Origin of the sequence: Nonomuraea ceibae (assembly GCF_019396325.1) — a bacterium.
GTDB classification, from domain to species: domain Bacteria; phylum Actinomycetota; class Actinomycetes; order Streptosporangiales; family Streptosporangiaceae; genus Nonomuraea; species Nonomuraea ceibae.
Map to the genome: position 1 here is coordinate 1 of NZ_JAHKRO010000044.1, position 54520 is coordinate 54520.

Annotated in this window: 55 protein-coding genes and 1 pseudogene (1 of these 56 cut by a window edge); 32 read left to right on the forward strand and 24 right to left on the reverse strand. The window is 74.5% G+C overall.

Going from position 1 to position 54520, the window contains the following annotated elements; all coding sequences use genetic code 11:
- Positions 1-66 precede the first annotated feature (66 nt).
- The 3 genes from KME80_RS25235 to KME80_RS25245 form a co-directional block, all read right to left on the reverse strand.
- Complete coding sequence (locus KME80_RS25235) at positions 67-699, reverse strand: response regulator (protein WP_219508619.1); 633 nt, start codon at positions 697-699, stop codon at positions 67-69.
- An 84-nt stretch (positions 700-783) separates the two neighbouring features.
- Positions 784-1032 carry a heavy-metal-associated domain-containing protein gene (locus KME80_RS25240; protein WP_219508620.1) on the reverse strand — a complete coding sequence of 83 codons (249 nt, stop codon included), beginning with the start codon at positions 1030-1032 and terminating at the stop codon, positions 784-786.
- Complete coding sequence (locus tag KME80_RS25245; RefSeq protein WP_308125923.1) at positions 1029-1412, reverse strand: nuclear transport factor 2 family protein; 384 nt, start codon at positions 1410-1412, stop codon at positions 1029-1031. The genes KME80_RS25240 and KME80_RS25245 overlap by 4 nt, the downstream gene beginning before the upstream one ends.
- Before the next feature lie 79 nt (positions 1413-1491).
- On the opposite strand from KME80_RS25245, the gene KME80_RS25250 reads away from it, so the two are divergent.
- The gene (locus KME80_RS25250) at positions 1492-2094 is read left to right on the forward strand and encodes a TetR/AcrR family transcriptional regulator (protein WP_219508622.1); all 603 of its coding nucleotides are present in this window, start codon (positions 1492-1494) and stop codon (positions 2092-2094) included.
- A 215-nt stretch (positions 2095-2309) separates the two neighbouring features.
- On the opposite strand, the gene KME80_RS25255 is transcribed toward KME80_RS25250, so the two are convergent.
- Both KME80_RS25255 and KME80_RS25260 read right to left on the reverse strand, forming a co-directional pair.
- A complete protein-coding gene (locus KME80_RS25255) occupies positions 2310-4604 on the reverse strand; it encodes an ABC transporter permease (RefSeq protein ID WP_219508623.1) in 2295 nt (764 codons plus the stop codon).
- Positions 4605-5127: 523 nt separating this feature from the next.
- The gene (locus tag KME80_RS25260; protein WP_308125924.1) at positions 5128-5817 is read right to left on the reverse strand and encodes an ABC transporter ATP-binding protein; all 690 of its coding nucleotides are present in this window, start codon (positions 5815-5817) and stop codon (positions 5128-5130) included.
- A 293-nt stretch (positions 5818-6110) separates the two neighbouring features.
- On the opposite strand from KME80_RS25260, the gene KME80_RS25265 reads away from it, so the two are divergent.
- On the forward strand, positions 6111-6995 hold the full coding sequence (locus tag KME80_RS25265; RefSeq protein ID WP_219508625.1) for a sensor histidine kinase: 885 nt from the start codon (positions 6111-6113) through the stop codon (positions 6993-6995).
- The gene (locus tag KME80_RS25270) at positions 6992-7678 is read left to right on the forward strand and encodes a response regulator (protein ID WP_219508626.1); all 687 of its coding nucleotides are present in this window, start codon (positions 6992-6994) and stop codon (positions 7676-7678) included. Before KME80_RS25265 ends, KME80_RS25270 begins: the two co-directional genes overlap by 4 nt.
- Before the next feature lie 176 nt (positions 7679-7854).
- Here the strand turns inward: KME80_RS25270 and KME80_RS25275 are convergent, their stop codons facing one another.
- The 3 genes from KME80_RS25275 to cseB form a co-directional block, all read right to left on the reverse strand.
- Positions 7855-8703: a D-alanyl-D-alanine carboxypeptidase family protein gene (locus tag KME80_RS25275; RefSeq protein WP_219508627.1), complete on the reverse strand. Its 849-nt coding sequence runs from the start codon at positions 8701-8703 to the stop codon at positions 7855-7857.
- Between the two features lie 81 nt (positions 8704-8784).
- Complete coding sequence (locus tag KME80_RS25280) at positions 8785-10011, reverse strand: sensor histidine kinase (RefSeq protein WP_308125925.1); 1227 nt, start codon at positions 10009-10011, stop codon at positions 8785-8787.
- Positions 10008-10691 (reverse strand): two-component system response regulator CseB, encoded by a 684-nt coding sequence (gene cseB, locus KME80_RS25285; protein WP_219508628.1) that lies wholly within the window; start codon positions 10689-10691, stop codon positions 10008-10010. Before cseB ends, KME80_RS25280 begins: the two co-directional genes overlap by 4 nt.
- Before the next feature lie 144 nt (positions 10692-10835).
- Between cseB and KME80_RS25290 the strand changes: the two genes are divergently transcribed.
- Both KME80_RS25290 and KME80_RS25295 read left to right on the forward strand, forming a co-directional pair.
- Positions 10836-11282: a CBS domain-containing protein gene (locus KME80_RS25290; RefSeq protein WP_219508629.1), complete on the forward strand. Its 447-nt coding sequence runs from the start codon at positions 10836-10838 to the stop codon at positions 11280-11282.
- Positions 11279-12565 (forward strand): ArsB/NhaD family transporter, encoded by a 1287-nt coding sequence (locus tag KME80_RS25295; RefSeq protein ID WP_219508630.1) that lies wholly within the window; start codon positions 11279-11281, stop codon positions 12563-12565. The genes KME80_RS25290 and KME80_RS25295 overlap by 4 nt, the downstream gene beginning before the upstream one ends.
- Before the next feature lie 14 nt (positions 12566-12579).
- Here KME80_RS25295 and KME80_RS25300 read toward each other — a convergent pair whose 3' ends face one another.
- A complete protein-coding gene (locus KME80_RS25300; protein WP_219508631.1) occupies positions 12580-13968 on the reverse strand; it encodes a family 2B encapsulin nanocompartment shell protein in 1389 nt (462 codons plus the stop codon).
- Between the two features lie 111 nt (positions 13969-14079).
- Entirely contained in the window at positions 14080-14886 is an 807-nt protein-coding gene (locus tag KME80_RS25305; RefSeq protein ID WP_219508632.1) for a class I SAM-dependent methyltransferase, read from the reverse strand.
- Positions 14887-15081: 195 nt separating this feature from the next.
- Here KME80_RS25305 and KME80_RS25310 point away from each other — a divergent pair, with 195 nt between their 5' ends.
- The 4 genes from KME80_RS25310 to KME80_RS25325 all read left to right on the forward strand — a co-directional run bounded on the left by KME80_RS25310 (position 15082) and on the right by KME80_RS25325 (position 19245).
- Complete coding sequence (locus tag KME80_RS25310) at positions 15082-15684, forward strand: Dps family protein (protein WP_246645771.1); 603 nt, start codon at positions 15082-15084, stop codon at positions 15682-15684.
- Between the two features lie 5 nt (positions 15685-15689).
- Positions 15690-16802, forward strand: coding sequence for a PP2C family protein-serine/threonine phosphatase (locus tag KME80_RS25315; RefSeq protein WP_308125926.1), 1113 nt, complete (start codon positions 15690-15692; stop codon positions 16800-16802).
- A gap of 83 nt (positions 16803-16885) precedes the next feature.
- Positions 16886-17641 (forward strand): ABC transporter ATP-binding protein, encoded by a 756-nt coding sequence (locus KME80_RS25320; RefSeq protein ID WP_219508633.1) that lies wholly within the window; start codon positions 16886-16888, stop codon positions 17639-17641.
- Positions 17638-19245 (forward strand): hypothetical protein, encoded by a 1608-nt coding sequence (locus KME80_RS25325; protein WP_219508634.1) that lies wholly within the window; start codon positions 17638-17640, stop codon positions 19243-19245. The genes KME80_RS25320 and KME80_RS25325 overlap by 4 nt, the downstream gene beginning before the upstream one ends.
- 15 nt (positions 19246-19260) lie before the next feature.
- Here the strand turns inward: KME80_RS25325 and aceE are convergent, their stop codons facing one another.
- Positions 19261-21711, reverse strand: coding sequence for a pyruvate dehydrogenase (acetyl-transferring), homodimeric type (gene aceE / locus KME80_RS25330; protein ID WP_246645772.1), 2451 nt, complete (start codon positions 21709-21711; stop codon positions 19261-19263).
- 18 nt (positions 21712-21729) lie between these two features.
- Between aceE and KME80_RS25335 the strand changes: the two genes are divergently transcribed.
- Together KME80_RS25335 and KME80_RS25340 are read left to right on the forward strand one after the other, a co-directional pair.
- Entirely contained in the window at positions 21730-22374 is a 645-nt protein-coding gene (locus KME80_RS25335; RefSeq protein ID WP_219508636.1) for a GntR family transcriptional regulator, read from the forward strand.
- A 29-nt stretch (positions 22375-22403) separates the two neighbouring features.
- Positions 22404-23204 (forward strand): SDR family oxidoreductase, encoded by an 801-nt coding sequence (locus KME80_RS25340; RefSeq protein WP_219508637.1) that lies wholly within the window; start codon positions 22404-22406, stop codon positions 23202-23204.
- 39 nt (positions 23205-23243) lie between these two features.
- Here the strand turns inward: KME80_RS25340 and KME80_RS25345 are convergent, their stop codons facing one another.
- The 5 genes and pseudogenes from KME80_RS25345 to KME80_RS50675 form a co-directional block, all read right to left on the reverse strand.
- Complete coding sequence (locus KME80_RS25345) at positions 23244-24218, reverse strand: aldo/keto reductase (protein WP_219508638.1); 975 nt, start codon at positions 24216-24218, stop codon at positions 23244-23246.
- Positions 24219-24309: 91 nt separating this feature from the next.
- Positions 24310-24501, reverse strand: coding sequence for a ferredoxin (locus tag KME80_RS25350; RefSeq protein WP_219508639.1), 192 nt, complete (start codon positions 24499-24501; stop codon positions 24310-24312).
- Positions 24502-24536: 35 nt separating this feature from the next.
- Positions 24537-25748, reverse strand: a complete 1212-nt coding sequence (locus tag KME80_RS25355; protein ID WP_219508640.1) for a cytochrome P450 — start codon at positions 25746-25748, stop codon at positions 24537-24539.
- Positions 25749-25791: 43 nt separating this feature from the next.
- Entirely contained in the window at positions 25792-26061 is a 270-nt protein-coding gene (locus KME80_RS50670) for an oxidoreductase C-terminal domain-containing protein (protein ID WP_308125927.1), read from the reverse strand.
- Positions 26062-26185: 124 nt separating this feature from the next.
- A pseudogene (locus KME80_RS50675) lies at positions 26186-26878 on the reverse strand (NAD(P)/FAD-dependent oxidoreductase); the annotation flags it as partial.
- Between the two features lie 57 nt (positions 26879-26935).
- On the opposite strand from KME80_RS50675, the gene KME80_RS25365 reads away from it, so the two are divergent.
- From KME80_RS25365 to KME80_RS25380, 4 genes are all read left to right on the forward strand, one after another.
- Positions 26936-27574, forward strand: a complete 639-nt coding sequence (locus tag KME80_RS25365) for a TetR/AcrR family transcriptional regulator (protein ID WP_219508641.1) — start codon at positions 26936-26938, stop codon at positions 27572-27574.
- A 17-nt stretch (positions 27575-27591) separates the two neighbouring features.
- A complete protein-coding gene (locus tag KME80_RS25370; protein WP_219508642.1) occupies positions 27592-27807 on the forward strand; it encodes a hypothetical protein in 216 nt (71 codons plus the stop codon).
- Positions 27804-28265: a Clp protease N-terminal domain-containing protein gene (locus KME80_RS25375; RefSeq protein ID WP_219508643.1), complete on the forward strand. Its 462-nt coding sequence runs from the start codon at positions 27804-27806 to the stop codon at positions 28263-28265. The genes KME80_RS25370 and KME80_RS25375 overlap by 4 nt, the downstream gene beginning before the upstream one ends.
- Positions 28266-28373: 108 nt before the next feature.
- Positions 28374-29615 carry an ATP-binding protein gene (locus tag KME80_RS25380; RefSeq protein WP_219508644.1) on the forward strand — a complete coding sequence of 414 codons (1242 nt, stop codon included), beginning with the start codon at positions 28374-28376 and terminating at the stop codon, positions 29613-29615.
- Here KME80_RS25380 and KME80_RS25385 read toward each other — a convergent pair.
- Positions 29590-30216 carry a response regulator gene (locus KME80_RS25385; RefSeq protein ID WP_219508645.1) on the reverse strand — a complete coding sequence of 209 codons (627 nt, stop codon included), beginning with the start codon at positions 30214-30216 and terminating at the stop codon, positions 29590-29592. The genes KME80_RS25380 and KME80_RS25385 overlap by 26 nt on opposite strands.
- Before the next feature lie 108 nt (positions 30217-30324).
- On the opposite strand from KME80_RS25385, the gene KME80_RS25390 reads away from it, so the two are divergent.
- The 6 genes from KME80_RS25390 to KME80_RS25415 are packed head-to-tail and all read left to right on the forward strand — an operon-like array spanning position 30325 to position 37877.
- Positions 30325-30513 carry a DUF6229 family protein gene (locus tag KME80_RS25390; protein WP_219508646.1) on the forward strand — a complete coding sequence of 63 codons (189 nt, stop codon included), beginning with the start codon at positions 30325-30327 and terminating at the stop codon, positions 30511-30513.
- Between the two features lie 16 nt (positions 30514-30529).
- On the forward strand, positions 30530-33367 hold the full coding sequence (locus KME80_RS25395) for a type 2 lanthipeptide synthetase LanM family protein (RefSeq protein WP_219508647.1): 2838 nt from the start codon (positions 30530-30532) through the stop codon (positions 33365-33367).
- A gap of 5 nt (positions 33368-33372) precedes the next feature.
- On the forward strand, positions 33373-35235 hold the full coding sequence (locus KME80_RS25400; RefSeq protein ID WP_219508648.1) for an ABC transporter ATP-binding protein: 1863 nt from the start codon (positions 33373-33375) through the stop codon (positions 35233-35235).
- Positions 35232-36572: an FAD-binding oxidoreductase gene (locus KME80_RS25405; protein WP_219508649.1), complete on the forward strand. Its 1341-nt coding sequence runs from the start codon at positions 35232-35234 to the stop codon at positions 36570-36572. Before KME80_RS25400 ends, KME80_RS25405 begins: the two co-directional genes overlap by 4 nt.
- Before the next feature lie 37 nt (positions 36573-36609).
- Positions 36610-37215, forward strand: a complete 606-nt coding sequence (locus KME80_RS25410) for a TetR family transcriptional regulator (protein ID WP_219508650.1) — start codon at positions 36610-36612, stop codon at positions 37213-37215.
- A complete protein-coding gene (locus KME80_RS25415) occupies positions 37212-37877 on the forward strand; it encodes a VC0807 family protein (protein WP_219508651.1) in 666 nt (221 codons plus the stop codon). The genes KME80_RS25410 and KME80_RS25415 overlap by 4 nt, the downstream gene beginning before the upstream one ends.
- On the opposite strand, the gene KME80_RS25420 is transcribed toward KME80_RS25415, so the two are convergent.
- Entirely contained in the window at positions 37861-38859 is a 999-nt protein-coding gene (locus KME80_RS25420; protein ID WP_219508652.1) for a zinc-dependent alcohol dehydrogenase family protein, read from the reverse strand. The two genes, KME80_RS25415 and KME80_RS25420, sit on opposite strands and share 17 nt — an antisense overlap.
- Positions 38860-38955: 96 nt before the next feature.
- Here KME80_RS25420 and KME80_RS25425 point away from each other — a divergent pair, with 96 nt between their 5' ends.
- From KME80_RS25425 to KME80_RS25435, 3 genes are all read left to right on the forward strand, one after another.
- On the forward strand, positions 38956-39282 hold the full coding sequence (locus KME80_RS25425) for an ArsR/SmtB family transcription factor (protein WP_219508653.1): 327 nt from the start codon (positions 38956-38958) through the stop codon (positions 39280-39282).
- Positions 39283-39315: 33 nt separating this feature from the next.
- A complete protein-coding gene (locus KME80_RS25430) occupies positions 39316-40041 on the forward strand; it encodes a phytanoyl-CoA dioxygenase family protein (protein ID WP_219508654.1) in 726 nt (241 codons plus the stop codon).
- 141 nt (positions 40042-40182) lie between these two features.
- Entirely contained in the window at positions 40183-40800 is a 618-nt protein-coding gene (locus tag KME80_RS25435) for a carboxymuconolactone decarboxylase family protein (RefSeq protein WP_219508655.1), read from the forward strand.
- On the opposite strand, the gene KME80_RS25440 is transcribed toward KME80_RS25435, so the two are convergent.
- On the reverse strand, positions 40801-41199 hold the full coding sequence (locus tag KME80_RS25440) for a nuclear transport factor 2 family protein (protein ID WP_219508656.1): 399 nt from the start codon (positions 41197-41199) through the stop codon (positions 40801-40803). It abuts the gene before it with no gap.
- A 186-nt stretch (positions 41200-41385) separates the two neighbouring features.
- On the opposite strand from KME80_RS25440, the gene KME80_RS25445 reads away from it, so the two are divergent.
- Positions 41386-41931, forward strand: a complete 546-nt coding sequence (locus KME80_RS25445) for a carboxymuconolactone decarboxylase family protein (RefSeq protein WP_219508657.1) — start codon at positions 41386-41388, stop codon at positions 41929-41931.
- Complete coding sequence (locus tag KME80_RS25450) at positions 41924-43456, forward strand: NAD(P)-binding domain-containing protein (protein ID WP_219508658.1); 1533 nt, start codon at positions 41924-41926, stop codon at positions 43454-43456. Before KME80_RS25445 ends, KME80_RS25450 begins: the two co-directional genes overlap by 8 nt.
- Positions 43457-43466: 10 nt before the next feature.
- On the opposite strand, the gene KME80_RS25455 is transcribed toward KME80_RS25450, so the two are convergent.
- Together KME80_RS25455 and KME80_RS25460 are read right to left on the reverse strand one after the other, a co-directional pair.
- On the reverse strand, positions 43467-44603 hold the full coding sequence (locus KME80_RS25455; RefSeq protein ID WP_219508659.1) for a carboxylate-amine ligase: 1137 nt from the start codon (positions 44601-44603) through the stop codon (positions 43467-43469).
- Positions 44604-44726: 123 nt separating this feature from the next.
- The gene (locus KME80_RS25460; protein WP_308125928.1) at positions 44727-45260 is read right to left on the reverse strand and encodes a helix-turn-helix domain-containing protein; all 534 of its coding nucleotides are present in this window, start codon (positions 45258-45260) and stop codon (positions 44727-44729) included.
- A gap of 38 nt (positions 45261-45298) precedes the next feature.
- Between KME80_RS25460 and KME80_RS25465 the strand changes: the two genes are divergently transcribed.
- From KME80_RS25465 to KME80_RS25475, 3 genes are all read left to right on the forward strand, one after another.
- Positions 45299-46594, forward strand: a complete 1296-nt coding sequence (locus KME80_RS25465; RefSeq protein ID WP_219508660.1) for an alpha/beta hydrolase family protein — start codon at positions 45299-45301, stop codon at positions 46592-46594.
- A gap of 74 nt (positions 46595-46668) precedes the next feature.
- Positions 46669-47157, forward strand: a complete 489-nt coding sequence (locus KME80_RS25470) for a MarR family winged helix-turn-helix transcriptional regulator (RefSeq protein WP_219508661.1) — start codon at positions 46669-46671, stop codon at positions 47155-47157.
- Between the two features lie 72 nt (positions 47158-47229).
- Positions 47230-48663 (forward strand): MFS transporter, encoded by a 1434-nt coding sequence (locus tag KME80_RS25475; RefSeq protein ID WP_219508662.1) that lies wholly within the window; start codon positions 47230-47232, stop codon positions 48661-48663.
- Here KME80_RS25475 and KME80_RS25480 read toward each other — a convergent pair.
- Complete coding sequence (locus tag KME80_RS25480; protein WP_219508663.1) at positions 48660-49970, reverse strand: FAD-binding oxidoreductase; 1311 nt, start codon at positions 49968-49970, stop codon at positions 48660-48662. The two genes, KME80_RS25475 and KME80_RS25480, sit on opposite strands and share 4 nt — an antisense overlap.
- An 81-nt stretch (positions 49971-50051) precedes the next feature.
- On the opposite strand from KME80_RS25480, the gene KME80_RS25485 reads away from it, so the two are divergent.
- Positions 50052-51008, forward strand: coding sequence for a helix-turn-helix transcriptional regulator (locus KME80_RS25485; protein WP_308125929.1), 957 nt, complete (start codon positions 50052-50054; stop codon positions 51006-51008).
- Positions 51001-51921, forward strand: coding sequence for a serine hydrolase (locus KME80_RS25490; protein WP_308125930.1), 921 nt, complete (start codon positions 51001-51003; stop codon positions 51919-51921). Before KME80_RS25485 ends, KME80_RS25490 begins: the two co-directional genes overlap by 8 nt.
- On the opposite strand, the gene KME80_RS25495 is transcribed toward KME80_RS25490, so the two are convergent.
- Positions 51912-52844 (reverse strand): MBL fold metallo-hydrolase, encoded by a 933-nt coding sequence (locus KME80_RS25495; protein WP_219508664.1) that lies wholly within the window; start codon positions 52842-52844, stop codon positions 51912-51914. The two genes, KME80_RS25490 and KME80_RS25495, sit on opposite strands and share 10 nt — an antisense overlap.
- 99 nt (positions 52845-52943) lie before the next feature.
- On the opposite strand from KME80_RS25495, the gene KME80_RS25500 reads away from it, so the two are divergent.
- Complete coding sequence (locus tag KME80_RS25500) at positions 52944-53894, forward strand: GlxA family transcriptional regulator (RefSeq protein WP_219508665.1); 951 nt, start codon at positions 52944-52946, stop codon at positions 53892-53894.
- A gap of 21 nt (positions 53895-53915) precedes the next feature.
- Here KME80_RS25500 and KME80_RS25505 read toward each other — a convergent pair whose 3' ends face one another.
- Positions 53916-54520 carry the 3' portion of an ArsR/SmtB family transcription factor gene (locus tag KME80_RS25505; RefSeq protein ID WP_219508666.1) on the reverse strand. It continues 349 nt past the right edge of the window, so the window shows 605 of its 954 coding nt (coding positions 350-954); its start codon lies off the right edge, out of view; its stop codon occupies positions 53916-53918.

Consider the following 54520-nt stretch of genomic DNA (forward strand, 5'->3'; position numbering starts at 1 on the left):
GGCCGGGGTGCGGGGCCGGGGTGCGGGGCCGGGGTGCGGGGCCGGGGCCCGTGCGGCGGGGTCGGCCTACAGGTCGGTGACGCGGCCGTTGGCCCAGGCCCAGGCGGCGATCGCCACCCGGTTGCGCGCGCCCACCTTGCGCTGGATGGCCGCGATGTGGTTCTTGACGGTGCCCGGCGACAGGAACAGCTCGGCGGCGATCTCCCCGTTCGTCCTGCCCTGGGCGACCAGGGCGACGATCTCGTCCTCCCGCTCGGTGAGGACGACGGCCGTCGCCTCCCGGGGCAGCGCGCGCTCGCGCAGCAGCCGTACGGTGAGCTGCGGGCTGATCAGCATGTCGCCGTTCACCGCCGCCCGCACCGCCTCCACGAGCAGCGCGGGCCCGGAGCGTTTGAGCACGAAGCCGGAGGCCCCGTGCCGCAGCGCCGCGTGCACGTACTCGTCCAGCCCGAACGTCGTCACGATCACCACGTGCACGCCGGTGCCCGACAGGGCGCGGGCCACCTCGATGCCGTCGGCGCCCGGCATGCGGATGTCGGCGAGCACCACATCCGGCCCGATCGCCCTGGCGGTCTCGATGGCGGCCAGCCCGTCGGCGGCCTCGGCCACCACGGTGATGTCGGGCTGGGCGTCGAGGATCAGCCGGAACGCTTCACGGATGCCGCTCTGGTCGTCGGCGATGAGGACACGGGTGACCATTCACGCCATTGTGTCAGGCGCGCTGTGTCAGGGCCGCCGGGTCAGGGCCGCCGGGTGCCGGTCGGTGCCGTACGCCCCGGCCGGTCACTTCGGGTGCGCCTTTCCGGGCGTCTGCTGCTGGACCTCGGTGTCCAGGAGTTCGTAGCCGGCCTCCTCGACGGCGGCGCGCACCTCCTCGACGTCCAGGGGGCGGTCGCTGGTCACGGTCATCGTGTCGTGCTCCACGTCCACGGCGACGGCGGTGACCCCGGCGACGCGCTCCACCTCCTCGGTGACGGCGTCCGCGCAGTGGCCGCACGCCATCCCGGCCACGGTGTACGTGCCGGCGATCATGCGGACTCCTTGACGGTGCGGGTGAAGGAGTTGCCCTCGCGCAGGCGGCCGTCGGGCGCGAACCGGCCGAAGAAGTGCACCTCGATGGCCAGGTCCTTGCCGCGATTGTGCACGTACAGGGTGTAGCGGGCGGCGAGCCGGTCGCCGTCGGCCAGCGCGTCGTGCACCTCGATGCGGCTGGTGGGCCGGTTCTTGCGGACCGGGCGGGTGTGCGCGATGAGCTTGCCGCGGTCCATGCGGTTGCCGTCGGCGTACTGGACGACGTCCGGCGTGTGATAGCGGTCGACGATCACGGCCGCGTCCTCGTCGGTGGAGACGAGGTCGTCGTGGAAGGAGGAGTAGAAGTCGGTGATGAACTGCGCGGGATCGGTGGTGATCACGGTCTTCCTTCGCCAACGGTACGATCTCTTACGCGTTGTAAGATATGCGTGGCCCGACAATTTTGACAAGGTGTAAGAGATGACTCCGAACCGCCGTGCGGACGCCCAGCGCAGCAGGGCCGCCGTCCTGGACGCCGCGGTACGCCTGCTCGGCACCCGGCCCGACGCCAGCGTCGAAGCCATCGCCACGGCCGCCGGCGTCACCCGCCAGACCGTCTACGCGCACTTCCCCAACCGGGACCGGCTGCTCGCGGCCGTCGTCGACCGGCTCACCGAAGAGACCGCCGCCGCCATGGACGCCACCGGCCCCGACACCGGCCCGGCCGCCGCCGCGCTGCTGCGCCTGCTCGACGCCGGCGCCGAGACCGCCGGGCGCTACCCCGCCCTGCTGGAGAAGATCAGCTCCGTGGCCGTGCCCCCGCAGGACGACCACGAACGCCACACCCTCATCAGCGACCGCCTCCTGCGGGTCATCCGGCGCGGCCAGGACAGCGGCGAGTTCGACGACCGGCTCCCGGCCGCCTGGCTGGCCACCGTCACCATCAAGCTCGCCCACGCCGCCGCCGAGGAGACCGCCGCAGGCCGCCTGCCCCGAGCCGAAGCCACCCGCGCGTTCCACACCACCCTCCTGCGCGCCCTCGCCGCCCCACCCCCACTCCCCGAACCCGGCAAGACCGCATAGGGCGACCACCCGGCCGGCTCGACGACGCAGTCCCGCGCCTGGGAAGCCGCACGTCGTACGCGCCCGTACACGTGAAACAACCTCACCGGCGAGAGCGGCCCTTGCCGCACGGGCTTCTGCGGCTCGCCCCCGCGCCGAACGCGCCGATGCCGATGTTGCGCAGGGGGCCGCTCCGCGCATAGGCGCGAATGGGCCGTCTTTCCCGGGACACTGGGTCACTCGTTGTGCAGGACGGTGGCGATCGTCTGGCGGGCCGCCGAGCGGGCAGGGAGCAGGGCGCCGAGGACGGCGATCACCACGCCCGACAGCGCCGCCCCCGCGAGCTGCGGCGCGTCCCAGACGTTCTTCATGGCCTCGGGGAACACGACGGTGCCCACGTTGTCGACGATCAGGCGGTGCGCGGCGATCCCGCCGGGGATGCCGAGCAGGCCGCCCGCCACGCCCAGCGCCGCCATCGACGTCACCATCATGATCGTGACCTGGCGGGGCGTCATCCCGATGGACTTGAGCATGCCCAGGTCGCGGCGGCGTTCGCGGGCGTTGAGCAGGACGGTGTTGAACACGCCGAGCGACGCCACGACGATCAGCAGCGTGGTGAAGACGGAGGCGACCGCGACGACGGTCGCGGCGGCGCGGGTGTCGGGGCGGGCGACGGACGGGTGGAGGCCGGGGTCGGCCGCCCTGACCGCGGCGGCGTAGGCGTCGGCGTCGGCCCCTGGGGTGAGCAGCACCTCGTAGTGGTCGGCGCCGGTGCCCGGGGCGAGCGCGGTCAGCGTCTCCCAGGTGGACCAGAGGAAGCGCGGGTCGCCGCTCATGATCTGGCCGACGACGGCGGCGGGGACCCGTCTGCCGTCGAGCTCCAGCGTGATCCGGTCGCCGACGGCCAGGCCGCGCTGCGCCAGGAACGCCGGCGGGGCGGCGACCTCGCCGGGCGCGGCCGGCCAGCGTCCCTCGACGATCTGGGCGGCCATCGCCGGTGGGTCGCCGCGCTGGAAGTTCACGGCGCTGCGCTGCGCGTGCCCGGTCAGGTGCACGTCGACGAACACCTTCGCCGTCACGCGCGACGCGCCCGGCAGCGACCGCAGCAGCGCCTCGATCCGCTCGTCGTCGAGCTCGGGCGCCACCTGCTGGAACGCCGGCTGGCCCGCCCGCACGCCGACCCGCGGGACCGCGCCGGCGTCCGCCTCGGCGAAGGCCACCAGCGTGCTGGTCAGGCCGGTGGTGAGGGTGACGGTGACGACCCCGAGGACGATCGCCGCCATCGTCATCGCGGTCCGGCCCAGGCGGGCGAACGGCTGACCCAGACCCAGGCTGACGGCGCGGGGCAGCCGGGTGCCGCCGAGCAGCCGCTGGACGCGCAGCCCGCGGCCCCGTAGCGGCGCGCTGCCCGCGCTGATCGCCCGCGCGGTCGGCAGCCGGTGCGCGCGCAGCGCCGGCACCAGCGCGGCCAGTACGACGACGAGCGGCATGCCGGCCAAGCAGACGGCGGACACCCACGGGCTGATCCCGATGCCGGCGCTGCCGCGCTCGACCCCCTGGAAGGCGGTGTCCAGCACGGGCCCGGCCAGTGCGTTGCCCAGCAGCGTGCCCGCGACGCACCCGGCGGCGCCCGGCAGCGACACCATCGCCAGATAGACGGCGACAACCTGGTTGGGGGTGAACCCGATGGCCTTCAGCACGCCGATGTGGCGCGAGCCCGACACGACGGCGCCGCTGACCACGTTGGCCACCATGAGGACGGCGACCAGCAGGCCGAGCACGCCGAACAGCGTCATCAGCGGCAGATAGGCGCTGGCGGCGCTGGAGAAGGCGCGGCGCAGCGAGAGATGGGACTGCGCTACCGTCAGCGCGCCCGCGGGCAGCCCGGCGGTGGCCGCGTCGAGCCCGGCGCGTACGGCCTGCTCGGTGGAGGCGTCGCCGGTGAAGCGGTAGAGCATCTGCACGCCGGTCGGGCGCAGCGCGGCGGCCTGGGCGGGCGTGACCCAGGCGTCGGCCGACTGGCTCATGCCGGAGGCGACCCCGACGACCGTCAACGGCGGCAGTCCCGGCGCGCGGAGCCGCGCCCCCAGCATGCCGGGGCGGAGCAGGCCGTCGGCGTCGCGCAGGTTGAGGACGATCTCGCCGGGCGCGGTGGCCCAGCGCCCGTGCAGCGGGTGGACGCGATCCACCGGGCCGCCCGGATCGGCCCGGCCCACCAGCTTGAGCGGGCCCTCCGCCTCGGGGATGTCGGTGGTCCTGGGGAAGTCGGCGACGACCTGGTCGAACGGACCCGCCGCAGCCTCGACGCCGGGCCGCCCGGCGGTCGCCGCCAGCGCCTCCTTGGCAGCGTCGAAGGAGGCGACCACGTGAGCGCCGCGCTGCCCGGCGAACGCCCGGTCGAACGGGGAGGTGGCGGCGTCGAGCAGGCCCAGGGTGAGCATGATCGTCGTGGTGCCGCACAGGACGACCAAGCCGGTGATGACCGTCTGCAGCCTCCGCCGCCGCACCGCCGCCCGCGCCACCCGCCACACCGCCCCCGCCCCCGCCCCAGCTCGGGCTCGGGCTCCTGCCCCCGCTCGGGCCCCGGCCCCAGCCCCGGCCCCAGCTTGCGCCTCGGCCACAGCCCCAGCTTGCGCCCCGGCTCCAGCCTGAGCCCCAACTCCAGCTCCTGCCCCGGCTCTGGTCGCAGCCCCAGCTCGCGCTCCGGCCCCTGCCCCGGCTCCGGCTTCCGCCCGCCGCCCGCCTCGGTGCCCGGACCGGTGCTCGGACGGGCGCGTGGGCGGGCGCTCGGTGGAATGCCCGGACTGGTGCCCGGTGGGGTACTCGGAGGGGGATTCTGCGAGGTGCTGTGAGCGGGGTTCGGTGGGCTGCACGGCGGGGTGCTTGGGCGGCGGGGCTGAGGGGTCCCCGGCCGGGTGCCCGGTGGGGTGTTCGGACAGCGGCTCGGCTGGGGGTTCGGGAGTGCCTGGGTTGGGGGTCACTGCGCACGCCCCAGCGGGCTTCCTTCGGTGCTGCGCATCCCGGGCCTGCAGGCATGTTGCACGCTCGATGTGCTCATTCGGTGTGCTCCAGGGTGTTCTCGCGGGCCACCCGGCCGTCGGCGAGCTCGATGAGGCGGGTGGCGCAGCGGGTGGCCAGGTGGGGGTCGTGGGTGACGAGCAGCAGGGTCTGGCCGATCTGGTTGAGGTCGATGAGCAGGTCCATCACCTGTTCGCCGAAGCGGCTGTCGAGTGCGCCGGTCGGCTCGTCGGCCAGGAGCAGCGCCGGGCGGTTCATCAGGGCGCGTGCCACCGCGACGCGCTGCCGTTCGCCGCCGCTGAGCACCGCGGGGTAGGCGTCCTTGCGGCCCGCGATGCCGAGCTCGTCCAGCAGCTCCAGCGCACGCCGTCGCGCCTGGCGGGCCGGGATTCCGGTGAGCTGGGCCGGCAGTGCCACGTTGTCCAGTGCCGGCAGGTCGTCGACCAGGTTGAAGAACTGGAAGATCATCCCGATGTGCCGTCGCCGGAACAGCGCCAGCCCCGTCTCGTCCAATCGGCTCAGATCCTGGCCCGCGACCACGACCGAGCCGCCGGTCGGGCGGTCCAGGCCCGCGATCAGGTTGAGCAGGGTCGACTTGCCGCACCCCGACGGGCCCATCACCGCGACGGCCTCGCCCGCGCCGATGCGCAGGGACACGCCGTCCAGCGCCGAGGTCTCGCCGTAGTCCTTGCGCACGCCGTCCAGCCGCACGATGTCTTGGCTCACGCGCAGCACGCTAGGCCAGCACCCGATAGGCCCACATCGGTCCGGGGACCGATCTCGCCCGGCCATGTCGTACCGGGGGCGTACGGGATGGGCCTGGGAGGGCGGGTGCTCGAGGGCGTACGGGACGGGCCTGGGAGGGCGGGTGCTCGTCGTGTCCGGGGCGTGCGGGGCTGATGCGCGTCGTGTCCGGAGTGTGCGGATGGCCGGACGGCGGTGGGGGTCGTACCGGGGGCGTACGGGATCGGTCCCGGAGACTGATGCGGGCCTCGGGGGCGGTCTGGGAGAGTAGTGGCGTGTGGTCGTACGTCGCGCTGGGGGTGGCCTGCGCCGTCGCCTCGGGGCTGGCCGTGGCGCTGGTGAGGGCGCGGCGCCTGCACCGTAAGGCGCTGGAGGAGCGCGGCTGGCTGCTGGAGCGCGAGCGTGAGAGCGCCGCCCGCACCGCCGTCGACGCCGAGCGCGCCCGCATCGCCCGCGAGCTGCACGACATCGTCAGCCACAACGTCAGCCTCATGGTGGTGCAGGCGGCCGCCGCCCGCGAGGTGCTGCCCACGATGCCGGGTGAGGCGGAGGCCGCGTTGAAGGCCGTCGAGGGAGCAGGGCGCGACGCGATGACCGAGCTGCGCCACCTGCTGGGGGTGCTCGCGCCGTCGCAGAGCGGCGACGACGAGCCGTACGGGGGCGGCGAGCCGTACGGGGGCGACCTGGCGCCGCAGCCGAGCCTGAGCCGGTTGGGGCCGCTGATCGACCGGATCGCCTTCGCGGGGCTGCCCGTCGACGTGCGGATCTCGGGGGAGCCGCGGCCGCTGCCGGCCGGGATCGACGTCACCGCGTACCGGATCGTGCAGGAGGCGCTCACCAACGCGCTCAAGCACGGCAGCGGTGTGACGGCGCAGGTCACGGTGCGGTACGCCGACCGTTCGCTGCGGGTGGAGGTCCTCAACACCGGGCCCAGCGTGCTGACCTCCGCCGATCGACCGTCCGGGACCGGCCATCAGGAAGGGGCTGGTCATCAGGAAGGGGCCGGCCGGTACCGAGAAGCTGGTCGCCAGGAGGGGGCTGGGCGCGGTTTGCTCGGGTTGCGGGAGCGGGTCGCCGTCTATGGCGGCGATCTCGACGCCAGGAGACGGCTGGGCGGCGGCTATCGCGTCCGGGCTCGCATCCCGCTGGACGGCACATGACGGCGTACGAAGAGCCGCGGGTGCTCATCGCCGACGATCAGGCGCTGGTGCGCAGCGGGTTCCGGCTGATCCTCACCACCCGGGGCATCCCCGTGGCCGGGGAGGCAGCCGACGGGGCCGAAGCGGTCGCCGCCGCGCGGGAGCTGCGTCCCGACGTCGTCCTGATGGACATCCGCATGCCCACCATGGACGGGCTCGAGGCCGCCGGTCACATCCTGCGGGAGCTCCCCGGCTGCCGGGTGATCATGCTGACCACGTTCGACCTCGACCGGTACGTCTACGCCGCCCTCCAGCTCGGCGCGAGCGGCTTCCTGCTCAAGGACGTGACCGCCGAGCACCTGGCCGCCGCGGTGCGCCTGGTCGGCACCGGTGACGCCCTTCTGGCGCCGTCGATCACCCGGCGGCTGGTGGAGCGGTTCGCCGCCGGTGACCGTCAGCCGGCCCGCGCGCCCGCCCCGCACCGTGACCTCGCCGCCCTGACACCCCGGGAGCTCGAGGTGCTGACGCTCGTCGGGCAGGGCCTGTCCAACGCGGAGCTGGCCGGTGTGCTCACGTTGAGCGAGTCGACCGTCAAGACCCATGTCGGCCGCATCTTCACCAAGCTCGGTCTGCGTGACCGCGCCCAGGCCGTCGTGCTCGCGTACGAGACGGGGCTCGTCTCCCCGGGAGATTCCTCGTACTGAGGAGGGAGCCAGCCCGCTTGATCGAGCTGCGGGAGCACCGGGAGGTCGCCCGCTGCCGGCCTCGGGCGCGACGGATGGCGCCGAGCCCGGCGGGCCGGGCGCTGGAGCTCGTGCGGGGCCTGCCGCTGTGGTGCCGGAGGCGGGCGGGCCGGCGCCGCAGCCCGGCACCTTGCGGCTCAGCGTGACCGGGTGAGGTGCTGCTCGACCGCCGCCGTCATCCGGCTGCCCGCCTCCAGGGCCGCGGCCTTGGCCGCGACCGGGTTGGTCCCGGCCGCCTGGCCGAGGATGACGCCGAGCACCAGGCGGCCCCGTACCCGGGAGGCCCACATGAGGTTGCCTCCGGCGGCGGTGCCGGAGCCGGTCTTGACGCCGATGACGCCGTGCCTGCCGAGCAGCGTGTTGGTGCTGGGCAGCGTCCGGGCGTCACCGGGGACGGCCGTGCCCGGTGACGCCACGATCGCGCGGAACGCCGGGTCGCGCATCGCCGCCCGGGCGAGCTTGAGCTGGTCGGTGGCGGTGCTGACGGTGGTGTCCTCGTTGCCGCTGGCGCCCGTGTAGGTGGTGTCGGCCATGCCCAGGCGGCGGGCGGCGGCGTTCATCCGCTGGACGAACCGCGCCTCGGAGCCGGCGTCGTGACGGGCCAGGAGGCGGGCCGCGTTGTTGCCCGAGGGCACCAGCATCAGCTCCAGCAGCCGCCGCAGCCGGATCGTCTGACCTTCGCGGACCGGGACGGTCGACTCCTGCGGCGCGTACGCCTCCTCGGCGGCGGTGCGGTCCACCGTGATCGGCGGGCCGTCGTCGCCGGGCCGGAGCGGGTGACGGCGCAGGATCACGTAGGCGGTCATGACCTTGGTGAGGCTGGCGATGGGCACCGGTTCCCGGTCGCCGGTGGCGCCCAGGCTGCCCAGGCCGTCGACCTCGACCGCCGCCTGCCCTTCGGCGGGCCACGGCAGCGCCGCGGCCCCGGACGGAACGGCCGAGCACGCGCTCACCAGCAACAAGACAAGCATGAACGTACGTCGCATGCCGGAAACGGTGCGCCATCGCCGTATCCGTCAGGCCGTGACCGTGTCTCCGCCGCCGCTCGGCCGTGTATCGGCCGCGTATCAGCCTGCGGGCCCGAGGGGGAGGCGCAGCACGGCCACGGCGCCGTCCGGGGTGTTGGCCAGGGACAGCTCGGCGCCGATGACCCGGGCCTGGCCCAGCGCGATCGTCAGCCCGAGGCCGTGGCCGTGGCCGCGTTCGGCGGCGCCGGTGCGGAAGCGTTCCGGCCCGCCGTCCAGGAGCTCCGCGGGGAAGCCCGGCCCCCGGTCGCGGACCTCGATCACATGGCCGCCGGTCGTGACGCCGATCGTGATCTCGACCGGCGGGGCGCCGTGGCGGTGGGCGTTGAGCACGAGGTTGGCGAGGATCCGATCCAGGCGGCGCGGGTCCGTCTCGGCCACCGGGTTCCCGCCGGCGATCACCCGCGCCTCGACGCCCAGCCGGGCCGCCGACTCCTCGGCCAGCTCGGCCAGCGGCACCCGGGCCCGCTCGGCGACCTCGGCGCCCGCGTCCAGCCGGGAGACCTCCAGCAGGTCCTCCACCAGCTTGCGCAGCACCCGCACCCGGTCGCGTACCAGGTCGGCCGCCTCGCCCTCCTCCAGCAGCTCGACGACGGCGACCAGCCCCATCAGCGGGGTGCGCAGGTCGTGGGCGACGTCGGCGGTGAACCGCTGCTCGGCCAGCAGCCGGTGCTGGAGCGCGGCCGCCATGGAGTCGACGGCGGCGGCGATGTCGGTGATCTCGTCCCGGCCGCGCCGGCGCGGCGGTGCGGGGCCGGTGCGGGCGTCGAGGTCGCCGGCGGCGATCCTGCGGGCGGTACGGGCGACGCGGCGCAGCCGCCGGTTGGCCGGCTCGGCCAGGCCCGCCGAGACCGGCACCACCACGGCGAGCGCGGTCAGCGCGGCCTTGGCCATGTCGCGGTCGAGCGCGTGCAGCCGGAGCAGCTGCGAGCCCATCGAGATTTGCACGCTGACCGCGTGCCGGCCGTCGCCGTACGGCTGGGCGGCCCACATCCACGGCTCGTCGCGGTGGTCGAGGCCGTACTGGACGGCCGGGCGGCCGGGCCGCAGCCGGGCCGCCAGGTCGCCGGGCAGTTCGGCGAGGGCGACCACGCCGGGCCGGCCGGAGGCGAGGGACTTCTCCAGGGCCTCCAGGGCCTGGGCCTCGCCGGTGTCGAGGGCGCGCTGCCAGGTGGCCTGGTGCACGAGGAGCCCGACCATGGCGGCGGCGACGGCGGCGGCGAGCGTGACGAGGGCGGCGATCTTCCACCGCAGCGAGGCCGGGTTCACGTGGTGGTCAGCTTGTAGCCGAACCCGCGCACGGTCTCGATGCGGCCGGCGCCGATCTTCTTGCGCAGCCGCTGCACGCAGAGGTCGACGACGCGGCTGTCGCCGTCCCACCCGTAGTCCCAGACCGTGCGCAGCAGCGTGGCGCGTTCGAGCACGATGCCGGGGTGGGCGGCGAACTCCAGCAGCAGCCGCAGCTCGGTCGGCGTCAGCTCGACGCGCCGCCCGGCCCGCCGCACCTCCAGCGCCCCGGTGTCGACGCTCAGCTCGCCGAACGTGAGCACCGCGCCCGCCTGCCCGGACGCGGGGGAGGGCTGGGCGACGGCGGCGCGGCGCAGCAGGGAGCGGATCCTGGCCACCAGCACCGGCAGGTCGACCGGTTTGACCACGTAGTCGTCGGCGCCGCCCTCCAGCCCGGCGACGACGTCCAGGCCGTCGCCGCGGGCCGACAGCAGCAGGACGGGCACCTGGCTGCTCTCCCGGACCCTGCGGCACAGGCTGATCCCGTCCAGGCCGGGCAGCATCACGTCCAGCAGCAGCAGGTCGTGGCCGCCCGCCAGCGCCGCCTCCAGCCCGCCGAGGCCGTCGGCGGCGGTGGACACCCGGTAGCCGTAGCGCTCCAGGGCCCGGCCGACCGAGGTGCGGATCACCGCGTCATCTTCGACGAGCAGCAGGGATGTCATGAGATGAACAATATTGAGCGAAATGCGGTGATACGTGCCTGGTGTGATCTGCTGCTCACCCCGGGACGGGTGATACCGTCATGGTCAGGTGAGCCGGGAAGTCTGGTCGGCACGTCCCATCCCCGTCGAATGAAGGATGTGCGCGTGCGCGCCCGAGACCTCCTAGCCGACTTCCCCGTCGTCGGCCCCGACACCCCCGTGCTCGAAGCCGCGAGACTGCTGGCCGAGCAGGACCTGCCCGGACTCATCGTCACCGGCGGCGACCGCGCGCCGCTCACGATCCTGCCCGGCGCCGAGGTGCTGCGCCTGGCCGTGCCGGGCTACTGCCAGGACGACCCGGCGCTGGCCCGCGTGGTGGACGAGGAGCACGCCGACGCGTTCCTGGACCGGCTCGACGGCCGCACGGTGCGCGAGGCGCTGCCGTCCGGCCGGTGGCGCGAGCTGCCGATCACCGACGAGGACGCCACCGTGCTGGAGCTGGCCGCGCTGATGGCGCGCACCCGCAGCCCGCTGGTCGCCGTCGTCCGCGACGGCCGCCTGCTGGGCGCGGTCACGCTCCAGGCGCTGCTCGACCGGGCGCTCGGCGCATGACGGCGCTCGCCTGGGTGAGCGTGGCGGTGTTCCTTGTCGCGTACGCGTTGATCGCGTCGGAGAAGGTGCATCGGGTGGCGGCGGCGCTGGGTGGGGCGGGGATCATGTTGTTGATCCATGCCACGGGTGCGGAGGCGGCGTTCTTTTCGGAGCATTCCGGGATCGACTGGAATGTGATTTTTCTGCTGCTGGGCATGATGATCATTGTGGGGGTGCTGAAGGAGACGGGGGTTTTCGAGTATCTGGCGATCTGGGCGGCCAAGCGGGCGCGGGGGCGGCCGTTTCGGTTGATGGTGTTGCTGGTGCTGATCACGGCGCTGGCGTCGGCGTTGCTGGACAATGTGACGACGGTGTTGCTGATCGCGCCGGTGACGTTCTTGGTGTGTGAGCGGCTGGCGGTTTCTGCGGTGCCGTTTTTGATCGCGGAGGCGATGGCGTCCAACATCGGTGGTGCGGCGACGTTGGTGGGTGATCCGCCGAACATCATCATCGCCAGCCGGGGCGGGTTGAGTTTCAACGACTTCCTGGTCCACATGGCGCCGATGGTGGTCGTGTTGATGGCGGTGTTCGTCGGCCTGTGCTGGCTGATGTTCGGGCGGACGTTCCGTCATGATCCGGAGCGGGCGGCGGCGGTGATGGCGTTGGACGAGAACGAGGCGATCGGTGACCGGCGGCTGCTGTGGCAGTCGCTCACCGTGCTGGGCCTGGTCATGGCGGCGTTCGTGCTGCATCCGGTGCTGCACTACGAGCCCTCGATCGTCGCCCTGCTGGGCGCGGGCGTCCTCGTCGCCGCCACCAAGATCACGACTGAGCAGGCCATCGCCGAGGTGGAATGGCCCACGCTGGTGTTCTTCGCCGGGCTGTTCGTCATGGTCGGGGCCCTGGTCGAGACCGGCGTCATCGCGCAGCTGTCCGAGGCCGCCGTGGACGCCACCGCCGGGCAGCTGGAGCTGGCCACGATGGGCCTGCTGGGCGCGTCCGCCGTGCTGTCGGCCATCGTCGACAACATCCCGTACGTCGCCACCATGAGCCCCATCGTCGCCGAGCTGGTCCAGGCCGGCGACGGGCCGACGCAGGTGCTGTGGTGGGCGCTGGCCTTCGGCGCCGACCTCGGCGGCAACGCCACCGCCGTCGGCGCGGCGGCCAACGTCGTCGTCCTCGGCATCGCCGCCCGCAACGGCACGCCGATCAGCTTCTGGCAGTTCACCAAGTACGGCCTGATCACGGCCACGGTGACCGTCGCGCTCGTCGCGCCGTACCTGTGGCTGCGCTACCTGGCGTGAGGCGGCCCGCCCGGCTAGGGCCGGGCGGCGGCGGCCAGGTCGGCGTCCTCCAGGATCCCGCAGGCGTCGGGCACCAGGACGGCCACCGAATAGTAGGCGCTGACCAGGTACGACATGATCGCCTGGGAGTCGACGCCCATGAACCGGACGTTCAGGCCGGGCTCGTGCTCCTCCGGCAGGCCCACCTGGTGCAGGCCCACGACCCCCTGGTCGTCCTCGCCGGTGCGCATCGCCACGATCGAGCTGGTGCCGCGCTCGCTGACCGGGATCTTGTCGCACGGGAAGATCGGGATGCCGCGCCAGGAGGGCACCGCGTGGCCGTCGACGTCGGCGCTGTCAGGCACCAGGCCGCGCCTGTTGCACTCGCGCAGGAACGCCGCGATCGCTCGCGGGTGGGCGAGCAGCAGGCGCGTCCTGCGGCGCATGCTGATCAGATCGTCCAGGTCGTCGGGCGTGGGCGGCCCCGACCGCGGCCGGATCCGCTGGCCGTAGTCGGTGGCGTGCAGCAGCCCGAAGTCGCGGTTGTTGAGCAGCTCCCACTCCTGGCGCTCGCGGACCTCCTGCACGGTCAGCCGGAGCTGCTCCTGGAGCTGGTTCATCGGCCCGTTGTAGAGGTCGGCGACCCGGGTGTGCACGCGCAGGACCGTCTGCGACACGCTCAGCTCGTACTCGCGCGGGCGCAGCTCGTAGTCGACGAACGTGCCGCCGAGCACCGGCTCGCCGGTGTGCCCGGCGGCGATGTCGAGCGCCGCCTCGCCGCGCCGGTTGACCGGCCTGCCGGCGAGCTCCGCGAACCGTTCGACATGCTCGCGCAGCGCCGCCGACCGGCCGGCGATCCGCCGCAGGTCGGTCTTCCGCGACACCAGGATCGTGCTCGCCGTGGCCGCCCGGATCGTGTACGGCCAGCGCGCGTCGTCCTGGCTGAGCAGCTCGTCGCCGAACTGGTCGCCGTCGCCGATCACGCCACGGTGCTGCGCGGAGCCGTACGGGCCGGTGGAGAGCCGGTCCAGGCGGCCGTGCGCGATCACGTAGAGCTCGCTGACGGGCGTGCCCGCCTCGACGACCACCTCGCCGGGCCGTACGTCGCGCTGCCGGAACGTCGCGGCGATCGTGTCCAGCACGCCGGTGTCGGCGAAGCCGCGCAGCACCGGGATCTCCGTCAGCGTCTCGGGGACGATCCGTACGTCGTCGGCGCCGGTGTGCGTGATGCCCACGCGCCCGCGCCCGACGGCGTGCGTCAGCCGGCGGTTGACCCGGTAGGTGCCGCCTGCCACGTCGACCCACGGCAACCGGCGCAGCAGCCAGCGGGACGTGATCGCCCGCATCTGCGGACGGGTCTTGGTGGTCGTGGCCAGGTTGCGCGCGGCCTGGGTGTCCAGGCTCAGCCGCGGCTCCGTGGTCATGGTTCCTCGCAATCACCGATCCGGACCGTTCGCTCACTGAACGTAATCAGCTCGCCACTCTCTGTAGAGTGGCGTGACGGCGAGGGAATGCTGGCGGCCCGCAACGACGATCTAGCGTCTGGCCGCCCACACCGTCCGGGTGGTGCGCACCTCCAGGTCGTCGCGCTCGCCGATGCCGTCGAGCAGGGCGTCGAGCGCGGCGAGGGAGGCGGCGTCGAGCGTGCCGTCGAGGCCGTGGCGCATGCGCCGCAGCGACCGTTCGGCGTAGCGGCCGGCCGAGGCGGGCAGCGGGTGCGTCAGCCGCACGTCGAAGACCCGTTCCGCCTCGACGGTGAAGCCGGCCGAGGCCAGGCGCGGCCCCCAGTCGTCGCCGAAGTGCGGCAGCGCTTCGGCCCGGCGCCGGTCCAGGATCGCATGGCAGCGCTCCTCCAGGCCGGCGTGTTCCTGGGGCAGGAAGCGCGGGAAGCCGGCCGTCTCCGCGGCGACCAGCAGCCCGCCGGGCCGCAGCGCGGCATGCGCCTCGGCCAGGACGCGGCCGGGCTCGGCCAGGTGGTGCAGGGACGCCGACGCCCACACCAGGTCGACCTCGCCGACCGGCGGCCAGCCCGTGTCGAGGTCCGCCTGAAGGGTGCGGACCCGGCTCGCCAGCCCGCGCTCGCGGGCCCGCCCCTCCAGGTGGCGCAGCATCGGCTCCGACTGGTCCAGCGCGATAGCCTCGGCGTCGCCGAAGCGCTCCAGCAGCGCGAACGTGCCGGTGCCGGTGCCGCTGCCCAGGTCGAGCAGGCGGTGCGGCGGCCGGTCGGCGGTCAGGTCGCGGACCCAGGCGGTCACGTCGGACAGGTAGGAGTGCAGGACCTCGCCGTCGAGGTCGAGGATCTCGGCCAGCGAGTGGTCGTCGTGGTGGTGATGGTTCGCCATGCCGCCGACTCTAGGCACTGCTTGCGTGTGCGGCATACGGTCTTGCGTAGGAAGCAAGAAAGAGGCGTTCGCCCAGGCCGACGGCGCAGCAATCTGCGGCCTTCGGGGTGATTCTTGCCCCGATGCGCGGATGGTGCTGGCGCTCGCTTGGGACGGCACCGGGAACCTCCCCGTTACGTGACGAAGGAGGACGCCTTGGCCGGCAAACGCACGACCAGGAACGGCAGGAAGGCCGACAGCCAGCCGTGGCCGCACCTGAACGGGGTGCAGATCCAGGAGTACGGCACGGTCCGGATGTTCCCGCTGGGCCTGTCGTACGAGGCCCGCATGTACTCGTGCCAGCGCCTCAACCAGATCCTGGCCGACACCCAGATCCTGTACGCCCTGTACAAGAAGCACCACTGGCTGATGCGCGGCCCCACCTTCTACCAGCTCCACCTGCTGCTGGACAAGCACGCCGAGGAGCAGAACAAGCTCGTCGACCTGATCGCCGAACGGGTGCAGACGCTCGGCGGCGTGGCCGTCGGCGACCCGCGCCACGTCGCCGAGATCACCGTGGTGCCGCGCCCGCCGGACGGCGCCGAAGAGGTGCCCGCGATGCTGACGCGCCTGATCGAGGCGCACGAGACGATCCTCGTCGCCGCCCACGACGCCGCCGCCCGGACGGCCGAGATGGGCGACGACGGCACCAACGACCTGCTGGTCTCCGACGTCATCCGCACCGGCGAGCTGCAGACCTGGTTCCTGATCGAGCATCTGGTCGACACCCCGCTGGTCGAGCCGCCGCCGGGAGACTGACGCGGGTGAGCGCGGACCTCCCGGACCGGCTCGCCCGGCACGCCGCGCCGGCCGGGTTCACCGGCGCGGCCATCTACGTGGCGGACCCGTGGCAGCGCTTCCTCGTGCCGCTGCCGGGCCAGCGGGACGCCTCGGGGGCGGTGCTGGAGCCGCTGGGCGTCGACGACAGCGTGGCGGGCCTGGCCTTCCGCAGCATGGAGCTGGTCCGGTCGGGCGCCTCGGCGGCCGGGGAGCAGGTGTGGGCGCCGCTGCTCGACGGCACGCAGCGGATCGGCGTGCTCGGCCTGACCGTGCCGCTGTTCGACGCCGCCGCCGAACGGCGCGTCCGGCGGCTGGCCGCCCTGCTCGCCACGCTGGTGGCGGGCAGGCGGCAGCCCGGCGGCCACCAGGAGTGGCGCCCGCTGCCGGTCCGGGCCTTCGCCGGCGAGCGGGTGCTGGTCAGCGCGGCGCTGGAGCCGGCCTACGTGGTCGGCGGCGACGCCTTCGACCAGGCGGTCACCGGCGACGTCCTGCATCTGGCGATCTTCGACGCGATGGGGCACGACACCTCCGCCGGCCTGACGGCGGCGATCGCCATGGGCTGCTACCGCGACACCCGCCGCCGCGGCGCCGACCTGTGCGCCGCCGCCGAGGCGATCGACGCGGCGATCGCCGACCGGTTCGCCCGCACCCGGTTCGCCACCGGCGTGCTGGCCGCCCTCGACACCGCGACCGGCGAGCTGACCTGGGTCAACCGCGGCCACCACCCGCCGATGGTGCTGCGCCGCGGCCGGGTCGCGGCCACGCTGGAGACGCTGCCCGACCCGCCGATGGGCTTCCGGCTGGGCGCCGAGGCGGGCCCGTCACGCTTCAGGCTCGAACCCGGCGACCGGCTCGTCCTCTACACCGACGGCGTCGTCGAGGCCAAGAGCCCCGCCGGGGAGCCGTACGGGCTGGAGCGTTTCACCGAGTTCATCCTCCGCCGCGAGGCCGACGGCGTGAGCGCCCCCGAGACGCTGCGCCGCCTGATCCGGGCGATCCTCGACCACCAGGACGGCCACCTCCAGGACGACGCCACCGTCCTGCTGGTCGAATGGCGGACGCTGCCGCGTCGCCACCCACGCCGCGAACGCCACTAAGTGGAACGGCACGTGCCGTGTTGACACTCTGCCCGGCATCCGCCCAGAATGAGCCAGCTCTCCCGAGATTCAGGAAGAAGGCCGTGTTCGATTCCCCCGTTCCCGCCGTCGAGGTGGCGGACCTCACCCAGCGCTTCGGGTCCGCGGTCGCCGTCGACCGGCTCAGCCTGAGCGTCCCGCCCGGGATGTTCTACGGCGTCGTCGGCCCGAACGGCGCCGGCAAGACCACCACCCTCATGGCCGTGTGCGGCCTGCGCGAGCCGACGTCCGGCACGATCAGGATCGCCGGCCACGACCTGCGCACCGCGCGCGAGGCCGCCCTCGCCCAGCTCGGCGTCATGATGGACGGGCTGTCCCTGCCCGAGCGGCTGACCGGCGCCGAGGTCCTGCGCTACAGCGCCGGGCTGCGCGGCCTGGACGACGGCTGGCAGGCCCGCGCGGGCGACCTGCTGGAGATCCTCGGCCTGGACGCGGTCCCGCGCACGCTGATCGTGGAGTACTCCACCGGCATGCGCAAGAAGATCAATCTCGCGCTCGCGATGCTGCACCGGCCCCGCGTCCTCGTGCTGGACGAGCCGTTCGAAGCCATCGACCCCGTCTCGGCCCACTCCATCGAGCAGGTGCTCAAGCAGTACGTCGACGGGGGCGGCACCGTGCTCCTGTCGAGCCACATCATGGACTTCGTCGAACGCAACTGCCGCCGGGTGGCCGTGGTCGCCGGTGGACGGGTGCTGGTCGAAGGGCCGACCGAGGAGGTGGCTGCGGGCTCCACGCTGAACGAGCGCTTCATCGAGCTGGTCGGCGCCGACCCGGTGCGCCCGCTGGAGTGGCTGCGATGACGGGCGCCCTGTTCGCGCTCAAGCTGCGCCTGCTGCGCAACGGCCCGCACAACGAGCGGGCCTTCGGCCTGGTCACCGGCCTGGTCCTGGCCGCCCTGGTGGTCGCGGGCTCGGCGCCGGCCGCCCGTGGCGTGATCCACGAGGGCTGGGTCGCGGTGGCGCTCACCGTGTGGGGCGGCATGTGGGTGTTCGGGCCGCTGGCTCAGCCGCGCCACGACCCCTCGGTCATCTCACGCGAGTGGCTGCGCGGCTATCCGCTGCGGCCCGGGCGGCTGGCGCGCGCGCTGTCCTGGACGGAACTGCTCGGCGTCGGGCCGCTGATCACCCTGGCGTGCCTGGCGTCCCTGGTGGTGCTGGCGGCGCCGGGCGGCCCCGCGGCGGCGGCGATCGCCGCGCTGGCCGCCGCCGCCCAGCTCTACCTGCTGATCTGGGCGGGCAAGACGGTGGCGGCGCTGGCCGCCTGGCTGCTGCAGACCCGGGCCGGGATGACCCTGGCGGCGCTGCAGACCGCGATCATGCTCGCGCTGTCGTTCGCCGGATGGGTGCCGATCGCCGCCTGGCTGCTGCCGCGGCTCGGTGAGGGGGACACCGCGCTCGTCATCCCCACGTTCGGGCATCTGCCCGCGCCCGTGATCGACGCGCTCACCGCCCTGCCCACCGGCTGGGGTTACGGCGTGGCGGTCGCCGTGCGTGACGGCGCCGGCTTCGGCGAGGTCGCGGCGCCGCTGGCGGGGCTGCTGGCCTGGGGCGTCCTGCTGCAGGCGGGCTGGATCGCGCTGACGGCGCGGGCGCTGCGCCGGCCGCCCCGCCGGGCGGTCCCGCGACGGCCGGCCGTGCCGGGCCGCCCGCTGCCGCTGCCCGGCACCAGCCCGCAGGTGGCGGCGGTCGTCTCGCGGGAGCTGGCCACCTGGCTGCGCGACCCGGCGCGCGGGGTGGAGCTGCGCAGCGCCTGGCTGACACCGCTGCTGATGGCGGCCGTCATCGCGCTCACCGACTGGAGCTGGGCCCTGCCCCTGGTGGGGCCCGCGGCGGCGGTGTTCGGCGCGATGGTCGCGATCAACACCTACGCCCTGGACGGCACGGCCCTGTGGCAGCTCCTCACCACCCCGGGCGCGCTCCGGGCGGACGTGCGCGGGCGCATGGCGGCCTGGGCGCTGCTGTTCGGCGTCCCGTCGGTGGCGCTGGCGGCCGTGCTGTGGGCCGTGACCGGCTCGCCCCTGGGCGGTGCCGCGCTCGGCGGCGCCGTCACGGCCGCCGCCGCCGGCTGCGCGGCGGCGCCGCTGCTCGCGCTCGTGATGCCGGCCGTGGGCGCCGACGCCCGCGATCGCGTCCACCCCGGCCAGCAGGCGGGCGATCCGACCGGCGGCCAGATGACGATCTTCCCGGTGGTCCTGGCGGCCGCCGCCGTGCCCGGCGTCGCCGGCGCGCTCGCCGGCGGCCCGGGGTGGGTGGCCGCCGCCGTCCTCCTGGCCGGTGCTCTCCTCTACGCCACCCCGGTGCTCAGCGTGCGCCTGCTCCACCGGCGCGGCCCCGGCCTCCTGGACGCGATGGCCTCGCGCGACGCCGCCGTGCTCCGCCCGGCCGCACTCAAGGCCGAGCGGTAGCGGCGGCCGGGCTCGTCACTGGACGGCCTTGATCACCGCGTCCGCGATGGCGCGCGGGCTCACCCCGAAGTGCTCCCGCGCCGCCTCCCGCGTGTCGGACAGGCCGAAGCCGTCGGTGCCGAGCGACGTCCACGGGCGGCCGATCCACGGGTGGATCTGGTCCGGCACCGCCCGCATCCAGTCGCTCACCGCGATCACCGGCCCCTGCGTGTCCGCCATCGCCCGCTGCAGATACGGCACGCCGTCGGCGGCCATCGCGTCGCGCCGCAGCTCGCTCCAGGAGGTCACCGACCACACGTCCACGCCCAGCCCGTACTCCTCCTTCAGCAGCCGCTGCGCCTCCAGCGCCCAGTGGATCGCGGTGCCGCTGGCCAGCAGGTGGGCCCGCCCGCCGCCCTCGGAGCAGCGGTAGAGGCCCCTGAGGATGCCCTCCTCGACGCCCTCCGGCATCGCCGGCTGGGGCAGCGGCTCGTTGTAGAGCGTGAGGTAGTAGAACACGTCCTCGCCCGCCGGCCCGTACATCCTGCGCAGCCCCTCCCGGACGATCACGGCCACCTCGTAGCCGAACGCCGGGTCGTAGGCCAGGCACGCCGGGTTGGCCGAGGCGAGCAGCTGCGAGTGGCCGTCGGCGTGCTGCAGCCCCTCGCCCGTCATCGTGGTGCGCCCGGCCGTCGCGCCGACGAGGAAGCCGCGGCCGAGCTGGTCGGCCAGCGCCCACATCTGGTCGCCGGTCCGCTGCCAGCCGAACATCGAGTAGAAGATGTAGAACGGGATCATCGCCTCGCCGTGGGTGGCGTAGCTGGAGGCCGCGGCGGTGAACGACGCCATCGACCCGGCCTCGGTGATGCCCTCGATGAGGATCTGCCCGTCGACCGCCTCCTTGTAGGCCAGCAGCAGCTCCCGGTCGACCGCGTCGTAGCGCTGGCCGAGCGGCGAGTAGATCTTCGCGGTGGGGAAGAGCGACTCCATGCCGAACGTCCTGGCTTCGTCGGGCACGATCGGCACCCACCGGCGGCCGGTCTCCGGGTCCTTCATCAGCTCCTTGACCAGGCGCACGAACGCCATCGTGGTGGCGATCCGCCCGCCCCCCTTGGCCGCCGCCTGGAAGGGCCGCTCCGCGGGCGGGGGCAGCGGCGCGTACGAGACGGTCCGGCGCGGGATCGGGCCGCCGAGCGCGGCCCGCCGCTCGGCCAGGTAGCGCGCCTCCGCCGAGCCGGGGCCGGGGTGCAGGTACGGCGGCAGGTCGCCGCTCAGCGCCTCGTCCGGGACGGGCAGGCCGAGCCGGTCGCGCATGGCGGCGAACTCGTCCTGGGTGAGCTTCTTCATCTGGTGGTTGGCGTTGCGCGCCTCGACCCCGGCGCCGAGCGTCCAGCCCTTCACCGTCTGCACCAGCACCACCGTGGGCGCGCCCCGGTGGTCGAGCGCCGCCCGGTAGGCGGCGTGCACCTTGCGCGGCTCGTGCCCGGCCCGCGACCCGCCGACGATCGCGCGCAACTGGTCGTCGCTGTAGGGCGCGGCGACGGCCTCCAGCCCGGCGAACAGGCTCTGCCTGATGTACGCGCCGGTCGAGGCCGCGTACGTCTGGAACTGGCCGTCCGGCACGGCGGAGAGCCTGGCCACCAGCTCGTCCGAGCCGAGCAGCCCGTCCCAGTCGCGGCCCCACAGCGCCTTGACCACGTGCCAGCCCGCGCCCCTGAACACGCTCTCCAACTCCTGCACGACGCTGGTGTTGCCGCGTACGGGCCCGTCGAGGCGCTGCAGGTTGCAGTTGACGACGAAGGTGAGGTTGTCCAGCCCCTCGCGGGCGGCCAGGGTGAGCGCGGCGGTGGCCTCCGGCTCGTCCATCTCCCCGTCGCCGAGGAACGCCCACACGTGGCTGCGCGAGGTGTCCTTGATCCCCCGGTTCAGCAAGTAGCGGTTGAACCGCGCCTGGTAGACGGCGTTGAGCGGGCCCAGGCCCATCGACACCGTGGGGAACTGCCAGAAGCCGGGCATCGCCCGCGGATGCGGGTAGGAGGGCAGCCCGCCGGCGGTCTCCCGCCTGAACAGGTCGAGCTGCGCCTCGCTCAGCCGCCCCTCCAGGAACGCGCGCGCGTACACGCCGGGGGAGGCGTGGCCCTGGAAGTAGACCTGGTCGTCGGCGCCGTGGAAGAAGTGGTTGAACCCGACCTCGTACAGCCAGGCGGCCGAGGCGTAGGTGGCCATGTGGCCGCCGAGGCCGAGGACGCTGCCCCGGGTGACCATGGCCGCCGCGTTCCACCGGTCGTAGGCGGCGATGCGCTCCTCCAGCTCCAGGTCGCCCGGGTAGGCGGGCTCCCGCTCGGTGGGCACGGTGTTGAGCGGGCGCGTGCCGGTGGCGAGCCTGCGCAGCAGGAACTCGGCGCGCTCGTCACCGGCGGCCCGGCGCACCGCCTCCAGCGACTCCAGCCACTCCGCGGTCTCCTGAGGGTCCAGATCTCTCTCCATGCCTCCATTAAACACCCTATGATCGATCATCCGGTCTATGATGGTCGGATGAATCCGGTCGAACGGTCCCCGCTCCGCGACGAGATCCGCCAGGTGCTGCTGGACGGCCTGATCGACGGCCGGTGGGAGCCCGGCGACCGCATCGTCGAGCGCCGCCTCGCCACCGAGCTCCAGGTCAGCCAGGCCCCGGTCCGCGAGGCGCTGCGCGAGCTGGAGGCGCTGCGGCTGATCGAGACGGTCCCCAACCGGGGCGCCCGCGTGCGCGCGTTCACCGCCGCCGACCTGCGCGAGGTCTACCAGGTCAGAGCCTGCCTGGAGGAGAAGGCCGCCACGCTCGGCCACCCCGACGCCGACGCGCTGGAGCTCCACCTGACCCGGCTGCACGAGGCCGCGACCGCCGGCTCGCTCACGGACCAGGTGCGGCACAGCGTCGCCTTCCACCGCGAGATCGTCGCCGCCTCGGGCAACGCCGTGCTCGCGTCCGTGTGGGAGTCCCTGGGCATCGAGGTGTGGACCCACCTGTCGATCCGCCTGTTCAGGGTGCGGCTGCACGAGAACGCGGCCGACCACGGGCCGATCGTCGAGGCGTTCCGGCGCGGCGACCCGGCCGTGGGCCGCCTGCTGCACGACCACGTCCTCGGCTACGCCCCTCCGCAGCCATAAGCCCCAGCGGAGCGGGCAGGGGCAGCGGCATGGGCAACGGGTACGACAAGGTGGCGATCGTCACGGGGGCCGACTCCGGCATCGGCAGGGCGACCGCCGTGGCACTGGCCGAGCAGGGATTCGACGTGGGCATCACCTATCACGCCGACCGCGACGGCGCCGAGGAGACCGCACGGCAGGTGCGCGAGCTCGGCCGGGCGCCGGCCGTGCGCGGGCACGACCTCACCGATCCGGAACGCGCCGCGGGCGTCGTCGACGAGCTGGCCGACGAGCTCGGCGGGCTCGGCGCGCTGGTCAACAACGCCGGCACCGGCACCGCCGAGCCGCTGCTGGACATGGGGTACGACCGCTGGCGCTCGGTCGTGGCGGTCGACCTCGACGGGCCGTTCCTGTGCGCGCAGCGGGCCGCCCGCCGCATGATCGCCTCCGGCAGGGGCGGGCGCGTCGTCAACGTCACCAGCGTGCACGAGGAGCACCCGCGCGTCGGCGCAGGGCCGTACTGCGCGGCCAAGGGCGGGCTGCGGATGCTCAGCCGGGTGCTGGCCCTGGAGCTGGCCGAGTACGGCATCACGGTCAACACCGTGGCGCCGGGCGAGATCGCCACGCCGATGACCGGGCAGGAGGACCTGCCGCCGCAGCCGGGCACCCGGCCCGGCTACCCGGTGCCGAGGCCGGGCGACGCCCGCGAGGTCGCCGCCGTGATCGCCTTCCTGGTGAGCCCCGGCGCCTCGTACGTGACGGGCGCGAGCGTGTTCGTGGACGGCGGCCTCGGCCTGATGGGACCGCAGGCCGCCGGCGCGCTCGGCTCGGGCGACTGGCGCACGGGCTGAGCACGCGGGCTGACCGCAACAGCAGGCCGCGCCGGACCGTCAGCCCGCCAGGCCGGCCTCCTTGGCGGCGGCGTCGATGGCCGCGAGCTCGTCGGCGGTGAAGTCCAGGCGGTCCACGGCGGCCACGTTCGCCTCCAACTGCTCGGGGCTGGAGGCGCCCACGAGCACCGAGGTGACGCGCGGGTCGCGCAGCGCCCAGGCGAGCGCGAGCTGGGCCACCGACTGGCCGCGCGCCCGCGCCAGCCCGGCGAGCGCCCGGACGAACGCCAGCACCTGCGGCGTCACCCGGTCCGGCGTGAGGAAGCGCCCCTCGGCGGCACGCGAGTCGGCGGGGATGCCGTCGAGATAGCGGTCGGTGAGCAGCCCCTGCGCCAGCGGCGAGTAGACGACGCAGCCGACCCCGTGCTCCTCCAGCACGCCCAGCAGCGAGTCCTCGATCTCCCGGTTGAGCAGCGAGTAGGACGGCTGGTGCACCAGGAGCGGCGTGCCGAGCTCGCGCAGCAGCCGGGCGGCCTCGGCGGTGCGCTGCGGGGAGAAGTTGGACACGCCCACGTACAGCGCCCGCCCGGTTCGCACCAGGTGGTCGAGCGTCGCCACCTGCTCCTCCAGCGGGGTGTCCGGATCGTCCCGGTGCAGGTAGAAAATGTCGACGAAGTCGAGCTCCAGCCGGGCCAGCGAGCGGTCCAGCGTGGCGAGCAGGTGCTTGCGCGAGTTGCCCTTGCCGTACGGGCCGTCCCACATGGGGTTGCCGCCCTTGGTGGTCACCACCACCTCGTCGCGCAGCGAGCGCGGCAGCAGCCGGCCGAACGCCGACTCGGCTGCGCCCAGCGGCGGGCCGTAGCGGTCGGCGATGTCGACATGCGTGATGCCCAGGTCGAAAGCCTTGTGCAGGATCGCCCGCTGCCCGTCGAGCGGCTTGCCGCCGCCGAAGTTGTGCCACAGGCCGAGCGACACGGCGGGAAGCAGGAGGCCGCTACGGCCACACCTTCTGTACGGCTGGCGTTCGTAGTCCACGGTGCACCTTCCGGCGTGATCAACAGGATGGGCGACATATCCGTCGTGCCCTGATGAATCACCGTAGCGGCATCTCCCCGGCCCGCCCGGGTCAGCCGAGCTCGATGGCCGCCCCCGGGCACACCGCCGCCGCCTCACGGACCGCGTCGTGCTGGTCCGCGCCCGGCTCGGCCTGGAGCACGACGGCGATGCCGTCGTCGTCACGCTGGTCGAACACCTCCGGCGCGATCAGCACGCACTGCCCGGCGCCGCAGCACTTGTCCTCGTCGACGATGACCTTCATTCCGATCCTCCCCTTTCCGATGACCAGCGGACCGGCTACCAGCGGACCGGAACGGTGCGCAGGCCGCCGACGGCCAGCCCCTCCACCCGCTCCAGCTCCCCGGCGGGCACGGCCAGCTCCAGCGTGGGCAGCTTGCGCAGCAGCACCTCCAGCACGACCTGCAGCTCGGTGCGGGCCAGCGCCTGCCCCAGGCAGGAGTGCGCGCCCGCGCCGAACGCCAGGTGCGGGTTGGGGCTGCGGGTCAGGTCCATCTCGCCGGCGGCCTCGAAGGCGCTCTCGTCGCGGTTGGCCGCGGCCATGCTGCACACCACGGTCGTGCCGCGCGGCAGGACCGTGCCGCTGACCTCGGTCTCCTCGCCCAGGTAGCGGGGCAGGCCGAAACCGGCGTTGGCGTCCAGGCGCAGCGTCTCCTCCACGGCCGTGCGGATCAGCTTCGGGTCGGCCAGCAGGCTCTCCCAGCGGCCGCGGTCGGCCAGCAGCATGGAGACCATCTTGCCGATCATGTTGGCGGTCGTCTCGTGCCCGGCGACCAGCAGGCCCATGCCGGTGACCACGATCTGCAGGTCGGACAGGCCGCCCTCCTCGGGGCCGCCCACCGCGATCAGCTCGCTCAGCAGGTCGTCGCCGGGCGCGGCCCGCTTGCCCGCCACCAGGCCGGACATGTACTGGAAGAACTCCGCCTGCGCGGCGTCGATCTCCTCCTTGCCGTAACGCGTGAGGTTGAGCAGCGTGTCGGACCAGTACGAGAACCGGTCACGGTCCTCCGCTGGCACGCCGAGCATGTCGCAGATGACGTAGACCGGCAGCGGGAAGCCGAGGCTGGCCCTGAGGTCGCCGGGCGCGCCGCCCGCGACCATCTCGTCGATCAGGCCCTCGGCGATCTCCGTCATCGACGGCCGCAGGGCCGACATCCGCTTGGCGGTGAACCACCTGCCGACCAGGCGCCGCCAGTGCTGATGCTCCTCGCCGCCGTCGGGGATGATCGTCGCCATCTCGTTGCTGAACACGCCGCCGCCCTCGGCCGACAGCCGGGCCGCGTCGGGCGCGGTGAGCTGCCGGGTGAAGCGCGGGTCGGCCAGCACCTGCTTGACGTCGTCGTAGCGGGTCAGCAGCGTGGCGGTGTCGCCGCTGGGCAGCTTCACGTGGGCCACCGGGCACTCCTTGCGCAGCTCCGCCCACTCGGCGGGCGGGTCGAGCGCCGCGTCACTGGGGATCGGGTAGCGCAGGACCTGCTCGTTGACGCTCATGCGGCATCTCCTCTGCGGTAGTGGTTGGTCACGCGCGGACGGGTCACGCGGGCGCGAGCGGCTGGGCGGCGAGGACCTGCTGCCTCAGGACACGCGCCTGCTTGGGCATGTTCCAGCCGAGCACGCCGGTGACCCGGCCGTCCTCGCGGTAGAGGGCGGCGAAGCGGTGCTCCTCCGGGTCGCCTTCGGCGACGGTCAGCTCGGCCGCCGGTGACGGCAGCCCGTGAGCCTGGATCTTGACGTCGTACTGGTCGGTCCAGAAGTAGGGGATCGGCGTGTACGGCCGGTCCGCGCCGAGGATGTTGGCCGCCACCGCCTGGGCCTGCTCGGTGGCGTTGGTGCGGTTCTCCAGGCGCAGCCGCCTGCCGAGCCCTTCGTGCGGCCAGCAGCTCGCCCCCGGCCAGCCGGACCCCGGTGACCCGGCCCGCGGCGCCGGTCAGCTCCTCGACGGTGACGCCGAGCCGCAGCCGGACCCCGCGCTCGGCGTGGGTGCGCGCCAGCAGCGCGCCGGCCACGTCGCCGAGCTGCGCGCCGAGCGGCGTGCCGCCCATGCCGGCGAGCGTGACGTCCAGGCCGAGGGTGCGGGCGGTGGCCGCGACCTCCGCGCCGAGCACGCCGTCGCCCACGACCACCAGCCGCCGCCCGGCGGTCAGGTCGCCGCGCAGCGCGAGCGCGTCGTCCAGCGTGCGCAGCACGTGCACGCCGGCCAGCCCGTCCTGGCCCGGGAGCCGGCACGGGGTCAGCCCGGTGGCGACGACCAGGGCGTCGGCGCGCAGCACGCGGCCGGAGGCGGTGGTGACCTCCCGGGCCGCCGCGTCCAGCGTGACGGCCGGGTCGCCGAGCGCGAACTCCGCCCCCAGCGCGTCCAGCCGCGCCTGGTCACGGAGCTGGACGCGCTCCGGCTCCCACACCCCGGCCAGGACCTGCTTCGACAGCGGCGGCCGGTCGTAGGGCAGGTGCGGGCCGGCGTCGAGCAGCGTCAGGCCGCCCTGGTAGCCGTGCCGCCGCAGCGCCTCGGCCGTGCTCAGGCCGGCCGCCGAGGCGCCGACGATCAGCACGCCGCCGGGCGGGGTCACGAGCGGCCGCCCCGGGAACGTGTGCGCATGGTCGTGCTCCCTTCCGGACGCCACATTACCCTACACATGTAGGAAATCGTACACATGTAGTCAGAAGGTAGGGTGAAATGCGTGTCCACTAGCAGAAACAGCACCCCCGCGGCCGACCGGCGGGTGCGCCGGACCCACGCCGCCCTGGCGCGGGCGCTCCTCCGGCTCGTCGAGGAGCAGGACCTGTCGCGCATCAGCGTCGCCGACGTCGCCGAGCACGCCGGGGTGAGCCGCTCGACCTTCTACGACCACTACCGCGACGTGCACGAGCTGGCCGAGGCCGCCTGCACGGCGATGATCGACGACCTGATCGCCTCCCTGTCCGCCCCCTCGCCGGGCTCGCCCGACCTGGAGCGGGAGGCTGCCCTGTCGCTGGAGGCGTTCTTCGCCAGCCTCGCCGGGCACGCCGGGCTCTACCGCGGCCTGCTGGGGCCGCAGGGCAGCGCGCGCGTGGCCGACCACATCCGCCGCCGCATCACCGCGGCCGTCTACGACCGCCTGCGCGAGGGCACCGGCCTGCCCGCCCGCGCCGGGGCCCCGCTCGACGGCCGGCTCGACATCCCGCACAACGTGCCCGCCGCCTTCACCGGCGGGGCGATCATCGGGGTGGCCGCCGACTGGCTTGAGCGCGGCTGTCCGCGCTCGCCCGCCGAGATGGCCGCGCTGACGTGGCCGCTGTTCAGCGCCCTGTACGGGGCCGGCGTGCATAAGCAACTCTAGTTGCTAGGCTTGCCCGCATGGCAAGCGAAGATCCGGCCGACGCGCTGGCCGCCGTGGCCGCGCTGCGCCGGCTGGCCGACCAGCTCGAGGACGCCGCCGTCGAGCAGGCGATGCGGGCCGGCTGGAGCTGGCCGCAGGTCGCCGAGGCGCTCGCCGTCACGCGCCAGGCGGTCCACAAGAAGCACGCCAAGCGGCTCATCGCCGCCGGGGTGACGCTGCGGAGGCGGGCATGAGCGAGATCGACCTCCACCTCCAGGAGGTCCTGGGGCGCGCCGAGGAGGAGGCCGCGCAGGACGGCTCGGCCACCATCGAGGCGCACCACCTGCTGCTGGCCATCGCCGCCGGCCCCGATCCGGCGCTCACCGCGGCGGGCCTGGACCACGCGGCGCTGAAGGCCGCCCTGCGCCGCGAGTTCGAGCACAGCCTGAGCGTCGCCGGGGTGTCGCTCGGCGACTTCGACCTGCCGCCCGCCACCCGCGACCCGGAGCGCCGGCTCGGCCTGGGCGCCTCGGTCAAGCTCGCCCTGGACCGGATGGCCAGGGCCCACCGCAAGAAGGACCTGCGGCCGGGCCACCTGCTGATCGCCGTCCTCCAGGCAGAGGCGGGCACGGTCCCGCGCGCCCTCGCGCTGGCGGGCGTCGACCGGGCCGCCCTGATCGACCGCGTACGGGACGGGCTCGCTGGCCGGTGAGCACACGCCGAAAACGGCGACTCGGACACCCGTATCAGGCGCGCGCTTGAGATCGCGCCGGGCTCGATGGATCTTAGAGTCCGGCTCGTCTGAAGGGCGTCGCTACACATGCAGCCTCCACCCCCGAGCGACCCGCGCGACCCGGGCGGACGGGGCTCACTCGGCTGGCGGGACCCGCTCTTCCTGGCGTCCAGGCCCAGCGCCGAGCGGGTGCGCAGGTTCGTGGCGATGCTGCTGCTGCTCCAGCGGCTCAGCTACCTGCTGCCCGCCTGTTCGAGCCTGTTCACCGCGCGGGGACCGGTCACCGTGCTGTCCGCCGGCCGGGGGCTCGACGTGGCGCTGCTGGCCGTGGCCCTGGCGTGGAACGCGGCGCTGTTCCGCTGGGTGGCGCGGCGCGGCTGGTTCGACCCCCGGGCGGTGGTGATCGACGTGGCCGCGACCTGCGTGTTCATGATCGGGGTGACCGGGGCGTGCCTGCCCTCGTCCGGCACGTGCGTGTCCAACTGGTCCTCCCACGCGCTGCTGGCGACGGGCGCGCTGATCGGCGCGGTGTGCGAGCGGCCGGTCCAGTTCGCGGCGCTGCTGCCTCCGGTCGCGGTCTACGCGCTCGCGCACGCCGGCGACCTGGGCCAGCGCCTCCCGGCCGTGGTGGAGCTGGGCGTGCGGGTCAACAGCTACGTGTGGTTCGCGGTCATCGTCTTCTTCATCCGCCGCTACCTGGCCGCCCAGGCGACGCGGCTGGACGCCCTGGCCGAGCAGCGCTCGGTGGCCGAGGCCGAGCGGGCCGCCGAGCGGGCCAGGCTGGCGCACTACCGGCAACTGCACGACACCGTCCTGACGACGCTGACCGCGATCGCCCGCGGCGGCCTGGACCACCGTACGGAGGAGGTGCGGCGGCGGTGCGCGGCCGACGCCGCCTACGTGCGGACGCTGATCAGGCAGGACGCGATCGGTCCCGCCACCGGGCTGGGCAACGGCCTGGCCCGCGCGGTCGCCAGGGCGGCCGGGCTGGGGCTGTGCGTGCGCTACGCCGCCGAGGCGCTGCCCGGCGGCGTGCCCGACGAGGTGGGGGAGGCGATGGCGGAGGCCGGTGCGGAGGCGCTCAACAACGTGGCCAGGCACTCGGGGGAGCGCGAGGCGTGGCTGACCGCGGTCGAGGTGGACGGCGTGGTCACCGTGCGCGTCGTCGACCGGGGCACGGGCTTCGACCCCGGCCTGGTCGAGCCTGGTTACGGGCTGCGGTCGTCGGTGATGGGGCGCATGCGCGAGGTGGGCGGGCGCGCCGAGGTGATCACCGCGCCGGGCGAGGGGGTGTGCGTGGAGCTCAGGTGGCCAGACCGTCCTCCCTGACGCGGTCGGCCAGGTCCAGCTTGGTGTAGGCGGGGCGGCCCGCCTTGCGGTACTTGTCCTTGACGCGTTCGAGGTAGTTCCTGGCGGTGCCCGGCTGTACCCCGGCGCTGCGGGCCGCCGCGGTGAGCGTCATGCCGGAGGCGTAGGCGAGCAGCACCGCGCGTTCCTGCGGCGACAGGACCGGCCGGTCGCCGTCGCGGTCGGCCAGCCAGCCGAGCGCCAGCTCGGGCGAGATCGCCACCCGGTCCTCGGCCACCTCCCTGACCTTGGCCACCAGCATGCCCAGGTCGTGATCCTTGGTGAGGTAGCCGCCCGCGCCCGCGGCGATCATCTGCCTGGCCATGTCGCCCGAGGTCACGACGCTGACCACGAGCACCCGGCGGTGCAGCCGTACCAGCGTGCGCACGTTGCCCGCGGGGTCGGAGCGGTCGGCGAGCAGCAGGTCGAGCAGCACCACGTCGGCCGGCGAGCGCTCGGCGGCGAGCAGCTCGGCGACGGTCGCGGCCGATCCGATCAGCCGGACGTCGGGCACCGCGGCGAGCCAGGCGGCCAGCCCGTCGATGAGCATCCGGTCGTCGTCCACGACGGAAACGGTGATCACGCCTGTCTCTCTCATATCCGGAATGTCGTGTCAAGTGCGCAGTTTTGACGTCTAGCCGTCATGAACCCGGCACCAGATCATGACGCCAAGTCCGAGAAGGGAGCAAGGATGACCGTCACCCTCGAAAGGGCCGAGGAGATCATCGCCGCCTGGAGGGCGGGCGACGAGCCGGACAGCCCGGTGGGCCCGCTGCTGCAGGGCACGTACGCCGAGTCCGAGATCACCATGACCGGGCCGGGCGCGTCCGGGAAGTGCGGCACCGCCTGCTCGGCTTCTCGCACCCGTTACTGCTGCTGAGCGGGGACGGGAGCACATGGCCGGTGAGTTCGACCCACCGCTGGACCCGCTGATCGGACCGGCTCTGGCCGACCTGGAGGCCCGGCTGGGACGGCTCACCGGCCTCGCCGGGGCCGAGCGCGCAGCCGTCCTGGCGGGCTCGGCGCGGTCCCTGGACGAAGACGTCCGCCGCAGGATCACCAGAGTGCTGGTCCTGGAGGTGAACGCCGCCCGGCTCTCCGGGCGCCTGACCGCCCCCGACCCCGCCGCCCGCTGGGAGCAGTGGAAGCGGACCGTGGCGGAACCGGCGTTCTGGCGCGGACTGGACGGCCCGTACCCGGCCATGAAGGCCCGGCTGGCGACCGTGATCCGCAACCGCTGCGAGGCCGCCCACCGCTTCGCCGCCCGCTTCGCCCGCGACCGCGCCGCGCTGGCCGCGCTGCCCGGCGCGCCGGCCGGCGAGCTCACCCGCGTCGAGTTCGGCGCCGGAGACAGCCACCGCGGCGGGCAGACGGTCGTGCTGGCGCACGGCGAGGACGGGCGGGTGCTGTACAAGCCGCGCTCGCTGGCCGTCGACGCCGAGCTCGCCCGGCTGCTCACCCACCTCGGCGACTCCACCATGCGAGTGCCCGAGGTCGTGACCCGCGACGGGTACGGCTGGGCCGAGCACATCGAGCACCGCCACTGCGCCGACGCCGCGGAGCTGCGCGCCTTCTACCGGGGCATGGGTCACTGGCTGGCCCTCATGCGCCTGCTCGGCGGCAGCGACCTGCACGCCGAGAACCTCATCGCGGCGGGCCCGCACCCCGTGGTCGTCGACTGCGAGAGCCTGTTCACCCCGCACGCCAAGGCCCGCCCCTCCGGCTACGGCCAGGCCGTCGACCTGGCCGTCGAGCTGGTCAACGCCTCCGTCATGCGCACCGGGCTGCTTCCCGGGCGCGGCGTCGCGCTGGGCTGGCGGGGCGTCGACATGTCGGCGGCCGGGGCGCTGCCCGGCCAGCAGCCGGAGGTCGAGCTGCCGGTCGTGCTCGACGCCGGCACCGACAGCCCGAGAATGGGCACCGAACGGGTGGAGCTGCCTCCGGCGGCCAACCACCCCAGCCCCGAGCCGGTCCTCGGCCACTACTGGGACGCCATCATCGCCGGGTTCGACGAGCTCGACGAACGCCTCGCCGAGCTGGACCGGTCGGCCAAGCTGGAGCCGCTGCTGGCGGGCTTCGCCGACTGCCCGGTCCGCGCCGTGCTGCGCTCCACCGAGTCCTACGCCGAGCTGGCCCGCATGCTCTGGCATCCCGTCGCGCTGCACGACGAGGCGCCCGCCCGGGCCAGGGCCGCCGCGCTGCTGGCCAGGATGTCCGAGAACGTGCCCGGCGCTCCCGGCGACGCCGCCGTCATCGCCGCCGAGGTGGACGAGCTGTGCCAGGGCGACATCCCGCTGTTCGACACCACGCCCCGGGTGGGCGTGCTGCGCGGCCCCGGAGGCAGCCGGTGCGGGCCCGAGCTCGACCTGGTGGCCGACGCCGTGGCCCGCTGGCGGGCGCGTGATCACGCGCTGGACCGCCGGGTGGCGCAGGCTGCCCTGGTCAGCGCGTACCTGAACGAGGGCTGGATGCCGGAGGACAAGCGGCTGTCGCCCGGCCTGCTCCTCACCGACCGGCTGGAGCCCAGGCGGCGCGCGGCGGCGGCCGGCATCATGCGGGGCGTGCTGGACGCCGCCGTGCGCGGGCCCGACGGCACCGTCACCTGGATCACGCCCGTGCTCAACCCCACCGGCTGGGCGGTGCAGCCGCTGTCGGCCGACCTGTACGGCGGAGCCCACGGCGTGGCCGTCCTGCTGGCCGCCTACGTGAGCGAGGCCGCCGCCGGCCGGGCCGAGCCCGTCGACGAGCTGCCCGGCCTGCTGGCGGCCGTCCTGCGCACCGTACGCCTGACCGAGGACCGCGACGCCGCCCAGCGGCGCGCAGACATGCGGCTGCGGCCGGAACCGCCCGGCGCGTACCTCGGCATCACCTCGCAGGTGTGGGGCTGGCTGCTGCTGCGCGCGCTCGGCGCGGCCGGGGAGGAGGCGCCGGACCGCGCCCGCGCGCTGGCCGAGCTGCTGCCGGAGGCGATCGACGCCGACGACGGCTACGACCTGCTGTCCGGCATGTCCGGGGCGATCGTCCCCCTGCTGCGGCTGGCCGAGCAGACCGGGGAGCCGCGCTGGACCGCGCTCGCCGCGTCCATCGGCGAACGCCTCGCCGCCCTGGCCGAGCACCGGACCGGCGGGGCGTGCTGGCCGGGTGCGCGCTTCCCGCAGGGCCTCGGCGGGCTGGCCCACGGCGCCACCGGCATCGGCTGGGCGCTGTCCCGGCTGGCGGACACCGCCGCCGCCCCCGCCGGGACGCGCGAGCTCGCCGACGCCGCGTTCGCCTACGAGGACACCCTGTACGACCCGGACCAGCGCGGCTGGGTGGACCTGCGCGGCGACGGGTTCACCGCCGCCGCCTGGTGCCACGGCGCGGGCGGCGTCGGCATCGTCGCCGCCGACCGGCTCGCCCGCGAGGGCGGCGCCCGCTGGCGCGACCGGCTGGCCCGCGCCGCCGCCTCCTGCTGGGCCGACGGCACCGGCTGGAACCACACGCTCTGCCACGGCGACCTCGGCTCCTGGGAAGTGATCGAACACGCGCGGGCCGCCGGGGTCGCGCCGGTGGACCGGGCCGTCCTGGACGCCCACATCCTGGGCGGCCTGGAGGTCAACGGCCCGGTCAGCGGCCTGGCCAGGGACGCCTTCGCGCCGGGCCTGCTGCCCGGACTCGGCGGCGTCGCCTACCAGCTCCTGCGCATGCACCCGGACTGCGCGCTGCCGTCCGTCCTGCTGCCGGACCCGGCGTGAGCGGCATGACGGCGGACGCGCAGGACGAGCTCGTCACCCCCTACTGGCACCTCGACAGCCCGGACGGGCCCCGGCACACCCTGCGCCGCCTGCCGGCGCTCGTCGCGCCCGTGCTGCGGCTCGTCTGGGAGTGCGGGCGCCGTCCCGCGCTCGCCGTCCTGGCCCTCCAGCTCGCGATCGGCGCGGCGACGGCGGGCGGCCTGCTGGCGACCACCGCCGTGCTGGACGAGCTGCTGGCCGCAGGGGCGGCCCCGGAACGCATCCTCGCCGCGCTGCCCGACCTCGTCCTCGTCGCCGTGATCGTGGCGCTGCGCGGAGCCGCCGTGGCGGGCGTCGAGCTGGCCAGGGCGCGGCTCGAACCGGCGCTGCGCCGGGCCGCGCAGGAGCGGCTGTTCGCCGCGGCGCTCGGCGTGCAACTGGCCGACCTCGACGACGTGGACTTCTTCGACGGCCTGCACCGGGCCCGCGACCGCGGGCTGTTCCACCTCGACCGCTCCGCGGGCAACCTCGTCGACCTGCTCGGCGCCGCCTGCGGGGTGACGGCCGCCGCCGCCGGGCTCGCCGTACTGCACCCGCTGCTGGTGCCGCTGCTCGTGGCCGGGGTGATCCCGGAGGCGTGGGCGGTGCTCAGGGCCGCCAGGCGCGGCTACGCGGGCATGCGCGCGATGGTCACGCTGAACCGCCGCGTGGACCTGCTCACCTCCCTGGCCACCGAACGCGAGCCGGCGGGCGAGCTGCGCGCCTGCCAGGCCGAGCCGTCCGTGCTCGCCGAGTACCGGCAGGTGGCGGACGTGCTGAAGGCGGAGGAGACGCGGGTCGGGCTGGCCATGGCGCGGGCCACCGCCGCCGGCCGCGCCGCCGCCGGGCTGGCCCTGGCCGGGGTCCTGGCCGCGCTCGGGCTGATGCTGCACGCCGGCTGGATCGCCACCGCCGCCGCCGGCACCGCCGTGATCGCCGTCAGGGTGGCCGCCGGGGCGCTGCGCCAGCTCACCCAGGCCGCCAACCAGCTGTTCGAGCAGTCCCTGTACGTGGCCGACTACCACGACTTCCTGGCCGACGCCGAAGCCAGGAGGCGGCCCGAGGGCGGCGTGCCCGCGCCCCGCTCACCCGCGCGCATCACCCTGCGCGACGTGGGGTTCACCTACCCGGGCGGTGCCGGGCCCGCGCTGCGCGGCATCGACCTGACCGTCCACGCCGGCCAGACGATCGCGCTCGTCGGCGAGAACGGCTCGGGCAAGACCACGCTGGCCAGGCTGCTGGCCGGGCTGTACCGGCCCACCACCGGGACCATGCGCTGGGACGGGCTCGACTGCGCCGGACTGGACCCGCGCTCGCTGGCCGACCGGATCGTGCTGGTGCCGCAGCACCCGGTCCGCTGGCCGCACGACGCCAGGACCAACGTCCGCATGGGCCGCCACGACCGCCCCGACCCGGGCGACCACGCCCTGCGCGAGGCCGCCTCGCTCGCCGCCGCCGACGACGTGATCGCCGGGCTGCCCTCGGGCTGGCGGACGCTGCTGTCCAAGCAGTTCCGGGGCGGTCACGAGCTGTCGGCCGGGCAGTGGCAGCGCCTGGCCGTCGCCCGGGGGCTGTTCCGCGACGGGCCGCTGCTGATCTGGGACGAGCCGACCGCGCCACTGGACGCCAAGGCGGAGTACGCCGTCTACGAGACGCTCCGGCGGATCGCCGGCGAGCGCACGGTCGTGCTGATCACGCACCGGCTGACCAGCGTGCGGCACGCCGACCGCGTCTACCTGCTGCACCAGGGCCGCATCGCCGAGCAGGGCACCCACGAGGAGCTGCTGGCGCTGCGCGGCCGCTACGCCGAGCTGTACGCGCTACAGACCGGCAAGCCGGCCCGCCGATGACCGCGCCGCGGCTCATCCATCCCGGCGAGCCCGGTTACCAGGCCCGCCGCAAGCCGTTCCTGGGCACGCTCGACGAGGCGCTGCCCGCCGCCGTGGCCTGCTGCGGCTCCGAGGCCGACGTGATCGGCGCACTGGAGCTCGCGCGCGTCCGCGGCCTGCCGTTCGCGCTGCGCGGCGGCGGCCACAGCTTCGCCGAGCACTCCTCGACGACCGGCCTCCTGGTCGACCTCGGCGGGATGCGGACGATCGAGGTCGGCGACGGCACCGTGCGGGTCGGGCCCGGCGTGCGGATCGGCGAGCTGGCCCGGCGGCTGGCCGAGCACGGGCGCATGGTGCCGTGCGGCTGGTGCCCGGCCGTGGGCGTGACGGGCGCGGTCCTCGGCGGCGGCTACGGCGTCTTCTCCCGCCTGTACGGGCTCGGCGCCGACCACCTGCTGGCCGCGCGCGTCGTCCTGGCGGACGGGCGGGCCGTCGAGGCGGGCGACGACCTGCTGTGGGGGCTGCGCGGGGCGGGCGGCGGCACGTTCGGCGCCGTCACCCGGCTGACGCTGCGCACCCGCCCGATCGTCCCCGTCACCGCCGTCCGGGCGATCTGCGGTTTCGGCGACGCCGCCGCCCTCGTGGACGCCTGGCAGCACTGGGCGCCCGGCGCGCCGGACGAGGTCAACCTGGAGATTGCCGTCATCGCCGGCGACGAGCCTGAGGAGGAGCCGTACGCGGTGCTGTTCGGCGTCGTCGCCGGGCCGGAGGAGCAGGCCGCCGAGCTGGTGGCCGGCCTGGCCCCGGTGGACCGGCTCACGCTCACCCGGCTGGAGGGCGCCGCGGCCGCCTGTCACCACTCCTACGCCGACGGCGGAGCCGGAGCCGCCACGGAGCTGCCGCCCGGAGAGCGGCCCGGCCTGCGCCTGAGCAAGTCGGGATTCCTGCCCGGCGCCCTGCCCCGGGAGGCCGTCGAGGACCTGCTGGAACGGCTGGCCGCCGACCGGGTCTACGGCGAGATCCGCGACCTGGAGTTCGTGCCGTGGGCGGGCGCGATCGGCCGCGTCGACCCCGCCGCGACGGCCTTCGCCCACCGCACGCCGCGTTTCCTGCTCAAGCAGGCCGTGCAGGTCGGCTTCCGGGCGAGCGACAGCCGCCGCCGGGACGCGCACGCCTGGCTGCGCCGCGCCTGGGAGCGCATCTCCCCGTGGACGTCCGGCGTCTACCCCAACTACCCGGACCCGGACCTGGCCGACTGGGCGCGCGCCTACCACGGGGCCAACCTGCCCCGGCTGCGCGAGCTGAAGGCCGTCCACGACCCGCACGGCGTGTTCGGCTCGGCCCAGCCGCTGGGCTGACCTGGCGCCGGTTACTCGAATGGCGTATGTTTTACTCATGCAAGTAAGAACGTTCACGGGGGAGGCCCGGCGCGCGCAGATCATCGCCGCGACTGTGGAGACCCTGAGCGAGGCCGGCTACGGCCAGACGTCGTTCGCCCGGATCGCCAAGCGGGCCGGGCTCAGCAGCACGCGGCTGATCTCCTACCACTTCGCCGGCAAGGACGAGCTGATGGCCGAGGTCGTCGGCCACATCATCGGCAAGCTCGGCCGCCACCTGGGGGAGCGGATGGCCGGGCTGCCCGGCGCCGCCGCCCGGCTGCGCGCGTACATCACCGGGCTGGTGGAGTTCAACGCGACGCACGCCGGTGAGATGCAGGCGCTGATGACGATCTTCCTCGACTGGCGCGGCGGCGCGGGCGAGAGCCGGTCCTACGGCCCCGACGAGGAGAACGGCGTCCTCGGGCACCTGGAGGCGATCCTGCGTGACGGGCAGAGCCGGGGGGAGTTCCGGCAGTTCGACACGTTCGTCATGGCGGCGACCATCCAGCGCTCGCTCGACGGGCTGCCGTTCCTGCTGCGCACCAAGCCCGACCTCGACCTCGACGGCTACGCGCGCGAGCTCGTGACGCTGTTCGACCTGGCCACCCGGAGCGGCGGGTGAGCCGGGCCCTGTCGTTCGCGCTGAACGTCGTGGTGCCGCTGGGGGTCTACTACGGGCTGCGCGCGCTCGGGGTCAGCGTCTATCTCGCGCTGCTGGTCGACGCGCTGGTCCCCGCCGTGGTCACCGCCTGGCAGTTCGCCCGGGGGCGCAGGCTGGACGGGCTCGGCCTGTTCATGGCGGGCATGATGGGCATCGCCCTGCTGGCCGCGCTGGTCGGCGGGGACGAGCGGCTGCTGCTGGCCAAGGAGGGGTTCGTCACCGCCGCCGCCGGGCTGTGGTTCCTGGCCTCGGTGTGGTGGGGGAGGCCGATGGCCTACGAGTTCACCCGCCCGCTGGTGGAGCGCAGGCTCCCGCGCGGGCCGCTGCGCGAGCCGTGGGACGTCTACTGGGAGCGGCTGCCCGCCTTCCGCCGGATCTGGCGGGTGTCCACCGTGATCTGGTCCGTGGCGCTGCTGCTCGACGCCGCGGCCCGGGTCGCGATCGCGTACACGCTGCCCGTCGACCTCGTCAGGGCGGCCGGGCTGGGGCTGTACGTGGCCATGACGCTGCTCGCCGTGCTCGCCACCAACGTCCACTACTTCGCGACCGGGCTGTTCAACGGCTGGAGCGCCCTTTACGCGCCCATCAGGGAGCGGAGCCTGCCCGTCACCGGCCCGTCGTGACGACGATCTTGCCGACCTGGGCGCCCGACTCCAGATAGCGGTGCGCCTCGGCGACGTCGGCCAGGTCGAAGACGCGGTCCACGGCGGGCGCGAACGCGCCGGCGCGCAGGCCGGAGGCGACGAACGCCTCGGCGCGGCGCAGCCGGTCCGGGTCGGTGGTCGTCTCGTGCACGGTGTAGGTGCGCATGTTCAGGGCGGGCATGCCGAGCGCGAACCCCGGATAGGGCGTCACCTCGCCGCTCAGCGCCCCGTACATGATCAGCGAGCCGCCCGGCGCGACCGCCCGGCCCAGCTCCAGCACGCCGGGACCGGCGACGGCGTCGAAGACGAACTCGGCGCCGCGCCCGCCGGTCAGCGCGAGCACCCGCGCGGCCACGTCCTCCTCCTCGGTGACGATCACCTCGGCCGCCCCGGCCGCGCGCAGCCGCGCCGCCTTGGCCCGCGTGCGGGTGGTCGCGACGGGCACCGCGCCGACGCGGCCGGCGATCTGGATCGCGGCCAGGCCGACGCTGCTGGAGGCCGCCGTCAGCACGACCGTGTCGCCCGCGCGCATCCCGCCGACCTCCACGAGCGCCCCGTACGCCGTCAGGTACGGCATCCACACCGCCGCGCCGCCGACCGCGTCGAGCCCGGCGGGGCGGGGCAGCACCGCCGCGGCCGGGACCACCGCGCGCTCGGCGTAGACGCCGTAGTCGTTCATGGAGAACGCGGGCACCACGCTGATCTCCTGGCCGGGGGCGAACCCCGTCACGCCGGCGCCGACGCCCTCGACCACGCCCGCGGCCTCGGCGCCGAGCCGGGAGGGGAACTCCTTGACCGGCTCGATGTAGTGGCCGCTGCGGAACAGCGTCTCGGCGCGGTTGAGCCCGATCGCGTCGACCCGGACCAGCAGCTCGCCGGGGCCGGGGTCGCCGGGCTCCACGTCCTCCAGCCGCAGCACCTCGGGCCCGCCGAGCTCGTGGAAGCGCACCGTCCTGGTCATCGCGCATCGTTCCTTCCGTGGTGAGGGGTTCACTCAAGCGGAAAGTATGATCGCTGTCAAACTTCGATGGTGGCCGTACTTTGCTAGGGTGGGGTGATGACGGTGGCACGGCGAACCGGGCGGGAGCGCGTCCCGCCACACCCGGACATCCGGACGATCACCCTCCAGCAGGTGCTGGAGGCCCTCGTCGACCCCGTGCGCCGCCACATCGTGAGCGAGCTCTACCGGGCCTGCGAGGACGTCAGCTGCGGCACCATCGAGCTGCCCGTCAGCAAGTCCACCGCCACCCACCACTTCAACGTGCTGCGCGAGGCCGGCCTCATCCGCCAGCACTACGTGGGCACCTCCCGGATGAACGCGCTGCGCCGCGACGAGATCGACGAGGCCTTTCCCGGCCTGCTCCAGGCGCTGGTCGGCCGCTGAAAAGCAGTGGACAGCCCCGTTACGGTGGCTGCCATGACTGTTGTGGACGTGGAGCGTTTCGTCGCCGACGGATTCGTCAAGCTGGAGGCCGCCGTGCCCCGCGAGGCCGGCGACGCGGCCAGGGCGGCGGTGTGGCACCAGATCGGCCTGTCGCCCGACGACCCCGCCGGATGGCGGCAGCCCGTGGTGTGGGCCGCCGACGTCACCGGCCAGGGGCCGTTCGGCGCGTTCGTCCGCAGCGCCCGCCTGGCCGAGGCGCTCGACGCGCTGGCCGGGCCGGGCGGCTGGAAGCCGCGCGGAGCCATCGGCAACATGCCGGTCCGCTTCCCCGGCAGGTCCGAGGTCGACGACCGGGGCTGGCACATCGACGCCTCCGTGGCCCGGCCCGACGGCTCCTGGGCGGTGTCCGGGCGGCCCGAGACGATGCTGCTGCTCACGCTGCTGTCGGAGGTGGGCGAGGACGACGCGCCGACCCGCATCCGGGTGGGCTCCCACCGTGACGCCGCCCGCGTGCTGGGCGAGCGGGTGCTCGACCCGTTCGAGGCCGGGCCGCTGCTGGACGAGGCGTCCCGCGACCGCCCGGTGGCCCGCGCGACCGGCCTGCCCGGCGACGTCTACCTCGTGCACCCGCTGACCGTGCACGCCGCCGACGAGCACCGCGGCACCCGGCCGAGGTTCATGGCCCAGGGGCCGGTCTTCCTCGCCGAACCGGTCGCGCCCGGCGACGGCAACGCCCTGGCGCGCGCCCTACGGGACTGAGTCCCGCCGCCGTCCAGCGTCCGGGCTGACAGGAACGTGTCACGGCGGACATCATGCTGGCCCGCACAATTCCGGATACGCGGCGGCCCGGACCGCACACTTGCAGTATGCAGGCGAATTCGGCGGACGAAGGGACGGCAAATGGCACAGGTGAATTGGCCCCCGCGACGGCGGGAATTCGTCAACCACGCGGGCGGAAAACGCCCGCACATTACCCTGGTTTCGGATGAGCCGGGAATTCGCGGGCTGTTCCGCTACCGGCCCGAGGCGGCGGCGCCGCTCACGCAGTTGTCGGAGGTGCTCCTCTCCGGCGACGACACCCTGGACCGCGCCGAACGTGAGCTGATCGCGGCGTACGTGTCGTCGCTGAACCGGTGCCGGTTCTGCTTCCACACCCACGCGGCGTTCGCCGCGGTCCGGCTGCCCGAGGGCATGAAGCTGGTCGACGCGGTGCGGGCCGACCCGGACACGGCGCCGATCTCAGCCAGGCTGCGGGCGCTGCTCGCGATCGCGGCGGCGGTGCAGCGCGGCGGGCAGCAGGTCGGCGCCGACCTGGTCGAGGCCGCCAGGGCCGAGGGAGCCTCGGACCTGGCGATCCACGACACGGTGCTGATCGCCGCGGCGTTCTGCATGTACAACCGCTACGTCGACGGGCTGGCCACGCTGGCCTGCGACGATCCGGAGCACTATGCGGCCAGGGCCCGCCTGACCAGCGGCTACGTGGCCGTCTGGCGCAAGGAGCTGGCCGAGAGCGCGTGATCAGGAGGCGAAGAACGCGTCCACGGCGCCAGGATCGTCCGGGTAGCTCCACCGCTCGCTGATCCTGCCGCCGGAGACGCGGTAGACCTGCAGACCGGTGTCCTCCAGGACCCGGCCCTCGCGCTCGGCGTAGACGCTCAGCATCGCCGCGACGTGGTCGTCGCCCACCAGGTACGTGCGCGGCTCCATCCGCAACGTGTCGCCGGTGCTCTGGGCGAGGCGCCTGAGATAGCCCAGCACCTCGTCCTTGCCCCGGTAGTCGCGGGCCAGCGAGCCCTGGCCGGGCACGTGGAAGACCACGTCGTCGGCGAGAAGTTCGTCGCGCAGGTAATCCCAGTTGCCCTTCGCCATCGCGTCGTAACTGTTCGCGGCGACGGTGATGTTCGGGTGATCGGCCATGACGCACTCTCCGGTCGTTAAACGGGGTTCACGTGGCGTGCGTGACATTACGCCGGGCGGTTACGCCCGACAACCCTTGTCCCGCCGCCAGGAAACAAATGGGGCCGGCGACCGGAAAGGAGGCGTTGACAGGCGCGCATTACACAACGATCATGCAGGTGCCCGGTCGTCCGAAGGAGTTGTGTCTTGCCCCACGTCACCATCGATTCCGGAATGCCGGGCATCCGCGGCCTGTTCGCGTTCCGGCCCGAGACGGCCCGGCCGCTGAACGCGCTGGCGGAGGTCCTGCTGCGCGGCGACAGCACGCTGACCCGCGGTGAGCGCGAGCTGATCGCCGCCTACGTGTCAGGGCTCAACGCGTGCTCCTACTGCACCGCCTCCCACTCGGCGTTCGCCGCCGCGCAACTGCCCGAGGGCGCGGACCTCGTCGCCGCGGTCCACGCCGACGCGGCGACCGCGCCGGTCACGCCGAAGCTCCGTGCGCTGCTGGCCGTCGCCGCCGCCGTGCAGCGCGGCGGCAAGAACGTCACCCGCGAGCTCGTCGCCGCCGCCGAGGCCGAGGGCGCCACCGAGGTGGAGATCCACGACACCGTGCTGATCGCCGCCGCGTTCTGCATGTTCAACCGCTACGTCGACGGCCTGGCCACCGACACGCCGGACGACGACTCCTTCTACGCCGCCTCCGCCGAGCGCATCGTCGAGCGGGGCTACACGAGCGTCGCCGATGGATGACGAGCGGCACCGCTACGTGATCATCGGAGCCGGTCCCGCCGGGCTCCAGCTCAGTTACTTCCTCCAGCGCGCCGGCGCCGACTACCTCACCCTCGAACGCGAGCACGCGCCCGGCGGCTTCTTCCGCCGCTACCCCCGCCACCGGCGGCTCATCTCGCTCAACAAGGTCAACAGCGGCGAGAAGGAGCGCGAGATCCAGCTCCGCTGGGACTGGAACTCGCTGCTCTGCGACGACGGCCCCGACCTGCGCTTCGACGCCTACTCGCGCGAATACTTCCCGCACGCCGACGACCTGGTCCGCTACCTGGGCGACTTCCACGCCCTCCACGGGCTGAACGTCCGCTTCGACACGCCGGTGACCCGCGTCGGCAAGCGTGACGGGCTGTTCGAGGTGCACGCCGGCGACCGCGTGGTGCGCGCCGAGTGCGTGATCGTCGCCTCCGGCTGGAGCGGCCCGTACGTGCCCGACATTCCGGGCATCGAGCTCGCGACCGGCTACGAGGACGTGCCGACGGCGGGCGAGGAGTTCACCGGCCGCCGCGTCCTGATCATCGGCAAGGGCAACGCCGCGTTCGAGACCGCGATGGCGCTGCTGCCGCACGCGTCCGTCATCCACCTGGCCAGCCCCAGCCCGGTCCGGCTCGCCTGGACCACCAAGCACCCCGGCCACGTGCGCGGCCAGTACGGGGCGCTGCTGGACAGCTACTGGTTCAAGACGCTGCACGCCGTGCTGGAATGCACCGTCGACAAGCTCGAACGCCACGGCGAGGGCGTGCGCGCCTCCATCACCTACACGCTGGCCGACGGCGAGCGGGCCGAGCTCGACTACGACGCCGTGGTGCGCTGCACCGGCTTCGTCATGGACACCGGCCTGTTCGCCGAGGAGTGCCGGCCGCAGATGGCGCCCGGCGGGCGGCTGCCGGCCATCCGGCCCGACTTCCGCTCGGCCAACGTCGACGGCCTGTACTTCGCGGGCACGCTGATGCAGGCGCGCGACTTCAAGCGGGCCTCGTCGGCGTTCGTCGACGGCTTCCGCTACAACCTGCGCGTGCTGGCCGCGCTGCTCGGCGAGCGCTACGACGGCGTACCCCTGCCCGAGGGCGCGGTGCCCGCCGAGGCCGAGGCGCTGACGCGGTCGATGCTGGCGCGGGTCAACCACAGCTCGGCGCTGTGGACGCAGTTCGAGTACCTGTGCGACGCCTACGTCGTCGACGGCGGCGTACGGCACTACCGGGACCTGCCGGAGGACTACGCGGTCGAGCGGTTCGGCGGCGGCGGGCTGACGTTCACGGTCACGCTGCGGTGGGGGCGGCGCGACTACGCCGACGTGTTCGCCATCCGCCGCCACCCGGAGCCGGAGCGGGCCGAGGAGTGCGCGTTCCTGCACCCGGTCGTCCGGGCCTGGCGCGGCGGCGAGCTGCTGGCCGAGCGGCACCTGCTGGAGGACCTGCAGGCCCGCTGGGACGACCCGGCCCGGCACGCCGAGCCGCTGCGCGCGTTCCTGGCCCGCTGGCTGCCCGGCTGAGCCCGGCCGGTCAGCGGGTGAAGCGGCCGATCAGGTCGTCCACCACGTCCGTCAGCAGGCCGCGCCGCGCGAAGGCGGCGCGCTGGCGGGCCGCGCCGCTGCCCGACGCGCGCAGCCGCCGCCACAGCTCCTGGACCGCCTCCAGGTCGCCGCTGGCGGCCAGCGCGGGCCGGACCAGCTCCAGCAGCTCGGCCACCAGCTCGGTGGCGGGACGCGGCACGCCGGTGAACGGGTCGACCGCGTGGCCCTCCAGCCCGTCGCGGGCGCTGCGCCAGTAGGCCACGCGCAGCAGCGGCTCGGCCGGCCGGGGGCCGGGGTCGCCGTCGCGCGCCCGCTTCGCGCACACCGTCACCAGCGCCCGGACGAGCAGCGCCAGCAGCGTCGCCTCGGCCGTCGAGGCGGGCACGTCGCCGACGCGCACCTCCACGGTCGGCAGGCGGGCCGACGGGCGGGCGTCCCAGAACAGGGTGCCGGGGTCGACCACCGCCTCGGACGCGGTCAGCGCCGCCACCAGCCGGTCGTGCTCGGCGGCGCTCGCGCAGTAGGGCGGCGGCCCGGCCACCGGCCACTTGCCCCAGGCCAGCACCCGCCAGGCGGCGTAGCCGGTGTCGCGGCCCTCCCAGAACGGCGAGTTGGCCATCAGCGCGATCAGCGCGGGCAGCCAGGGCCGCAGGTGGTTGCAGACGAGCACGGCCAGCTCGCGGTCGGGCAGGTGCACGTGCACGTGCCCGGCGCAGATGCTCTGCTCGTCGTGCAGCGCCCGGTAGGCGGCGATGCCCTGGTCGTAGCGGGCGCCCTCGGTGATGGGCGGCGGCACCGCGCCGGGCAGGACGGGCGTCCCCGACGCGATCACGGCCAGCCCTTCGGCGCGGGCCGCGGCGGCCACCGCCCGGCGCATGCCCGCGAGCTGGCCGCCCAGCTCCGCCACGCCCGCGCACGGAGCCGTCTTGGCCTCCACCTGGAAGCGGGTGATCTCCGCGCCGACGCGGTCGCCGAGCTCGGCGGCGGCCCGCTCGACGACGGCCCGCGCCCGCGGGGCGACCGCCCGGGTGGCCGGGTCGACGAGCAGGTACTCCTCCTCGACCCCCATGAGCGGGGTGACGGCGTCGAAGGGGAGGTCGAGCGTGGTCTCTGCGGTCGCGGTCATCTCATCTCCGGCTCACGGGCGGACTTCCTCCCGATCATGCTGCCGTAACCGCCACCCGGCCGCGAGGACCTTCGCCAGGTTCAGGGGTAGCGTGCGTGGCCCGGCCCAGGGAGGCCGGCGTCGCTATCCGGCGTCCTCGCTCGGGAACAGGATCGGGCTGAGCAGGTAGCGGGACCGGCCGGGTCCCGGCTCGTTGGCCAGCTTGGGCGCGATCGCGGCGCGCAGCCCGGTGATCAGCTCGTCGAGCTCCTCGGGGCTGAGCCAGACGGCGTGCTGCCGGTAGCCGACCAGGTCCGCGATCGGGTCGGCGTGCTCCCGGTCGAGGTAGGCGTTGAACTCGGCGAGCAGGATCGCCATCGCCGTGGCGAAGCCGCGCCGGTGGTCGTCGGGCGTCAGCGTCCGCATCAGCTCGGCGTCGATCACCGCCCGGTCCTGCCGCAGCCGGTAGCGGCGCTCGACCGCGCCGCGCACCCGCTGCTCGCCGGCCACCTCCAGGACCCCGCCGGCCGCCAGGAGGTCGACGTGCCGGTAGACGGTGGCCTTGGAGACGTCGGGAATCAGGCCGCACAGCTCGGTCGTGGTCAGCGTCCGCCCGCCGCGCATGGCGTGCACGACGCGCAGCCGTACGGGGTGGCCCAGGAGCTCCAGCGTGTTCACTCCCGTACGATCTCATGTCGTGCTACCGTTCTCAAACTATGAGAATATTAACGGGGGCGGAGACGACCGCCCGGACGGTCGCCGAACTCGCGCACACGGGACGGTTCGCGGAGCTCGAGCGGCTGTTCGCGGCGCCGCTGCGCAAGCTGATCGACGCCGAGGCGGTGCGCGCGGCCTGGGCGGGCGCGATCGCCGAGCGGGGGCCCGTCACCGGCATCGGCGAGCCCGCGACCGAGCGGGCCGGGCCGGGCCCGGCCCGCGTGAGCGTCCCGGTCACCGGCGAGGGCGGCGGGCTCGCCGTCGTGGTCGCCGTCGACGCCGACGGCCTGCTGCACGACCTGCGGCTCACCGCGCTCACCCCGCCCTGGGAGCCGCCGCCGTACGCCGACCCGGCGGCGTTCGGCGAACGCGACGTCATGATCGGCGACGGGCCCCTGGCCGTCCCCGGCACGCTGAGCCTCCCGCACGGGCCCGGCCCGGCGAGCCTGCCGAGCGGGCCCGGCCCGCGTCCGGGCGTCGTCCTGCTGAGCGGGGCAGGGCCGTTCGACCGCGACGCCACCAGCGGGGCCAACAAGCCGCTCAAGGACCTGGCCTGGGGACTCGCCACACGCGGGGTCGCGGTCGCCAGGTTCGACAAGGCCACCCACGTCCACGCCGCCGCCGAGCTCACCATGACCGGCGAGTACGTGCCGTACGCGACCGCCGCCGTCCGCCTGCTGCGAGACGAGCCGGGCGTCGACCCGGACCGCGTGTTCGTCCTCGGCCACAGCATGGGCGGCAAGGTCGCCCCGCGCGTCGCCGAGGCGGAGCCGGCCGTCGCCGGTCTGGTGATCATGGCCGGTGACACGCAGCCCATGCACGAGGCCGCCGTCCGCGTCGTCCGGCACCTCGCGTCGCTGGACCCGGGGCCGGACATGGACGCCGCCGTCGAGACGATCACCCGGCAGGCCGAGGCGGTCGCCGACCCGGCCCTGTCGCCCTCGGCCCCGGCACAGTCGCTGCTGTTCGGCCTGCCCGCGCCGTACTGGCTGGAGCTGCGCGGCTACGACCCCGTCGCGACGGCGGCAGCGCTGGAGCGGCCCATGCTCATCCTCCAGGGCGGCCGCGACTACCAGGTGACCGTCGAGCACGACCTGGCGGGCTGGCGCGCCGGGCTCGGCCACCGGCCCGACGTCACGATCCGCGTCTTCGACGCCGACGACCACCTGTTCTTCCCCGGCACGGGCCCGTCGACCCCGGCCGGGTACGAGCCCGCGCAGCACGTGGACCCGGCCGTGGTCGCCGACGTCGCGGCCTGGATCGGAGGCTGGTCGGGGGAGGCGCCGGCCGGGTGACGGGGCGCGTGAGCCGACTCCGGGCAGGGTCGTTGCGGATAATCCGGATGGGGACGATTGGCTAGGCTGGTGGCATGACCGCAATGGCGCCCGGCCGCACTGAGCCCGACCTGTCGTTCCTGCTCGACCACACCAGCCACGTGCTGCGGACGAGGATGGCCGCTGCGCTGGCCGAGATCGGCCTGACGGCGCGGATGCACTGCGTGCTCGTCCACGCCCTGGAGGAGGAGCGCACGCAGATCCAGCTCGCCGAGCTCGGCGACATGGACAAGACGACGATGGTGGTCACCGTCGACGCCCTGGAGAAGGCCGGGCTGGCCGAGCGCCGCCCGTCGAGCACCGACCGGCGGGCACGCATCATCGCGGTCACCGAGAAGGGCGCCGAGATCGCCCGGCGCAGCCAGGAGATCGTCGACGGCGTGCACCGGGAGGCGCTGCACGCCCTGCCGGAGGGAGAGCGCGAGACGCTGCTCGCGGCGATGCGGCGGCTGGCCGAGGGCCACCTGTCCACCCCGGTCGAGGTCGCGCCGGGTGCGCGCCGGGCCCGCCAGTCCCAGAAATAGGTCCGACGGGGATCGTCTACAACAAAACCATCTGTTAGGGTCTCACCTGTCCGCATCTGAACAGGAGAGGCCATGTCCCCCACCCCATCGCGCCCGCTCGCGCTGATCGCGCTGTCGGCCGCCGGCCTGATGACCATCCTCGACGGCAGCATCGTCACCGTCGCGATGCCCGCCATCCAGCGCGACCTCGGCTTCACCGCGGCCGGGCTGAGCTGGACCGTCAACGCCTACCTGATCCCCTTCGGCGGCCTGCTGCTCCTGGCCGGGCGGCTCGGCGACCTGATCGGCCGCAAGACGGTGTTCCTCGCCGGAAACGTGATCTTCGCCGCCGCGTCGCTGCTCGCCGGCCTGGCCGCCACCCCCGCCGTGCTGATCGCCGCCCGCTTCCTCCAGGGCGCCGGCAGCGCGCTGGCCTCCGCGGTCGTGCTCGGCATCCTGGTGACGCTGTTCACCGAGCCACGCGAACGGGCCAAGGCCATCGGCGTGTTCAGCTTCACCGGCGCGGCCGGGGCCTCCATCGGCCAGGTGCTCGGCGGCGTCCTCACCGACGCGCTCTCCTGGCACTGGATCTTCTTCATCAACCTGCCGATCGGCCTGGCCACCGTCGCCCTGGCCGTCCGCGTCCTGCCCGCCGACCGCGGCGCCGGCCTCGCGGCGGGCGCCGACACGCTCGGCGCCGCCCTCGTCACCGGCGGCCTCATGCTCGGCATCTACACCGTCGTCAAGATCGAGGAGTACGGCTGGGCCGCCGGGCACACGCTGGGCCTGGGCGCGCTCTCGCTCGCGCTGCTGGCCGGGTTCTTCGCCCGCCAGGCCACCGCCCGCAGCCCGCTCATGCCGCTGCGCGTCCTGCGCTCCCGCAACGTCGCCGGCGCGAACCTCGCCCAGATGCTGAGCCTGTCGGCGATGTTCGCCTTCCAGATCCTCGTCGCGCTCTACATGCAGAAGGTGCTCGGCTACGGCGCGCTGGAGACCGGCCTGGCGATGCTCCCGGCGGCCGTCGCCATCGGCGGGGTCTCCCTGTTCGTCTCCGCCCGGCTCAACCACCGGTTCGGGGCCCGTGCCGTGCTCGTCGCCGGGCTGGTGCTGCTGCTCGCCGCGATGGCCTGGCTCACCCGGGTGCCGGTGCAGGCGTCGTACGTCCCCGACCTGCTGCCCGTCATGCTGCTGATCGCCGGAGGCGGCCTGGTGCTGCCCGCCCTCGCTACGCTCGGCATGTCCGCGGCCAGGGCCGACGACGCGGGGCTCGCCTCCGGCCTGTTCAACACCACCCAGCAGATCGGCATGGCGCTGGGCGTGGCCGTCCTGTCCACCATGGCCGCCTCCCGGACCGGCGAGCTGCTCGGCCAGGGCGCGACCCAGGCGGCGGCCCTGACCGGCGGCTACCGGCTGGCGTTCGGCATCGCGGCCGGGCTCCTGCTGGCGGCGCTCCTCGTCGCGCTGACCGTGCTGCGCCCGCCCGCCCGCGCCGCCGCCGCGTCACCCGCCCCCGTGGTCACGCACTAGGACGCGGGCGCGACGTTGTAGTTGAACCGGAACACGTTGCCCGGGTCGTACACCGCCTTGATCACGGCCAGCCGGGCGTGGTGGGCGGCCGGGTACGCGGTGCGCACCAGCTCCGGGCCGGCGGCCTCCCCGTGGCCCATGAAGCTGAGGAAGCGGCCCAGCGTCCACGGCTCCAGCTCGCGGAACACCTCCGCGGGCGCCGGCCGCCCGTCCATCGTCAGGACCGCCAGCATGAACGCCGCGTCCCGGTGCCCGACCGCGTTCGGGTGCGCCGGGGGAGCGGCCAGCGCGCCGCCCAGGTGACGCAGCTCCACGATGACCTCCGGACCGGCGTGCGCCAGGATGATCCCCGCCGCCTTCTCGTCCAGCTCGCGCAGCATGGCGTTGTCCGCGCCCCACGGCATCGGCGTCGGCGGGTCGTCGTGGATCGAGGCGCACTCCGCGTACGGCATCTCCCGCAGCGTCTCCAGCACCCGCGGGCCGACCCGCCGCAGCGGCTCGACCAGGCGCTCGCCCTCCTCCGCCGGGCCGGTGTACGCGATCCGCACGTGGCACAGCCGCCCGTCCGGACCCGGGATCAGCGCCAGCGAGGAGTTCATCTCCGCCGGGACGCCCGCGGTCCACTCCCGGTACGCCTCCAGCGCCCCGGGGGCGAGCCGGGCGTCGAAGAACAGGCCGCCCCCGTACAGCCGGGACACCTCCACCAGGCCGAACTCCAGCGCCGTCACCACGCCCACGTTGTCGCGCCCGCCCACCAGCGCCCAGTACAGGTCCGGCTCGGAGTCCGGCGTGACCCGGCGGGCCCGGCCGTCGGCGGTCACCACGTCCAGCGCCAGCACCCGGTCGGCGGCCCAGCCGTGGGAGCGCCCCAGCAGCGCGAGCCCGCCGCCCAGCACGTACGAGACGACGCCCACGTGCGGCGCCGACCCGTTCAACGGGGCCAGCCCGTACGGCGCGGCCTCGGCGATCACCTGGCCGAGCCGGGCCCCGGCCGCCACCCGGGCGGTCCGGGTCTCCGGGTCCACCTGGACGCCGGTCATGCGCCGGGTCGAGATCAGCACGCCGCCCGTCGCGGGGACCGAGAACCCGTGCCCGGCGCTCTGCACCGCCACCGGCAGGCCGTGCGCCACCGCCGCCTCGACAGCGGCCGCCACGTCCCCGGCCTCCCGGGCGCCGACGATCACGTCGGGGCGGTGCCGCACCGCCAGGTTGAAACCGGTCAGCTCCTCCTCGAACCCGTCCTGGCCAGGCAGGAACACCGGTCCGGCCACCCGGCCGGCCAGCGCGGAGGCAAGGGTGCGCGTCATGTCGTACTCCGTTCGTCTCGTCAGGGTCAGCACGGCCAGCCTGGCGACATAACATGACATCTGCCGTCATATTCTGAACGGGTGAAATTCGACCGGCTGCTGTCGATCATGCTGGTGCTCCAGCACCGGCGCCTGGTCCCCGCCAAGGAGCTGGCCGAGCTGCTGGAGGTGTCGCAGCGCACCATCTACCGCGACCTCGAGGCGCTGTCCGCCGCCGGCGTCCCCGTCTACGCCGAGCGCGGCAAGCACGGCGGCGTCGGGCTGCTGGCCGGGTTCCGCACCGACGTCACCGGGCTGACCACCGACGAGGCCAGGGCGCTGTTCGTGCTGAGCGCCCGGGGCGCCCACGCGGCGCTCGGCCTGGACCAGGCGTTCGGCTCCGCGATGCGCAAGGTGATGGCCGCGCTCCCCGCGCCGCACCGGCCCGCGGCCGAGCTGACCAGCCGCCGCATCCTCGTCGACCCCGACCGCTGGCTCGCCGGCCCCCGCCCCGACTTCCCGCTCGACACCCTGCTCGACGCGGTCCTCGCCGACCGGCGGCTGCGCCTGCGCTACCGCCACAGCGGCCAGCGCGCCGTCCGCGGCTACACCGTCGACCCGTACGGGCTGGTCGCCAAGGCCGGCGTCTGGTACCTGGTCGCCGACCACCGGCGCCGCCCGTACCTCTACCGCACGGAACGCATCTCCCGCGTGACCGTCACCCCCGAGCCCGTACGCCGCCGCCCCGGCGTGGAGCTGGCGCAGGTGTGGGACGAGCTGCGCCGCCAGGTGGAGCAGCGCGGCGACGGCATCCGGATCGAGACGCGCATCCGGCGGTCACGCCTCGACATGGTGACCCGCATCGCCGGCGGCTACTTCAGCGGCCCGCCCGAGGACGATGGGCCCGACTGGGTGCGCGTGCCGTTCACCTACCCGGAGCTGGGCGCGGTCTGCCACCTGCTGCAGTTCCACGCGGACCTCGAGGTCACCGCGCCCCCCGAGGCCCGCGACTACCTGTCCCGCGCGGCCTCCGCGATCTCCGCCCTGTACCGTGACTGACAGGGCGGCCGAGCTCCAAGAGATCTTCGACCGGGCCGGATGCCAGGGCGCGCTGTGCGTCCGGCCGCTCACCGGCGACGCGGAGATCGGCCTGCGCCCCGCCGAGCCGGTCGTGCCCGCCTCCGTGGTCAAGGTGCAGATCGCCCTGGAGGCCGAGACCTGGTTCGCCGATGGCCGCCTCGACCCGCGCGAGCGCGTCCCCCTCCGCGCCGCCGCCCGCACGCCTGGCCCGGTCGGGACCTCGCTGTTCGAGGACGACACGGTCATCTCGTTACGGGACATGGTCACGCTGGCGCTGACGATCAGCGACAACCACACCGCCGACACGCTGCTGCGCCGCACGGGCGTCGCCGCGGTCAACGCGACCGCCGCGCGACTCGGGCTGGCCGCGACCGTGGTCGAGTCCGACCTGGCGGCCATGCTCGACTCGATGGGGCGCGAGCTCGGCCGCGCGGGCTGGGAGGACCTGGTCACCTGGTCGGCGGGCGCGCCGCCGGAGGAGGTGGCGCGGGCCGAGCGGCGGCTGCCCGGGTGCCGCGCCCTCGACCCCGCGCGCGGCACCCGCACCACGCCACGCGACATGACCGAGCTGCTGCGGCTGATCTGGTCCGACGCCGCCGGCCCGGCCGCCGCGTGCGCGCGGGTGCGGGCGCTGATGGGCCGCCAGCTCACCCGCCACCGCATCGCGAGCGGCTTCCGGCAGCCCGTCCGGGTGGCGGCCAAGAGCGGCGGCCTGGCCGGGGTCGTCCGCAACGAGGTCGGCGTCATCACCTGCCCTGACGGCGGGCGCTACGCCGCCGCCGTCTTCACCCGGTCCGAGCCCGGCGCGGACGACGCTGCGATCAACGCCGCCATCGGCGCCGCCGCCGCGCGGGCCGTCGCACTGCTGCGCGACGGTGCTGGTCAGGGATAGCGGGCGTTGACGAACGGGCTGGTCAGGTGGGCCGTCGCCAGCGTGGCGCGGCGGCGCCTGGCGTCCGCGAGCAGGGCGCGGCGCGTCTCGGCGGCCACCGCCTGGTCCGCCTCCAGCGCGTAGCCGACGTCCGGGGCGACCAGTTGCACGGCGTGCACCAGCACGTCGCCCGTGATCACCATGCGCCGGCCGTGGCCGTCGACCAGCACCGACTGGTGGCCCACGGTGTGCCCCGGCGTCGGGATCGCGGTGAGCCGGCTGCCACGCGCGCCGGCCAGCCGCACCTCGCCGTCGATCTCGCGGAGCTGCCCCGTGCGCTGCAACGGCACGATCAGGTAGTCGCGCATCGGGCTGGTCGCCGCGAGCCGCGCCACCTCGGTCCGCTGGACCACGTACCGGGCGTTCGGGAACGTCGGCACCCCGTCCGTGCTCACCGACCAGCCCATGTGGTCCTCGTGGACGTGGGTCAGCACGACCAGGTCCACGTCCGCCACGTCGATGCGGGCGGCGGCGAGCAGCTCGGGCAGCACGCCCGGGGCGGCCCACGCCGAGCCGGGGCTGCCGGCCGGGCCGACCCCGGCGTCGACCAGCGCGATCCGCCCGCCCGGACGCCGCACCGCGTAGCAGCGGAAGTCGAGCTTCCAGGCGAGGTCGGGGCCGAACGCGCCCGGGTCGGCCCGGCGGGCCCGCTGCCAGTCCGCCTCCGTCGCGTCCGGGAACATCTCGGTACGCGTCGCCGGGAAGGTGTCGGCGGAGTCGCGGAGCGCCACCACGTCGAAGGCGCCCACGGATTTGGACGTGATGGCCCCGCCCGGCGACGCCCCGGCGTGGGCCGCCGCGGGAACGGCGGCCGAGGGCAGGAGCGCGCCCGCCCCGGCGGCGACCGCGCCCCACAGGAACGTCCGACGATGCACTCCGGTCATGATGTGTCTCTCCTCTGCGTTCGGCTCCGGGATCATCCTGATCGGGGCGGCGAAGGCGGCAGGAGTAGCAGGAATGCCAACATGCGCTACATTCCTGCCATGCGCAGCGTCGCTCTGCTTCTGCATGACGGGATGAGCGTGCTGGACTACTCGGTCGCCTGCTGGGTGTGGGGAGCCGACCGCTCCCAGGCCAGGGTGCCGCGCTTCGACCTGCGGCTCTGCTCGGTCGACGGGGCTCCGGTCACGATGGAGCCCGCCGCGCGGGTCCAGCCCGCGCACGCGCTCGACGGCCTCGCCGACGCCGACCTGATCGTCATCCCGGGCGCCGGCGTTCCCCAGGGGCCGCTGGACGGGCGGCTCGCCGACGCGCTGCGCGCCGCCGCCGGCCGGGGCGCCGACCTCGCCGCCCTGTGCAGCGGCGCGTTCGTGCTGGCCGCCGCCGGGCTGCTCGACGGGCGGCGCGCCACCACCCACTGGCTGCTGGCCGGCCGGCTCGCCGAGGCGCACCCCGAGGTCACGGTCGATCCGGACGCGCTGTTCGTGGAGGACCGCGGCGTCTGGACCTCCGCGGGCGCCACCGCCGGCATCGACCTGTGCCTGCACCTCGTACGGCTCGCGCACGGCGTGAACGTGGCCAACACCATCGCCCGCCACCTCGTCGCCGCCGGTCACCGCGACGGCGCGCAGGCCCAGTACGTCGCCAGGCCGGTGCCCGCCACCGGCTCGGCCGCCCCGGACATCGCCGCCACCCAGGCGTGGGCGCTGGAGCGGCTCGACCAGGCGCTGACCGTGGCCGACCTGGCCGCGCACGCCCGGACCAGCCCGCGCACGTTCGCCCGGCACTTCGCCGACTACACCGGCACCACCCCGGCCCAGTGGCTGCTGCACGCCCGCATCGCCCGCGCCCAGCAGTTGCTGGAGTCCACGACGCTGCCCATCGACCAGGTCGCGGCCCGCTGCGGCTTCGGCGTCACCGCGCTGCTGCGCCGCCACTTCGCCCGGCTGATCGGCACCACGCCGGGCCGCTACCGCCGCCTGTACGGCCACTGAACCCAAGCGCGGGGGCTGTCCTCAGGGCGACATCAGCTGGTCGGCGAGCGCCGTCCGCGCGTACAGCACCTGACGGCCCGCCCTCGTGCGGGACAGCAGGCCGTTGCGCCGCAGCACGGCGAGATGCTGGGAGACGGCGCTGGGCGTGACGCCGTGCCGCCGGGCGAGCTCCGACGTCGACATGGGGTCGTCCAGGGTCGCCAGCAGGCTCGCCCGCGTGGGCCCGATCAGCTCGGCGAGCGCCTCCGGCGGCGGTGCCGGGGACGTCTCCCACAGCGTGCCGATGCCCCGGCACCGGTAGATCACGGTGGGCGGCTCGCCGGGCCCGACGGGGGCGATGGTCTGCGGCGCGAACAGCGTGGGCACCAGCCACAGGCCGCGCCCGGCCACGTCGGCCTCGTAGTCCAGCGAGGCGCCGCCGTACACGCGCAACGCGCCGTCGGCGAAGCTCACCCGGTGGTCGAGGCCGCGCAGCACGGCGGCGGCGCCGTCGGCGGCAACCTGCCGCGCCCGGTGCAGCAGGTCGGCCTCCAGCACGGCCCGCATCCGGGGCCAGTGCGGGGCGACGGCCGCGTCCCAGTAGCGTCCCAGCACGCCGGCGATGGCGGCCGGATCGGTCGTCGCGG

What these genes read in the sequence shown, in the direction of transcription:
- KME80_RS25235 (WP_219508619.1), bottom strand. Translation starts at nt 699, where the DNA reads ATGGTCACCCGTGTCCTCATCGCCGACGACCAGAGCGGCATCCGTGAA.
- KME80_RS25240 (WP_219508620.1), bottom strand. Translation starts at nt 1,032, where the DNA reads ATGATCGCCGGCACGTACACCGTGGCCGGGATGGCGTGCGGCCACTGC.
- KME80_RS25250 (WP_219508622.1), top strand. Translation starts at nt 1,492, where the DNA reads ATGACTCCGAACCGCCGTGCGGACGCCCAGCGCAGCAGGGCCGCCGTC.
- KME80_RS25270 (WP_219508626.1), top strand. Translation starts at nt 6,992, where the DNA reads ATGACGGCGTACGAAGAGCCGCGGGTGCTCATCGCCGACGATCAGGCG.
- KME80_RS25275 (WP_219508627.1), bottom strand. Translation starts at nt 8,703, where the DNA reads ATGCGACGTACGTTCATGCTTGTCTTGTTGCTGGTGAGCGCGTGCTCG.
- cseB (WP_219508628.1), bottom strand. Translation starts at nt 10,691, where the DNA reads ATGACATCCCTGCTGCTCGTCGAAGATGACGCGGTGATCCGCACCTCG.
- KME80_RS25295 (WP_219508630.1), top strand. Translation starts at nt 11,279, where the DNA reads ATGACGGCGCTCGCCTGGGTGAGCGTGGCGGTGTTCCTTGTCGCGTAC.
- KME80_RS25300 (WP_219508631.1), bottom strand. Translation starts at nt 13,968, where the DNA reads ATGACCACGGAGCCGCGGCTGAGCCTGGACACCCAGGCCGCGCGCAAC.
- KME80_RS25305 (WP_219508632.1), bottom strand. Translation starts at nt 14,886, where the DNA reads ATGGCGAACCATCACCACCACGACGACCACTCGCTGGCCGAGATCCTC.
- KME80_RS25325 (WP_219508634.1), top strand. Translation starts at nt 17,638, where the DNA reads ATGACGGGCGCCCTGTTCGCGCTCAAGCTGCGCCTGCTGCGCAACGGC.
- aceE (WP_246645772.1), bottom strand. Translation starts at nt 21,711, where the DNA reads ATGGAGAGAGATCTGGACCCTCAGGAGACCGCGGAGTGGCTGGAGTCG.
- KME80_RS25335 (WP_219508636.1), top strand. Translation starts at nt 21,730, where the DNA reads ATGATCGATCATCCGGTCTATGATGGTCGGATGAATCCGGTCGAACGG.
- KME80_RS25340 (WP_219508637.1), top strand. Translation starts at nt 22,404, where the DNA reads ATGGGCAACGGGTACGACAAGGTGGCGATCGTCACGGGGGCCGACTCC.
- KME80_RS25350 (WP_219508639.1), bottom strand. Translation starts at nt 24,501, where the DNA reads ATGAAGGTCATCGTCGACGAGGACAAGTGCTGCGGCGCCGGGCAGTGC.
- KME80_RS25355 (WP_219508640.1), bottom strand. Translation starts at nt 25,748, where the DNA reads ATGAGCGTCAACGAGCAGGTCCTGCGCTACCCGATCCCCAGTGACGCG.
- KME80_RS25370 (WP_219508642.1), top strand. Translation starts at nt 27,592, where the DNA reads ATGGCAAGCGAAGATCCGGCCGACGCGCTGGCCGCCGTGGCCGCGCTG.
- KME80_RS25375 (WP_219508643.1), top strand. Translation starts at nt 27,804, where the DNA reads ATGAGCGAGATCGACCTCCACCTCCAGGAGGTCCTGGGGCGCGCCGAG.
- KME80_RS25380 (WP_219508644.1), top strand. Translation starts at nt 28,374, where the DNA reads ATGCAGCCTCCACCCCCGAGCGACCCGCGCGACCCGGGCGGACGGGGC.
- KME80_RS25390 (WP_219508646.1), top strand. Translation starts at nt 30,325, where the DNA reads ATGACCGTCACCCTCGAAAGGGCCGAGGAGATCATCGCCGCCTGGAGG.
- KME80_RS25395 (WP_219508647.1), top strand. Translation starts at nt 30,530, where the DNA reads ATGGCCGGTGAGTTCGACCCACCGCTGGACCCGCTGATCGGACCGGCT.
- KME80_RS25400 (WP_219508648.1), top strand. Translation starts at nt 33,373, where the DNA reads ATGACGGCGGACGCGCAGGACGAGCTCGTCACCCCCTACTGGCACCTC.
- KME80_RS25405 (WP_219508649.1), top strand. Translation starts at nt 35,232, where the DNA reads ATGACCGCGCCGCGGCTCATCCATCCCGGCGAGCCCGGTTACCAGGCC.
- KME80_RS25410 (WP_219508650.1), top strand. Translation starts at nt 36,610, where the DNA reads ATGCAAGTAAGAACGTTCACGGGGGAGGCCCGGCGCGCGCAGATCATC.
- KME80_RS25420 (WP_219508652.1), bottom strand. Translation starts at nt 38,859, where the DNA reads ATGACCAGGACGGTGCGCTTCCACGAGCTCGGCGGGCCCGAGGTGCTG.
- KME80_RS25425 (WP_219508653.1), top strand. Translation starts at nt 38,956, where the DNA reads ATGACGGTGGCACGGCGAACCGGGCGGGAGCGCGTCCCGCCACACCCG.
- KME80_RS25430 (WP_219508654.1), top strand. Translation starts at nt 39,316, where the DNA reads ATGACTGTTGTGGACGTGGAGCGTTTCGTCGCCGACGGATTCGTCAAG.
- KME80_RS25435 (WP_219508655.1), top strand. Translation starts at nt 40,183, where the DNA reads ATGGCACAGGTGAATTGGCCCCCGCGACGGCGGGAATTCGTCAACCAC.
- KME80_RS25440 (WP_219508656.1), bottom strand. Translation starts at nt 41,199, where the DNA reads ATGGCCGATCACCCGAACATCACCGTCGCCGCGAACAGTTACGACGCG.
- KME80_RS25450 (WP_219508658.1), top strand. Translation starts at nt 41,924, where the DNA reads ATGGATGACGAGCGGCACCGCTACGTGATCATCGGAGCCGGTCCCGCC.
- KME80_RS25455 (WP_219508659.1), bottom strand. Translation starts at nt 44,603, where the DNA reads ATGACCGCGACCGCAGAGACCACGCTCGACCTCCCCTTCGACGCCGTC.
- KME80_RS25465 (WP_219508660.1), top strand. Translation starts at nt 45,299, where the DNA reads ATGAGAATATTAACGGGGGCGGAGACGACCGCCCGGACGGTCGCCGAA.
- KME80_RS25470 (WP_219508661.1), top strand. Translation starts at nt 46,669, where the DNA reads ATGACCGCAATGGCGCCCGGCCGCACTGAGCCCGACCTGTCGTTCCTG.
- KME80_RS25475 (WP_219508662.1), top strand. Translation starts at nt 47,230, where the DNA reads ATGTCCCCCACCCCATCGCGCCCGCTCGCGCTGATCGCGCTGTCGGCC.
- KME80_RS25480 (WP_219508663.1), bottom strand. Translation starts at nt 49,970, where the DNA reads ATGACGCGCACCCTTGCCTCCGCGCTGGCCGGCCGGGTGGCCGGACCG.
- KME80_RS25495 (WP_219508664.1), bottom strand. Translation starts at nt 52,844, where the DNA reads ATGACCGGAGTGCATCGTCGGACGTTCCTGTGGGGCGCGGTCGCCGCC.
- KME80_RS25500 (WP_219508665.1), top strand. Translation starts at nt 52,944, where the DNA reads ATGCGCAGCGTCGCTCTGCTTCTGCATGACGGGATGAGCGTGCTGGAC.